Origin of the sequence: Herbaspirillum sp. LeCh32-8 (genome assembly GCF_017814915.1) — a bacterium.
Taxonomy (GTDB): Bacteria; Pseudomonadota; Gammaproteobacteria; order Burkholderiales; family Burkholderiaceae_D; genus Herbaspirillum.
The window spans coordinates 1-57,051 of record NZ_JAGIPZ010000002.1; the positions used below are offsets into that span (position 1 = coordinate 1).

The 57,051-nt window shown below is 66.2% G+C and carries 50 protein-coding genes (1 of these 50 only partly in view); 33 read left to right on the top strand and 17 right to left on the bottom strand.

Features of this window, described 5'->3' with window-relative positions; all coding sequences use genetic code 11:
- The first annotated feature begins 419 nt into the window (after positions 1-419).
- From J8I26_RS05185 to J8I26_RS05220, 8 genes are all read left to right on the top strand, one after another.
- Positions 420-2,003, top strand: a complete 1,584-nt coding sequence (locus J8I26_RS05185; RefSeq protein ID WP_209604859.1) for a gamma-glutamyltransferase family protein — start codon at positions 420-422, stop codon at positions 2,001-2,003.
- Positions 2,004-2,399: 396 nt separating this feature from the next.
- Complete coding sequence (locus J8I26_RS05190) at positions 2,400-4,499, top strand: diguanylate cyclase (protein WP_245200139.1); 2,100 nt, start codon at positions 2,400-2,402, stop codon at positions 4,497-4,499.
- 641 nt (positions 4,500-5,140) lie between these two features.
- Positions 5,141-5,230: a K(+)-transporting ATPase subunit F gene (gene kdpF / locus J8I26_RS05195; protein ID WP_209604863.1), complete on the top strand. Its 90-nt coding sequence runs from the start codon at positions 5,141-5,143 to the stop codon at positions 5,228-5,230.
- A 1-nt stretch (position 5,231) separates the two neighbouring features.
- A complete protein-coding gene (gene kdpA / locus J8I26_RS05200; protein ID WP_209604865.1) occupies positions 5,232-7,013 on the top strand; it encodes a potassium-transporting ATPase subunit KdpA in 1,782 nt (593 codons plus the stop codon).
- 121 nt (positions 7,014-7,134) lie between these two features.
- On the top strand, positions 7,135-9,243 hold the full coding sequence (gene kdpB, locus J8I26_RS05205; RefSeq protein WP_209605774.1) for a potassium-transporting ATPase subunit KdpB: 2,109 nt from the start codon (positions 7,135-7,137) through the stop codon (positions 9,241-9,243).
- 59 nt (positions 9,244-9,302) lie between these two features.
- Positions 9,303-9,902, top strand: coding sequence for a potassium-transporting ATPase subunit KdpC (gene kdpC / locus J8I26_RS05210; protein ID WP_209605776.1), 600 nt, complete (start codon positions 9,303-9,305; stop codon positions 9,900-9,902).
- Between the two features lie 1,148 nt (positions 9,903-11,050).
- Positions 11,051-13,825 (top strand): sensor histidine kinase KdpD, encoded by a 2,775-nt coding sequence (locus J8I26_RS05215; RefSeq protein ID WP_209604867.1) that lies wholly within the window; start codon positions 11,051-11,053, stop codon positions 13,823-13,825.
- 10 nt (positions 13,826-13,835) lie between these two features.
- Positions 13,836-14,546: a response regulator gene (locus J8I26_RS05220; RefSeq protein WP_209604869.1), complete on the top strand. Its 711-nt coding sequence runs from the start codon at positions 13,836-13,838 to the stop codon at positions 14,544-14,546.
- Between the two features lie 75 nt (positions 14,547-14,621).
- Here J8I26_RS05220 and J8I26_RS22790 read toward each other — a convergent pair whose 3' ends face one another.
- From J8I26_RS22790 to J8I26_RS05245, 6 genes are all read right to left on the bottom strand, one after another.
- Positions 14,622-14,744 (bottom strand): hypothetical protein, encoded by a 123-nt coding sequence (locus J8I26_RS22790; RefSeq protein WP_280868385.1) that lies wholly within the window; start codon positions 14,742-14,744, stop codon positions 14,622-14,624.
- Between the two features lie 261 nt (positions 14,745-15,005).
- Positions 15,006-15,593: a hypothetical protein gene (locus J8I26_RS05225; protein ID WP_209604871.1), complete on the bottom strand. Its 588-nt coding sequence runs from the start codon at positions 15,591-15,593 to the stop codon at positions 15,006-15,008.
- A 105-nt stretch (positions 15,594-15,698) separates the two neighbouring features.
- Positions 15,699-16,097, bottom strand: coding sequence for a hypothetical protein (locus tag J8I26_RS05230; protein ID WP_209604873.1), 399 nt, complete (start codon positions 16,095-16,097; stop codon positions 15,699-15,701).
- Positions 16,098-16,161: 64 nt separating this feature from the next.
- Positions 16,162-17,013: a TorF family putative porin gene (locus tag J8I26_RS05235; RefSeq protein ID WP_209604874.1), complete on the bottom strand. Its 852-nt coding sequence runs from the start codon at positions 17,011-17,013 to the stop codon at positions 16,162-16,164.
- A 111-nt stretch (positions 17,014-17,124) separates the two neighbouring features.
- Positions 17,125-17,925 carry an enoyl-CoA hydratase gene (locus J8I26_RS05240; RefSeq protein ID WP_209604875.1) on the bottom strand — a complete coding sequence of 267 codons (801 nt, stop codon included), beginning with the start codon at positions 17,923-17,925 and terminating at the stop codon, positions 17,125-17,127.
- A 64-nt stretch (positions 17,926-17,989) separates the two neighbouring features.
- On the bottom strand, positions 17,990-18,826 hold the full coding sequence (locus tag J8I26_RS05245) for a metal-dependent hydrolase (protein ID WP_209604876.1): 837 nt from the start codon (positions 18,824-18,826) through the stop codon (positions 17,990-17,992).
- Positions 18,827-18,925: 99 nt separating this feature from the next.
- On the opposite strand from J8I26_RS05245, the gene J8I26_RS05250 reads away from it, so the two are divergent.
- The gene (locus J8I26_RS05250; RefSeq protein WP_245200141.1) at positions 18,926-19,591 is read left to right on the top strand and encodes a TetR/AcrR family transcriptional regulator; all 666 of its coding nucleotides are present in this window, start codon (positions 18,926-18,928) and stop codon (positions 19,589-19,591) included.
- A 40-nt stretch (positions 19,592-19,631) separates the two neighbouring features.
- On the opposite strand, the gene J8I26_RS05255 is transcribed toward J8I26_RS05250, so the two are convergent.
- Positions 19,632-20,288 (bottom strand): hypothetical protein, encoded by a 657-nt coding sequence (locus tag J8I26_RS05255; RefSeq protein WP_209604877.1) that lies wholly within the window; start codon positions 20,286-20,288, stop codon positions 19,632-19,634.
- On the opposite strand from J8I26_RS05255, the gene J8I26_RS05260 reads away from it, so the two are divergent.
- The 6 genes from J8I26_RS05260 (at position 20,275) to J8I26_RS05285 (ending at position 27,317) form a co-directional block, all read left to right on the top strand.
- A complete protein-coding gene (locus tag J8I26_RS05260; RefSeq protein WP_209604878.1) occupies positions 20,275-20,802 on the top strand; it encodes an ABC transporter substrate-binding protein in 528 nt (175 codons plus the stop codon). The genes J8I26_RS05255 and J8I26_RS05260 overlap by 14 nt on opposite strands.
- A gap of 326 nt (positions 20,803-21,128) precedes the next feature.
- Positions 21,129-22,085 carry a DMT family transporter gene (locus J8I26_RS05265; protein ID WP_209604879.1) on the top strand — a complete coding sequence of 319 codons (957 nt, stop codon included), beginning with the start codon at positions 21,129-21,131 and terminating at the stop codon, positions 22,083-22,085.
- A 562-nt stretch (positions 22,086-22,647) separates the two neighbouring features.
- Positions 22,648-24,021 (top strand): fosfomycin efflux MFS transporter AbaF, encoded by a 1,374-nt coding sequence (gene abaF, locus J8I26_RS05270; protein ID WP_280868386.1) that lies wholly within the window; start codon positions 22,648-22,650, stop codon positions 24,019-24,021.
- Between the two features lie 94 nt (positions 24,022-24,115).
- A complete protein-coding gene (locus J8I26_RS05275) occupies positions 24,116-25,138 on the top strand; it encodes an Ldh family oxidoreductase (protein WP_209605781.1) in 1,023 nt (340 codons plus the stop codon).
- A gap of 132 nt (positions 25,139-25,270) precedes the next feature.
- A complete protein-coding gene (locus J8I26_RS05280) occupies positions 25,271-25,951 on the top strand; it encodes a GntR family transcriptional regulator (RefSeq protein ID WP_209604880.1) in 681 nt (226 codons plus the stop codon).
- Between the two features lie 424 nt (positions 25,952-26,375).
- Complete coding sequence (locus J8I26_RS05285) at positions 26,376-27,317, top strand: dihydrodipicolinate synthase family protein (protein WP_209604882.1); 942 nt, start codon at positions 26,376-26,378, stop codon at positions 27,315-27,317.
- A gap of 198 nt (positions 27,318-27,515) precedes the next feature.
- Here the strand turns inward: J8I26_RS05285 and J8I26_RS05290 are convergent, their stop codons facing one another.
- Positions 27,516-27,971 carry a hypothetical protein gene (locus J8I26_RS05290; RefSeq protein WP_209604884.1) on the bottom strand — a complete coding sequence of 152 codons (456 nt, stop codon included), beginning with the start codon at positions 27,969-27,971 and terminating at the stop codon, positions 27,516-27,518.
- Between the two features lie 202 nt (positions 27,972-28,173).
- Here J8I26_RS05290 and J8I26_RS05295 point away from each other — a divergent pair, with 202 nt between their 5' ends.
- Complete coding sequence (locus J8I26_RS05295; RefSeq protein WP_209605783.1) at positions 28,174-29,661, top strand: ATPase domain-containing protein; 1,488 nt, start codon at positions 28,174-28,176, stop codon at positions 29,659-29,661.
- 2 nt (positions 29,662-29,663) lie between these two features.
- Positions 29,664-30,059: a response regulator gene (locus tag J8I26_RS05300; RefSeq protein WP_209604886.1), complete on the top strand. Its 396-nt coding sequence runs from the start codon at positions 29,664-29,666 to the stop codon at positions 30,057-30,059.
- A gap of 89 nt (positions 30,060-30,148) precedes the next feature.
- On the opposite strand, the gene J8I26_RS05305 is transcribed toward J8I26_RS05300, so the two are convergent.
- A complete protein-coding gene (locus J8I26_RS05305; protein ID WP_209604888.1) occupies positions 30,149-30,352 on the bottom strand; it encodes a hypothetical protein in 204 nt (67 codons plus the stop codon).
- Between the two features lie 329 nt (positions 30,353-30,681).
- Between J8I26_RS05305 and J8I26_RS05310 the strand changes: the two genes are divergently transcribed.
- The 6 genes from J8I26_RS05310 (at position 30,682) to J8I26_RS05335 (ending at position 37,814) form a co-directional block, all read left to right on the top strand.
- Positions 30,682-31,104: a response regulator gene (locus J8I26_RS05310; protein WP_245200142.1), complete on the top strand. Its 423-nt coding sequence runs from the start codon at positions 30,682-30,684 to the stop codon at positions 31,102-31,104.
- 198 nt (positions 31,105-31,302) lie between these two features.
- Positions 31,303-32,013, top strand: coding sequence for a response regulator transcription factor (locus J8I26_RS05315; protein ID WP_209604889.1), 711 nt, complete (start codon positions 31,303-31,305; stop codon positions 32,011-32,013).
- 224 nt (positions 32,014-32,237) lie between these two features.
- Positions 32,238-32,462, top strand: coding sequence for a hypothetical protein (locus J8I26_RS05320; protein ID WP_209604891.1), 225 nt, complete (start codon positions 32,238-32,240; stop codon positions 32,460-32,462).
- Between the two features lie 13 nt (positions 32,463-32,475).
- Positions 32,476-33,792 (top strand): MFS transporter, encoded by a 1,317-nt coding sequence (locus J8I26_RS05325; RefSeq protein ID WP_209604893.1) that lies wholly within the window; start codon positions 32,476-32,478, stop codon positions 33,790-33,792.
- Between the two features lie 228 nt (positions 33,793-34,020).
- Positions 34,021-35,253, top strand: a complete 1,233-nt coding sequence (locus J8I26_RS05330) for a DUF3142 domain-containing protein (protein WP_245200143.1) — start codon at positions 34,021-34,023, stop codon at positions 35,251-35,253.
- 2 nt (positions 35,254-35,255) lie between these two features.
- Positions 35,256-37,814, top strand: coding sequence for a hypothetical protein (locus J8I26_RS05335; RefSeq protein ID WP_245200144.1), 2,559 nt, complete (start codon positions 35,256-35,258; stop codon positions 37,812-37,814).
- 130 nt (positions 37,815-37,944) lie between these two features.
- Here J8I26_RS05335 and J8I26_RS05340 read toward each other — a convergent pair whose 3' ends face one another.
- Both J8I26_RS05340 and J8I26_RS05345 read right to left on the bottom strand, forming a co-directional pair.
- Positions 37,945-38,331, bottom strand: coding sequence for a hypothetical protein (locus J8I26_RS05340; protein WP_209604897.1), 387 nt, complete (start codon positions 38,329-38,331; stop codon positions 37,945-37,947).
- A 185-nt stretch (positions 38,332-38,516) separates the two neighbouring features.
- Positions 38,517-38,876 (bottom strand): response regulator, encoded by a 360-nt coding sequence (locus J8I26_RS05345; RefSeq protein WP_209604899.1) that lies wholly within the window; start codon positions 38,874-38,876, stop codon positions 38,517-38,519.
- A 170-nt stretch (positions 38,877-39,046) separates the two neighbouring features.
- Between J8I26_RS05345 and J8I26_RS05350 the strand changes: the two genes are divergently transcribed.
- The gene (locus J8I26_RS05350) at positions 39,047-39,280 is read left to right on the top strand and encodes a hypothetical protein (RefSeq protein WP_209604901.1); all 234 of its coding nucleotides are present in this window, start codon (positions 39,047-39,049) and stop codon (positions 39,278-39,280) included.
- 17 nt (positions 39,281-39,297) lie between these two features.
- On the opposite strand, the gene J8I26_RS05355 is transcribed toward J8I26_RS05350, so the two are convergent.
- The 5 genes from J8I26_RS05355 to J8I26_RS05375 all read right to left on the bottom strand — a co-directional run bounded on the left by J8I26_RS05355 (position 39,298) and on the right by J8I26_RS05375 (position 44,408).
- Positions 39,298-40,194: an EamA family transporter gene (locus tag J8I26_RS05355; protein WP_209604903.1), complete on the bottom strand. Its 897-nt coding sequence runs from the start codon at positions 40,192-40,194 to the stop codon at positions 39,298-39,300.
- 122 nt (positions 40,195-40,316) lie between these two features.
- Positions 40,317-41,477, bottom strand: a complete 1,161-nt coding sequence (locus J8I26_RS05360; RefSeq protein ID WP_348635283.1) for a cytochrome c — start codon at positions 41,475-41,477, stop codon at positions 40,317-40,319.
- 18 nt (positions 41,478-41,495) lie between these two features.
- Positions 41,496-42,320, bottom strand: coding sequence for an ABC transporter ATP-binding protein (locus J8I26_RS05365; protein ID WP_209604905.1), 825 nt, complete (start codon positions 42,318-42,320; stop codon positions 41,496-41,498).
- Positions 42,314-43,336: an ABC transporter permease subunit gene (locus J8I26_RS05370; RefSeq protein ID WP_209604907.1), complete on the bottom strand. Its 1,023-nt coding sequence runs from the start codon at positions 43,334-43,336 to the stop codon at positions 42,314-42,316. The genes J8I26_RS05365 and J8I26_RS05370 overlap by 7 nt, the downstream gene beginning before the upstream one ends.
- Positions 43,337-43,367: 31 nt before the next feature.
- Positions 43,368-44,408, bottom strand: coding sequence for an ABC transporter substrate-binding protein (locus J8I26_RS05375; RefSeq protein ID WP_209604909.1), 1,041 nt, complete (start codon positions 44,406-44,408; stop codon positions 43,368-43,370).
- Between the two features lie 424 nt (positions 44,409-44,832).
- Between J8I26_RS05375 and J8I26_RS05380 the strand changes: the two genes are divergently transcribed.
- The 3 genes from J8I26_RS05380 (at position 44,833) to J8I26_RS05390 (ending at position 47,862) form a co-directional block, all read left to right on the top strand.
- Positions 44,833-45,402: an OsmC family protein gene (locus J8I26_RS05380; RefSeq protein WP_209604911.1), complete on the top strand. Its 570-nt coding sequence runs from the start codon at positions 44,833-44,835 to the stop codon at positions 45,400-45,402.
- A gap of 160 nt (positions 45,403-45,562) precedes the next feature.
- Entirely contained in the window at positions 45,563-46,246 is a 684-nt protein-coding gene (locus J8I26_RS05385) for a cysteine dioxygenase (RefSeq protein ID WP_209604913.1), read from the top strand.
- Positions 46,243-47,862: a rhodanese homology domain-containing protein gene (locus J8I26_RS05390; RefSeq protein ID WP_209604915.1), complete on the top strand. Its 1,620-nt coding sequence runs from the start codon at positions 46,243-46,245 to the stop codon at positions 47,860-47,862. Before J8I26_RS05385 ends, J8I26_RS05390 begins: the two co-directional genes overlap by 4 nt.
- 6 nt (positions 47,863-47,868) lie before the next feature.
- Here the strand turns inward: J8I26_RS05390 and J8I26_RS05395 are convergent, their stop codons facing one another.
- A complete protein-coding gene (locus tag J8I26_RS05395) occupies positions 47,869-49,377 on the bottom strand; it encodes a M81 family metallopeptidase (RefSeq protein WP_209604917.1) in 1,509 nt (502 codons plus the stop codon).
- 223 nt (positions 49,378-49,600) lie between these two features.
- Here J8I26_RS05395 and J8I26_RS05400 point away from each other — a divergent pair, with 223 nt between their 5' ends.
- The 6 genes in view from J8I26_RS05400 to J8I26_RS05425 are tightly spaced (at most 58 nt apart) and all read left to right on the top strand, a layout consistent with a single transcriptional unit that may run on beyond the window.
- Positions 49,601-51,715, top strand: a complete 2,115-nt coding sequence (locus J8I26_RS05400; protein ID WP_209604919.1) for a hydantoinase/oxoprolinase family protein — start codon at positions 49,601-49,603, stop codon at positions 51,713-51,715.
- Complete coding sequence (locus J8I26_RS05405) at positions 51,712-53,709, top strand: hydantoinase B/oxoprolinase family protein (RefSeq protein WP_209604921.1); 1,998 nt, start codon at positions 51,712-51,714, stop codon at positions 53,707-53,709. Before J8I26_RS05400 ends, J8I26_RS05405 begins: the two co-directional genes overlap by 4 nt.
- Before the next feature lie 58 nt (positions 53,710-53,767).
- Positions 53,768-54,901 carry an ABC transporter substrate-binding protein gene (locus J8I26_RS05410; RefSeq protein ID WP_245200146.1) on the top strand — a complete coding sequence of 378 codons (1,134 nt, stop codon included), beginning with the start codon at positions 53,768-53,770 and terminating at the stop codon, positions 54,899-54,901.
- A gap of 7 nt (positions 54,902-54,908) precedes the next feature.
- Entirely contained in the window at positions 54,909-56,027 is a 1,119-nt protein-coding gene (locus J8I26_RS05415; protein WP_209604923.1) for an ABC transporter ATP-binding protein, read from the top strand.
- Complete coding sequence (locus J8I26_RS05420) at positions 56,024-56,902, top strand: ABC transporter permease (RefSeq protein WP_209604925.1); 879 nt, start codon at positions 56,024-56,026, stop codon at positions 56,900-56,902. Before J8I26_RS05415 ends, J8I26_RS05420 begins: the two co-directional genes overlap by 4 nt.
- Positions 56,892-57,051: the 5' portion of an ABC transporter permease gene (locus tag J8I26_RS05425; RefSeq protein WP_209604926.1), read on the top strand. The gene runs 656 nt beyond the window's last position; only the first 160 of its 816 coding nucleotides appear in the window; its start codon is at positions 56,892-56,894; the stop codon falls past the right edge of the window. The genes J8I26_RS05420 and J8I26_RS05425 overlap by 11 nt, the downstream gene beginning before the upstream one ends.

Consider the following 57,051-nt stretch of genomic DNA (forward strand, 5'->3'; position numbering starts at 1 on the left):
GGGTTCCCGTCGGAGCGCGCTGAAAAATGGATCAGCAAGGCACCCGGAGCGCAGCGACTTTGCCTTGCCCATTTTCAGCGCACTCCGACGGCTGGCCCACAAGGGGAAATAGCATCCGCCTCGCCTGCGGCATCGGGATGGAGCTCGCCTGCGGCATCGCGTGGTTTTATCCTCGCCTTCGGCCTCGTATGCTTGCTGCTCGCCTGCGGCTTCGATGTATTGGTTCGCTATCTCGTTGCATCCGTCATCCCTGCGAAAGCAGGGATCCAGTGTCGTTCGCCGCGCTTCGCCAGACGTCCTGCAAGCCGGCAAGCGAGCAGAAATTCATGCCAATTCAGCACACGCCCTGAAACACATCTCGTCCACAGGTATCATCAATCCATCTTATCCAATCAAGAACAAAACCATCAGGAGTCCACATGTTGTATAGCAAGACCTGTCTGGGCGGTATGGTCACCGCTCCCCACCATCTGGCCGCGCAAGCCGGCGCCAATGTCCTGCGCGAGGGCGGCAATGCGGTGGAGGCGATGGTCGCTGCCGCCGCTGCGATCGCGGTGGTGTATCCGCACATGAACGGCATCGGCGGCGACGGTTTCTGGGTCATCAACGAACCCGGCCGCGAGCCGGTGGCGATCCAGGCCTGCGGCCAGTCGGCGGCATTGGCGACCAAGGCGTTTTACGCTGCCCACGGCGACGCCGCGATTCCCACTCGTGGCCCGCGCGCGGCGTTGACCGTGGCCGGCGCCGTCGGCGGCTGGGCGGCGGCGCTGGATTACGCCGAGCGTTTCGGCCGGCCGCTGCCGCTGAAGTCCTTGCTGGCGGACGCCATTCGCCATGCGCAGGCCGGCGTGCCGGTGACGCGCTCGCAACACGAGCTCACGCGCGACAAATGGAATGAATTGAAGGACCAGCCGGGCTTTGCCGCCACCTATGCCGAGCAAGGTATCCCCGCGCAAGGCGCGGTGCTGAAGCAGCCGGCGCTGGCCGCAACCTTGACCCGTCTGTCCGAGGCCGGCCTGGATGATTTCTACCGCGGCGACCTGGCCGCAACGATTGCTGCCGGACTAGAAGCCGCCGGCAGCCCGCTGCGCGCAAGCGACCTCGCCGCCTATCGCGCGCAGGTGCTGCAGCCGCTGATGGTGCAGTTGAAGTCGGGCCGCGTGTACAACTTGCCGCCGCCGACTCAGGGCGTGTCGGCGCTGCAGATCATCGGCCTGTTCGATCGCCTGGGCGTTGAGCAGGCCGACGGCTTCGAGCACATCCATGGCCTGGTGGAGGCGACCAAGCGCGCCTTCATCTTGCGCAACCGCCACGTCACCGATCCGGCCCACATGAGCGTGGACGCCGCGAGCTGGTTGCTGGCCGAAGCGCTGGACCGGGAAGCGGCCCACATCCATCCGCAGAACGCGGCGCCGTGGCCGCATCCGGCCAAGCCGGGCGACACCATCTGGATGGGCGCGGCCGACGCGCAGGGGCGCGTGGTGAGCTATATCCAGAGCATCTTCTGGGAGTTCGGCAGCGGCGTGGTGGCGCCGGATACCGGCATCGTGTGGCAGAACCGCGGCGCCAGCTTCACGCTGGATGACGGCGCCAACCAACTGCAGCCGGGCAAGCTGCCGTTCCATACCCTGAACCCGTCGCTGGCGCGCCTGAACGACGGCCGCACGCTGGCCTACGGCACCATGGGCGGGGAAGGGCAGCCGCAGACGCAGGCGGCGGTGTTCACCCGCCACGTGCTGTTCGGCCAGAACCTGCAGGCTGCGGTCAGCGCGCCGCGCTGGCTGCTGGGGCGTACCTGGGGCGATGTCTCCACCAATCTGAAGATCGAAGGCCGCGTGCCGGCCGCTACCGTCGACGCCCTGCGTCGCGCCGGCCACGAGGTGCAGGTGGTGGAGGATTACACCGACATGATGGGACACGCCGGCGCAGTGTGCGTGCATCCGGACGGCGTGATCGAAGGCGCCACCGATCCGCGCGCCGACGGGATTTGCGCGGGCGTTTGATCGCCCCTGGTGCGACTTGAACGAACGGACGGCAGGCAATCCGAAAGGAGGGCCTGCCGTCCGTTGTCTTTTTGCACTTCCCGTCACGGGAGAAAATGGTGTGGGCGATATTTTTCGCCACGGCTCATCCGCCGAGATGCGGCTTGCCGTCTGGCTTTCACGCAGGGAATCTCATGCAGGAAAGTAAGTGATTTTCGGTGAGTTTCTTTGGGGAAAACAATTCTCCGAGTTTTTTCGGAAAGCCGGTGAAAAAACATGAGCTATCTGGCAAGATGCCGTGTATATATAGCGCGGTCCGCAGGGGGAGCGCGACGCATTCCGCCGTATCGCCGCATCTTGCCCGAATTGAATAAGAAAAAAGCCCTATCTCCGCCGAATCTGTCGTCGCTGATTACGATGGGGGTAGTTGTTTCCGTACTGGTTACTACCGTCTCGGTGCTGATCCTGGTGGATCAGTTCACCCGCGGTTACGCACGCTCGCAGGCCGAGACCCGCTTGAAGCAACTGGCCTGGCAAATGCAGGATGCGCTTGAGCGCAGCATGACCGAGCGCCAGATCGACATGCGCATCCTGGTGGCGCGTCCTTCGATCCGCGAAGGCCGGGATCTGGCGCGCATGCGCAACGTCTTGAACGAGTTGCAGGCCAACGTCCCCAACTATGCCTGGATCGGCATGGCCCGTCCCGACGGCACCGTGCTGGTGGCCACCAACGGTTTGCTGGAAGGCCAGAGCGTGGGCGAGCGCCCATGGTTCAAGGAAGGCCAGAAAGACACCTACTCCGCCGACTACCATCCCGCGCTGCTGCTGGAAAAGAAACTGCCGCCGCAAGCCGAGCCGTGGCGCTTCGTCGATCTTTCGATGCCGGTGCTGGACATGGACGGGCGCTACATCGGCGTGATGGGCATGCACCTGTCCTGGGCCTGGGCCCGCGAGATCGCCTCCAAGCTGCTCAACCCGGCCAGCGGCCGCTACGACGTCGAGGTGATGATCGTGCGCGGCGACGGCACCGTGCTGCTGGGGCCCAAGGGCCTGGAAGAAAAGAAGATCGACACCGAGAGCTTCCGCATTTCGCAGCAGTCGCCGGCCGGCGGCGCCGTATTGGAAACCTGGCCCGACGGCGGCCGCTACATCACCGGCTTCTCGCGCACCGGCCAGGACGAAAAGATGATGCTCAAGTGGAGCGTGATCGTGCGCCAGCCCGAGCATGTCGCGCTGCAAGCCTTCCGCGACCTGGAGCAGCGCGTGATCCTGGTGGGCGCGCTGATCGGCGCGGTGCTGGTGGCGCTGGCTTACTTCCTCACGCGTCGCCTGGTGGCCCCGGTCAACGCCTTGTCGGCTGCGCTGGAGCAGCGCGCGCTGGGCAACCAGGAGGCGCCTATCCCGCTGGTCAACAGCTATCGCGAAGTGCAGCTGCTGTCCTCCACCCTGGTCAACATGGTCGAGCGCGAGGAGCGCTACCTGCGCGAAGTGCGTTCGCTCAACGAGAGCCTGGAAGAGCGCGTGGCCGAGCGCACCAGCCGCCTGCACGAAACCGCCACCGCCCTGCAGCAGTCGCTGGACGTGCAGCACGCCAACCAGATCCAGCTGGAAGAAAGCGCGGCCGAGCTACGCGCCATCCTGGAAAACGCGCAGGACGCCTTCATCGCCGCCGACGAGAACGGCCTGATCGTGGAGTGGAACCGCCAGGCCGAACTGCTGCTGGGCTGGCAGCGCGCCGAAGCCATCGGCCGCCAGATGGCCGAGCTGATCATCCCGCAGGACATGCGCGAGGCCCACTACCGCGGCATGGAAGAATTCCTCCTGCACGGCACCAGCGTGGTGATCAACAACCGCATCGAGTTGCAGGCGCTGCATCACGACGGTCACGAGCTGCCGGTGGAAATCACCGTGGGCCACGTCAAGCGCCATACCGGCCACCTGTTCATCGCCTTCCTGCACGACATCACCGAGCGCCTGGCCTTCCGCGACCAGATGCGCGAGCTGGCGCTGACCGACATGCTGACCAGCCTGCCCAACCGTCGCGCCTTCAGCGACCGCCTGCCCGAGGGCATGATGCGGGCGCGTCGCGCGCATGAGCTGCTGGCGCTGTTCTTCATGGACATCGACGGCTTCAAGGGCGTCAACGACCGTTACGGTCATGAGGCCGGCGACGAGCTGCTGATCCAGTTCGCCCAGCGCCTGCAAAGCTCGGTGCGCGACGTCGACACCGTGGCGCGCCTGGCCGGCGACGAGTTCGTGGTCATCCTGGAAACCTTGCAGACCCAGCAGGACGCGCTGGGCGTGGCCGACAAGATCTTGAACGCCATGCGCGCGCCGTTCGAGCTGACGCACTCCACCGTGCATGTCTCGACCAGCATCGGCGTGGCAGTCTACCTGCCCGACGAAGACGGCGAGATCGGCCCCGAAGAGCTGCTGGCGATGGCGGACAAGGCCATGTACGCGGCCAAGCGCCTGGGCAAGAACCGCGTTGAAGTCGGCAAGATCACCGACGCCTGAGCCGGCGCTTCTTTCACCGTCCCTTCTTCCACCACCGGGTCGCCCCTGCGAAAGCAGGGGCCCAGTGTCGTTCGTCGTTCGCCGTCCCCCCCACATCGTCCGCCGGTTCGCACAAAACGCCGCTGGGTCCCCGCTTTCGCAGGGACGACAAGCTCGTGTGGTGATCCGGCGGCAACTTAAGGATGCCGGGGTCTGATCTTCACCAGGACGACACCGCGCACTCGCTGAACAAGTCCGGCGCATTTCACCACTACCGCCGTCATCCCGGCGCAGGCCGGGATCCAGCGTCGTTCGCCGCGCCCCGGAGTCCGCTGAACGACGCTGGGCCCCGACCTTCGTCAGGACGACACGTAGCTGGAAGCACCCCCGCCTGTGGTTCCAGTGAAACCCGAGCATCTGGCATCTGTTTACGCGTTGTTTACACGCCTTCCCCATAGTTTTACCCGGATTTAACGCTCCTCCTTCTATCGTTCAACTGTCTCCGATTCCGTCGCCGGAACGGACTGAACAACGTCAACAATGGAGTGGGAAATGTGGCAAACGGACTTTCTCTATGTGGGCATGCTGCTGGTCTGCGGCATCTCGATGTGGGCCTTCATCGCCCTGTGCAGCCGCCTCGAACGGCAGGAGGGCGAAAGCAAATGAACGCCATGTACCTATTGGGCCTGGCCGTTTCGGTGGCCTTGCTGGTGTATCTGGTCTACGCCCTGATCAAGCCGGAGGACTTCTGAGATGGATGCCAACAATTACACCCAGCTGGCCATTTACCTGGCCGTGCTGCTCACGCTGTCGGTGCCGCTGGGCTGGTACATCGCCCGCGTGATGGAGGGCAAGTCGCGCGTGAACCGTCTCTTCGGCGGCATCGAGCGCGTGTTCTATCGCCTGTGCGGCATCAGCCGCGAGGATGAGATGGACTGGAAGCAGTACGCTATCGCCGCCGTGCTGTTCAACTTGCTCGGCCTGATCTTCGTCTATGCCCTGCAGCGCGTGCAGCAGTGGCTGCCGCTCAATCCGCAGGGCCTGGGCAACGTCAGCACCGACTCTTCCTTCAACACCGCCATCAGCTTCGTGGCAAACACCAACTGGCAAGGCTACGTGGGCGAAGCCACCATGAGCTACCTGACGCAGATGGCCGCGCTGGCGGTGCAGAACTTCGTCTCGGCCGCCACCGGTATCGCCATCGCGTTCGCGCTGATCCGCGGCTTCTCCCGCCACAGCAGCAAGAGCATCGGCAACTTCTGGGTCGACATGACGCGCTCGTCGCTGTATGTGCTGCTGCCGCTGTCGGTGATCCTGGCACTGGCGCTGGTGCAGCAGGGCAGTATCCAGAACTTCAAGCCCTATCAGGAAGTGAAGACGCTGGAAGTTACCCAATACACGGTGCCCAAGCTGGATGCCGCCGGCCAGCCGCTGAAGGACGCCAAGGGCGAGCCGGTGGTGGAGGCGCAAAGCACCGACAAGCAGACCCTGCCGATGGGCCCGGTCGCCTCCCAAGAGGCGATCAAGATGCTGGGCACCAACGGCGGCGGCTTCTTCAACGCCAACTCGGCGCACCCGTACGAGAACCCGACGCCGCTATCCAATTTCCTGGAGATGCTGGCGATCCTGATCATCCCCGCCGCGCTGTGCACCAGCTTCGGCGTGCTGGTCGGCGACCGTCGCCAGGGCTGGGCGATCCTGGCTTCGATGACCATCCTGTTCGTGGCCATGACCCTGGTGCTGATGTACTTCGAGTCGCAGCCCAACCCCATGCTGGCGTCGCTGCACGCCTCCGGCCCCGGCATGATGGAAGGCAAGGAGACGCGCTTCGGCATTACCGCTTCGGCGCTGTTCGCCGCCATCACCACGGCGGCCTCCTGCGGCGCGGTCAATGCCATGCATGACTCGCTCTCGCCTCTGGGCGGCCTGGTGCCGATGCTGCAGATGCAGCTGGGCGAGGTGATCTACGGCGGCGTCGGCGCCGGCCTGTACGGCATGCTGATCTTCGCGGTGCTGGCGGTGTTCATCGCCGGCCTGATGATCGGCCGCACGCCGGAATATCTGGGCAAGAAGATCGGCGTGTTCGACATGAAGATGATGTCCATCGCCATCCTGATGACCCCGGCGCTGGTGCTGATCTTCACCGCCGTCTCGGTGATGGTGCAGGACGGCCTGGCCGGCATCGCCAATCCCGGCGCGCACGGCTTCTCGGAGATCCTGTACGCCTTCAGCTCGGCCGCCAACAACAACGGCAGCGCGTTTGCCGGCCTCTCCGCCAACACGCCGTACTACAACGTCACCACCGGCTGGGCCATGTGGCTGGGTCGCTTCGGGATCATCGTGCCGGTGCTGGCCATGGCCGGTTCGCTGGCCGGCAAGAAACGCCTGGCCGCGACCTCCGGCACCTTGCCTACCCACGGCCCGCTGTTCGTGGCGTTGCTGATCGGCGCCGTGATCCTGGTCGGTGCGCTGACCTACGTACCGGCGCTGGCGCTGGGCCCGGTGGTCGAGCATCTGCAGATGCTGTCCCTGTAAAACGCGGGTAAACAAGAAACGGAATATCGACATGACTACCCCATCTTCTCCTGTGCAGTCCGGCAATGCCGGTGCAAACGCCGCCGACGCGATTCCGTCGGCGGTCCAGACCGTGCGCTGGATGTTCGATCCCAAGATCGTCAAGCCGGCGCTGGTTGACTCCTTCCGCAAGCTGTCGCCGCGCGTGCAGTGGCGCAACCCGGTGATGTTCGTGGTCTATCTGGGCAGCATCCTGACCACGCTGCTGTTCATCCAGGCGCTGGTCTCCAAGGGCGAGGCGCCGGCCGGCTTCATCTTCGCCATCGCCGCCTGGCTGTGGTTCACGGTGCTGTTTGCCAACTTCGCCGAGGCGCTGGCCGAGGGCCGCAGCAAGGCCCAGGCCGCGGCGCTGCGCGGCGTCAAGAAAAGCGTGCTGGCCAAGAAGCTGCGTCGCGCCGACCACAGCCGCGCCGCCGGCATCATGGTCAAGGCCGACCAGTGCGAAGTAGTGGAAGGCGGTAGCTTGCGCAAAGGCGACCTGGTGCTGATCGAAGCCGGCGACACCGTCCCGGCCGACGGCGACGTCGTCGAAGGCGTGGCCACCGTGGACGAGAGCGCCATCACCGGCGAATCGGCGCCGGTGATCCGCGAGTCCGGCGGCGACTTCTCGGCCGTCACCGGCGGCACCCGCGTGCTGTCGGACTGGATCGTGGTGCGCGTGTCGGTCAATCCGGGCGAGGCCTTCCTCGACCGCATGATCGCCATGGTCGAAGGCGCGCAGCGCAAGAAGACCCCCAACGAGCTGGCCCTGACACTGCTGCTGGTGGCGCTGACGCTGGTGTTCCTGCTGGTGACGGTGACCCTGCTGCCGTTCTCGCTGTTCTCGGTCAACGCCGCCGGCAGCGGTTCGCCGGTGTCGGTGACGGCGCTGGTCGCCTTGCTGGTGTGCCTGATCCCGACCACCATCGGCGGCCTGTTGTCGGCCATCGGCGTAGCCGGCATGAGCCGCATGATGCAAGCCAACGTGATCGCCACCTCCGGTCGCGCGGTGGAAGCCGCCGGCGACGTCGACGTGCTGCTGCTGGACAAGACCGGCACCATCACCTTGGGCAACCGCCAGGCCGCCGCCTTCATGCCGGCGCCGGGCGTGTCCGAGCGCGAGCTGGCCGACGTTGCGCAACTGGCCTCGCTGGCCGATGAAACGCCGGAAGGCCGCAGCATCGTGGTGCTGGCCAAGAACCGCTTCAACCTGCGTGAGCGCGAAATGGCCGGCCTGGGCGCGCAGTTCATCCCGTTCTCGGCGCAGACCCGCGTGTCCGGCATCGACATCGGCACGCGCCGCATCCGCAAGGGCGCCGCCGACGCCATCCGCAAGCTGGTGCGCTCGGCCGACCAGCGCCTGCCCAGCCAGGTGGAGAGCGACATCGAGGCCATCGCCCGCCGTGGCGGCACGCCGCTGGTGGTGGTGGAGTGGAACAACGAAGCCGCCGTCATCCATCATGGCGCGCCGATCCGCATCCTCGGCACGGTGGAGCTGAAGGACATCGTCAAGGGCGGCATCAAGGAGCGCTTCGGCGAGCTGCGCCGCATGGGCATCAAGACCGTGATGATCACCGGCGACAACCGCCTGACCGCGGCCGCCATCGCCGCCGAAGCCGGCGTTGACGATTTCCTGGCCGAGGCCACGCCGGAGCAGAAGCTGGCCCTGATCCGTCAGCACCAGGCCGAGGGCAAGCTGGTGGCGATGACCGGCGACGGCACCAATGACGCGCCGGCGCTGGCCCAGGCCGACGTCGCCGTGGCCATGAACAGCGGCACCCAGGCCGCGAAGGAAGCCGGCAACATGGTCGACCTCGACAGTAACCCGACCAAGCTGATCGAGATCGTCGAGATCGGCAAGCAGATGCTGATGACGCGCGGCAGCCTGACCACCTTCTCGATCGCCAACGACGTGGCCAAGTACTTCGCCATCATCCCCGCCATGTTCGTGGCCACCTATCCGCAGCTGGGTGCGCTGAACGTGATGCATCTGGCCAGTCCGGACTCGGCCATCATGTCGGCGGTGATCTTCAACGCACTGGTGATCGTCGCGCTGATTCCGCTGGCGCTGCGCGGCGTGCGCTACCGCGCGCTGGGCGCGGCCGTGCTGCTGCGCCGCAACCTGCTGATCTACGGCGTGGGCGGGCTGATCGTGCCGTTCGTCGGCATCAAGCTGATCGACATGCTGCTGGCCGCGTTCGGTCTGGTATGACGGCGGCGGCGTCGCATTGATCCCGCATGGGTACAGCATTCAATTCCAAGGACATCATCATGAAGAGCATCACCAACAAAAGTACGCTGCGCCCCGCGCTGACCCTGTTCATACTGCTGGGCGTGGTGCTGGGCGGCATCTATCCCGCCATCGTCACCGGCGTGGCGCAGGCGGTCTTTCCCAAGCAGGCCAACGGCAGCGTAATCGAGCGCCGCGGGCAGGCGGTCGGCTCCGAGCTGATCGGGCAGAACTTCACCAGCCCGGCGTATTTCTGGGGCCGCCCTTCGGCCACCGGCACCTTCCCCAATAACGGCATGGCCTCGGGCGGCAGCAACCTGGGCCCGACCAATCCCGCCCTGAAGCAGGCGCTGGAGGATCGCGCCAAGGCGCTGCAGGAGGCCGGCGGACAGGGGCCGGTGCCGATCGACCTGATCACCGCATCGGGCAGCGGGCTGGACCCGCACATCAGTCCGGCCGCTGCCGAGTACCAGGTGCGTCGGGTGGCACGTGAGCGGGGGCTGGATGTCGAGCGCGTGCGTGCGCTTGTGCGCGACAATACCGAGGGGCCGCAGTGGGGTTTGTTCGGGGAGGATCGCGTTAATGTGCTGCGCTTGAATCTGGTGTTGGATGAGGTGGCGCCGGTGGTTGTGGCGAAATAAGTTGCTTGGTGTTTTTTGGGGGCGAGTGATGTGGGGCGAGTGGGTTGGTTTGGCTTGGCAGGTGTTGGTGTTTCATGTTGCGCCTGCCAATACCTCCGTCACCTCCGTCATCCCGGCGCAGGCCGGGATCCAGTGTCGTTCGTCGCGCTTCTTCGGCGTTGACGTTGATCCCCCAAGGTTGCATCAAGCTTCATCAGTCATCGCCAAGGCAGTCTCGCTGTCCATTGAATCCGTCGTCCCTGCGAAAGCAGGGACCCAGCGTCGTTTGTTGCGCTTCATCCGTGCTTGCTCGGTGCGGTGGGTAGTCTGGTCTTGCTGCATGCAGATGTACTGGCTTTGTGCTTTTCTTTCTCCGGTCGCAGGTGAGCGCCGGGGGGCGGCCCGGCAGCCGCTCACTTTTCTTGCTCCGCCAAGAAAAGTAAGCAAAAGAAGGCGGCCCCTAAAGTGCCAGCCCCTGCGGGGTTCCCGTCGGAGCGCGCTGAAAAATGGGCAAGGCAAAGTCGCTGCGCTCCGGTTGCCTTGCTGATCCATTTTTCAGCACGCTCCGCCGGCTGGCCCACAAGGGGAAATACCATCCGCCTCGCCTGCGGCATCGGGATGGCGCTCGCCTTCGGCATCGCCTTTCCTCATCCACGCCTTCGGCGTCGCAGGGCATGCTCGGTTTCGCCTTCGAGGCGGTAAGGTGCGGTGGACAAGACATTTGGCCATTGCAAGCCCCGCAATGCCGAAGGCGAGCCGCCAAGGTGTCCGCTTCTGCCCAGCCGCGACAGTGGGGGTAAAAATGGAAAAAGAAGGGCAGTCGGAGCGCAGCGACTCTGACCTTCCCATTTTTGCCCCCGCTGGCGTGGGAACCCCGGAGGGGCTGGGAAGTAGCGTCCGCCTTCTTTTGCTTACTTTTCTTGGCGGAGCAAGAAAAGTAAGCAGCTGCCGGGCTGCCCCCGGCGCTCCGCTCCGACCGAAGAGAGAAAAGCACAAAGCCGGTACATCTGCACGTAGCAAGATCAGGCTACCCCAAACCACCTCAGGGACTAACTACGCACGCAGCAAGACCAGACAACCCGGAGCAACTCACTCAGCGCAATCCACCCAGAACACCCCACCCAAACCATCCCCCGCTGCACTAAAATGCCCAATAAACTCCCCCCACCATGACCACCCGCCCCAACCCCGACGACCTGCTGGACCGCGTCATGCGCGACGAAGAGCGCCAGGCGCGAGGCCGCCTGAAGATATTCTTCGGCTTTTCCGCCGGCGTCGGCAAGACCTTCGCCATGCTCGAGGCCGCCCAGGCGCTGGCAAGGCAGGAGGTCGATGTGGTCGCCGGCGTGGTCGAGACCCATGGCCGCGCCGAGACCGAGGCGCAACTGCAGGGCGTGGCGCGGTTGCCGATGCGCATGGTCGCCTACCGCGACCGCCAGCTTCCCGAATTCGACCTCGACGCCGCGCTGGCGCGCCGGCCGCAGGTGATGCTGGTCGACGAGCTGGCGCATTCCAACGTGCCCGGTTCGCGTCACGCCAAACGCTGGCAGGACATCGATGAACTGCTGCGCGCGGGCATCGACGTCTACACCACCCTGAACGTGCAGCACATCGAAAGCCTGAACGACGTGGTCGGCCAGATCACCGGGATCCGCGTCTTCGAGACCGTGCCCGACCATGTGTTCGACGAGGCCGATGACGTGATGCTGGTCGACATCCCGCCCGACGAGCTGCTGGCGCGCCTGAAGCAGGGCAAGGTCTACCTGCCGCAGCAGGCCGAGAAGGCCGGGCGCAATTTCTTCCGCAAGGGCAACCTGATCGCGCTGCGCGAGATCGCCCTGCGCCGCACCGCCGACCGCGTCGACGCCGACATGCGCGAGTACCGCGCCGACCGCTCCATCGCCCAGCTATGGCAGGCGCGCGAGCGCATCGTGGCGGCCATCGGCAGCGGCGCCGGCGAGGAGCGGGTGATCCGCGAGACCGCGCGCCTGGCGGCCAAGCTGCAGGCCGAATGGCTGGCGGTGCACGTGGATCTGCCGGGTGATCGGGCGGGCATGGCCGGGCGTGAGCGCGTGGTCGGCTACCTCAAGCTGGCGCAATCGCTGGGCGCGGAGACGGCCAGCATCAGCGGCGAAGACCTGGCGGCGGTGCTCCTGCAATTTGCCCGCGGGCGCAATGCCGGCAAGCTGGTGATCGGGCAGGAGAGCGGCGGACTGCGTCGCTTGCTGCGCCGTCCGTCCGGCTCGCTCATGCAGCGCATTGCCGCGCTGGGCGAGGGCATGGATATCTACACCGTGGCGCGCAACCACAGCGCGCGCGAGCAGGGCGAGCCGCGCTCCGACAGCGCCGCCGACGCCGCCGAGAGCTTGCTCACGCGCCGGCGCCGCGCGCGCGGCACCCTGTGGGCAGTGGCCAGTTGCGCGGTCACCACCGGGTTGGCCTTCGTGCTCAACGACTTCCTGCATCCGGCCAACGTCATCATGCTTTACCTGGTCGGCGTGATGCTGGTGGCGATGCGCTACGGCCGTTCTGCCTCGGCGCTGGTGTCGCTGTTGTCGGTGCTGTCCTTCGATTTCTTCTTTGTCGAGCCGCGCTTCTCGGTCAGCGTCTCCGACGTGCAGTACCTGCTCACGCTGATGGTGATGCTGGCGGTGTCGCTGTTCATCAGTTCGCTCACCGCGCGGCTGCGCCGCCAGGCGCGCGTGGCCATGCAGCGCGAGGCGCGCGCCGGCAATCTCTACATGCTGGGCAAGGAACTCTCGGCGCTGTTGACGCTGGACCAGATCCTGGAGATCGGCCGCCGCCACCTGGCCGCGGTGTTCGGCGCGCGCATCGCCTTCTTCCTGCCCGACAGCGCCGAGCAGTTGCGCGTGGCCGAGCCGGAGCCGGAGTCAGGCAGCGCCCACGTGCTCAGGAGCGTCGACGCCGGCGTGGCGCAATGGGTCTACGACAACGGCCAGCCGGCCGGGCGCGGCACCGCCACGCTGCCGTCGGCGGCCGCGCTCTACCTGCCGTTGACGGCGACCATGCGCACCCGCGGTGTGCTGGCCTTCGCGGTGGAGGCGCCAACCGACGAAGAGCGCCAGCTGGCCGCCGCGCAGCTCGCGCTGCCGGAGAACCGCCAGATGCTGGAGATCTTCTGCTCGCAGATCGCCATGGCCATCGAGCGCCTGCACTATGCCGAGGTGGCGCAGGACGCGCTGGTGACGATGGAGTCCGAGCGCCTGCGCAACTCGCTGCTGTCGGCCATCTCGCACGACCTGCGCACGCCGCTGACCTCGCTGGTGGGCAGCGCCGATGTGCTGGCGGCCAATGCGCGCCTGGATGACGACGCCCGCGCCATGGCGCGCACCATCAGCGAACAGTCGCAGAAGATGGTGGGCCTGATGAATAATCTGCTCGACATGGCACGCCTGCAGGCCGGCGCCGTCACGCTGAACCGCCAATGGAACGCGCTGGAAGAAGTCATCGGTTCCTCGCTGCGCCTGCTGGCCAAGGCGCTGGAAGGGCGCCGGGTCGACACCCGCATTCCGGCCGACTTGCCGCTGCTGCGGGTGGACGCGGTGCTGCTGGAGCGGGTGTTCGCCAACCTGCTGGAAAACGCCATCAAGTATTCACCGCCGGACAGCGGCATCGCCATCGCTGCCCAGGTCGAGCCGGCCGAGGCCGTGCAGTCGGGAACGTCCGGAATGCAGGTGCGCGTCAGCGTGAGCAATCAAGGTCGCGGGTTCCCGCCGCAGATGATGCAGCACGCTTTTGAAAAATTCACGCGCGGCGATGCCGAATCGAGCACGCCGGGCGTGGGCCTGGGGCTGGCGATCTGCCGCGCCATCGTCGAGGTGCATCAGGGCCGGATCTGGATTGCGCCGCAGGATGCCGGGCAGGGCGCAACCATTTGCTTCACGCTGCCGGTGGAAGCGCAGCCGGCCTTGCCGGAAGAATGAGGAAAAGAATATGCAAGAACACGCAGGCAACATCGTCTTCATCGAGGACGACGCGCACATCCGCAAGCTGGTGAAGGGGGCGTTGGAGCAGGAAGGCTTCATCGTCCATGAAGCGAAGACCGCGCGCGAGGGCGTCACCGAAGCCGGCACCCGCAAGCCCGACCTGATCATCCTCGACCTCGGTTTGCCCGACCTCGACGGCAAGCAGGTCATCGCCGAGATCCGCAGCTGGAGCGGCGTTCCCATCGTGATCCTGTCGGCCCGCACGCAAGAGTCGGAGAAGGTGGAGGCGCTCGACGCCGGCGCTGACGACTACCTGGTCAAGCCCTTCGGCATGCCCGAGCTGCTGGCCCGCATGCGCGCCCAGCTGCGCCGTCACGCGCGGGCCTCGGGGGAAGGAAAGGCCAGTGGTCGTTATCGCCTGGGCGAGGTCGCGGTCGATCTGCCGGCGCGCAGCGTCACGCGCAACGGCGAGGCGCTGCACCTGACGCAGATTGAATATCGCCTGCTGGCCACGCTGCTGCGCGACGCCGGCCGCGTGATCACGCACCGCCAGTTGCTGGTGGCCGGCTGGGGGCCTTCGCACGCCGACGATCATCACTACCTGCGCATCTACATGCAGCGCCTGCGCCAGAAGCTGGAAAAGGACGCCGCGCAGCCGGTGCACATCCTGACCGAGATCGGGGTCGGGTATCGGGTGGCGGAGGTGGTGACGGATTAGGCGGCAGGATGCAGTATCTGCCGCCCAATGCAAAACCGGCCTTTGACGGCCGGTTTTTTTGTCTTACCTGAAAGCTCAGTTGGCTTTCTTGGCTTCCAGAATCGATTCTTCCAGGTCGATCAGCGATTCGATCGCGGCGATCAACATGCCAATGCGGTGACGGCGGTACAGCAGTTTCTTTCTCAGGCGGATGCTCATGTTTTCTCCTACGACCAGCACCATGCTGGCTCTTGCACGGGCAAAGCCGCGTCGTGCGCGGCGGTGGGGGTGAAATTTCCTTGATGCAATTGATTGTAGGGAAGACATGTCGGGCGGCCGTCGTTGGCGCCGTCCGGCCTGTTGCGTCTTCCCGGGAGGCCGTGATTATAACTGGTCGCGCCGCCGGCCCGCCTTTTCGCGCCGCCGGCCCCGCCTTTTCGCGGCGCCGGGCGTGCCGCCTGTGGGGCGCTGATGTCTTGCTTATGGCCAGTTCAGCAGCGGCAAGCTCAGCGCCACCATGACGATACAGCCGCCGCTGAGCAGCAGCTGGTGGCGCTTGAGGATGAAGGACAGCAGTCCGGCGCCCGCGAGGAACAGCGCGAAATTGACCAGGTATTGCTTGGCCGCGGCCGAAGCAGGCAAGGCTTCGCTCGCTTCCGGCATGCCGCCGGCGGCGGCCAGGAATTTCCATGCACAGGCTAGCGCGGCCAGCACGGCGCAGTTGAAGTAGGTATTGAGATTGGGGAAGATCTCGCCCTCGTACGGGCGCAGTTCGACGCCGCTGCATTTGCCGTCCTGATAGAAGGCTTCCAGCAGTTGGCGGTCGCCGCGCCAGGTGCAGGCGCTGCGGCCGTGATCGAGTTCGGCGCGTGCGGACGGCTGGCCGAGCTGGCGGATCAGTTCATCAGGAGCGCTGCCGTTCCACTGGCCCAGCGCCGCGGCCTTGATCTTCTGGTCCTGCTGCTGCCCCTTGCGGCGCTTGCCCAGCTGCCTCAAGGCCAGTTGGGCCAGGGCCAGGGAGTTGAACAGGTAGATCCACTGGAGGACGGTGCCGTAGTCGGTTTGCATGGGAGAGCCGGGTTGGAAACGATGCGGCATCTTGCCGCCTGTCCCGCGCTTTGTCCACCGTCGCATGGTCTGCCGTTGCGTCGCTATTGCTTGCGCGTCGTCAACCTAAAGATCCCCCCAGATGTCGATCTGCCGGCGTATCTCGCCGTTGCGGGCGTCGCAGATGAAGAGCACCTCGCGCAGATCCTTGCGCACCACGTAGCGGAAGTACTCGCGGTCGGTGCGGGCGACGAAGTCTTCGCTTTCGATTTTCCCGTCCAGCGCCTGCCGGACCCGCCGGCGGCAATCGTCGCGGTGTTGCTGCGCCTGTGGCGAGGGGCCGTAGTCCTCCGGCGAGCGATACGGCGCCACCGCTCCCGCCGCCGGCACGATGCAGGCGCACAGCACGAAGATCAGCGCCACCGCCAGCGCGCAGCGGTACTCGGTGCGGTGGCCGGTGCGCAAGAAGAGATGACGCGGGGAGAAGGGATGCAGGCGTTGCCGGCGAGCGGGCATGGTATTCATGGTGGGCTCCGGTCGATGCGGCGCGAAAGACAGAGAGTCTTCGCGCCGGGTTCGCATCAGGCAATCAGAAGGTCTTGTTCAGCGACAGCACCACCTGGCTGCGGCCGATGTTCTTGCCGCGGATGGTGTAGCCGGCGTCGGCGGCATTGGTGTCGGTGTAGGCCAGGCCCAGCAGGTAGCCGTAGAAGTCGCGGGTCAGGCCGAGCTTCCAGTCGGTGTAGGACAGCGCCGAGGCGTTCGGGCCGGTGTAGCGCTGGCGGCCGATGTGGGCGATGCCGTTGATGCCGGCGAACAGTTCATGGTTGACCGACAGGTCGGCGTAGCTGCTGCCGCTGGTGCCGGCGTTGCCGAAGGTATTGCCGGTGCTGTAGGAGTACTTGAAGGCGATCCATTTGGCGTCCAGGCCGGCGTAGATTTCATTGGTGTCCGGCTTGGTCATGCCGGCCGGGTAGCTGCCGGGATAGGCGTAGTGCAGCACGCCGACGTCGGCATTGAGCCAATCGGTGAGCGCCGGTTTCCAGCCGGCGTAGAGGTCGGCTTCCAGGCTGGCCGAGGCGGCGGAATTGGTGTCGGAGATCCAGCTGACGTTGGACATCCACAGGCCGGCGTACAGGCCGTTGTCGTGGGTCAGGTCGAAGCCGCCTTGCAGCGCCGGCTTGCGATTGGTCTGGGTGGTGCCGCGAAAGACGTACTGGCTGACTACGCCGAGGTTGCCGGTCAGGTGCAACGGCGATGCGTCGGCGCCCGGCGCGGCCTCTTGCGCCTGCGCCGGGGCGATCACGGCGATCGCCAGCAGCACCCCGGCGGCGGCCAGCGTGGCCAGCCCGGCCAGTTGCGCGTTGCGCAGGCGACGACGGCCCAGCGGCGGGTGTTGCACAAAGCGTGCGTTCTGTTCTTGTTCTGTCTTGCGGTTCATGCTGAAAGCTCCACGGGTTGAGGAGCCTGCAGCTTAGGTTTGTCCGCGTTTAATCCGGATAAAACTTTGGCGCGGCGGCGTTAACGCCCCGTAAAAAATCGGACCGGTTGTTTACGCCGGAGGGCTCCACTTCGGCGCGCGTTTCTCAAGAAAGGCGTCGATGCCTTCCATCGCGTCGGCCTCCATGATGTTGCGCGCCATGACCTCGGCCGCGTAGTCGTAGGCCTCCGGCAGCGCCATCTGCTTCTGGCGGTAGACCATGGCCTTGCCGTAGCGGATCGCGGCCGGGCTCTTGGCGACGATCTGTGCGGCAAGCGCGGCCACGGCGGCATCGAGTTCCTCTTCTTCCACGGCCTGGTTGATCAGGCCCCAGTCGGCTGCGGTGCGGGCGTCGATGAACTTGCCGGTCACCAGCATCTCGAAGGCTCGCTTGATCGGCACGTTGCGCGTCAGCGCCACCGAGGGCGTGGCGCAGAACAGGCCGACGTTGATGCCCGAGACCGCGAAGCGTGCCGCGTGCGAGGCCACCGCCAGGTCGCAGCTGCCCACCAGCTGGCAGCCGGCGGCAGTGGCGATGCCGTGCACGCGCGCGATCACCGGCACCGGCAGCGCCTGGATGGCCTGCATCACGCGGCTGCAGCGGCCAAACAGTTCCTGGTAATAGGCCAGCTCGGGCGTGGCGCGCATCTCGCGCAGGTCATGGCCGGCGCAGAAGGCGCGGCCGTTGGCGGCCAGCACTACGCAGCGCACCTCGGGATCGGTTGCCAGCCGGTCGAGCTGGGTTTGCAGCGCCTCCAGCATCGCTTCGGACAGGGCATTGAACTGCTGCGGGCGGTTCAGCGTCAGCGTGGCGACGCCTCGCTCGTCATGGCGCAGCAGGATGGCTTGGGATGCGTCTTGGGATGCGCTCATCGCCGGTCTCCGTGGTGTAGGTATGCGGCGATGGTAGCGCGAGGGCGAGGCGGCGTGCTTGCATTTATTTCATGCGGGTCCAGCGCGCGTGGTTGTCTTCCAGCCATTGCGCGGCTGCAGCGCGGTTGTCGTCGTCGTCGGGGTGGAAGGTGGGGCGCAGGTAGGCCATCAGTGCTCGCGCGCACAGCCGCAGTTGTCCCGTGCGGCCGAACCAGAACGCCAGCGCCGAACCCCAGGTGGAGCGGCGCAGCAGGCTGCCGTCGCGCTTGAGGTTGAGCAGGGTCTGCACATTGCTCTCCAGCGAGAAGATGCAGAACACGTAGCAGTACCAGGCGATGCGCCGCAGCGCGCCGCCGCCCATGGCGCGATATAGCTCGAAGGCCACCGCCTTGTGTTCGGTTTCCTCGGCGGCGTGCCAGCGCCACAGCGTTTGCATTTGCTCCTCGGCGCCCTGCATCAGGTCATGGCGCAGCAGGGTATCGGCGAAGACGGCGGTGAGATGTTCGTAAGCGGCGGTCACTGCCACCACGTTGCGCGGTGACAGGCCGAAGCGCCTGCTCCAGTTCACGCGTCGCTGTGCCCAGCCTTGCCAGCGGTTGCGCAGGTTGTGCGTTTCCAGATGCCGGTTGTACAGGCTGTGCAGGTGACGGTGCGTGGCTTCCTGGCCGACGAACTGGGCCACCATCGCCTGCAGCGGCGCATGGCGCTCATCCTGCGGCAATGTGGCGGCGCCGGCGCGCACCGAGTCGATGAAGAATTGCTCACCCACCGGGAAGCTCATCGACAGCGCGTTGAAGTACATGCTGCGATAGGCGTCGCCGCCATGCCAATGGCGGCTGAATCCCGAGGCGAGGTCGACGGCGAGCTTGCGTATCGGCAGGTCGATGATGGCGAAGTTCATGTGTGTGGCTCAGGCAGGTTCTTGTTGCGGCGATCGAATATGAGCATTATTCAGTTTTGGCGAAAACGCCACAACTCGTTTAGGGCTCAGTTTTTCATCATGGCGCTTGCACCCAGGAAAAAAACGCCGCCGGCCGCGCAGGCCATGCGCAAGCAGCCGGTGCAGGATCGCGCGCAGCGCACCATCGAGACCATTTTCGACGCCACCGCTCAGATCGTCGACGAGCAGGGCGAGGCCCAGCTTACTACCAACAAGATCGCCGAGCGCGCCGGTTTTTCCATCGGCACCTTGTACCAGTACTTCCCGACCAAGGAGGCGATCCTGCTGGCGCTGATCCACCGCGGGCGACGCAAGGTGATGGACGAGATGCAGGCGGCGTTGGCGAAGGCGGTGGCGCAAGGCGCGACGCCTGAGGAAATCATCCGCCAGCGCATCCGCATGCTGATCGAATCGTTCGGCGCGGGCGGCGCATTCAAGCGCTCGATGATCCGGCTGGCCTGGCGCATGGATCATCACGAGAACATCATGCAGGCCATGCGCGAGGGCGCCGAGAACATCGCCATCGCGCTGGCGCAGGTGGAGTCACCCGGGCTGCGCGCGCCGGATGCGGCGGGCGTGTTCGTGCTGACGCGGGCGGTGATGGGCGTGATCCGCAGCGCGTCACTGGAAGAGTCACCCTTGCTGGGCACGCGGCGCTTCGAGGACGAACTGGTGCGCCTGGCCTGGGGCATGTTGCGCCAGGATGGCTGTGCAGGTGCAGCATGAGGCCGGCCTGCACGCGGCGGGCCGGGCGGCATAACGCGGATTAGCCGAGAAAATCCGTCCCTGCTTCAGGCGGCACGATCCCCGCGCAGCGCCAATAATCCGCTGGTAAGCCTGCCCCGCAAAGCGGGGCGAGAAGAGCGCCGGCAACGGCATCTTCCGATACCGCGCAGTCATCGAAGACGCTCCGCCAAGAGTGCTGCCGTGCGGTCCAGCCTTCTGTTGCGCAGGCAACGCGAGGGAGGGGGACGGGATTGGCGAAGTAATGAGCGGTTTCTTTGAGCAGGGCCGGCGCGGTGTGCTGCACGGCCTGTCGGCCGGTGCATGCGTGGGATTGCTGCCGCATCTGCCGATGGCGCAGGCGGGCGTGTCGGTGCGCATCGGCATACAAAAAGCGATGTCGCCGCTGAATGTGATGCATGACCGCGGCATCCTGGAAGCGAACGGGATCGCGGCGCAATGGCGCTGGTACGCCGCCGGCCCGCAGGTGATGGCGGGGTTCAAGAACGGTGAAGTGGATTTCACCATGGTCAGCGAATGCCCGGCGGTATTCGCGCAGGCCAATGCCACGCCCTTCGTCTATGTGGCTTACCAGCAGCCCAACCCTGAGGCGGTTGGTATCCTGGTGCAAAAATTTTCCAGGGTCCACGACGTTCCCGACCTGCTCGGAAAAGAAGATCGCATTGGTGTTCGGCTCCAACGTCCACTGGCTGATCGTGGCCTTGCTCAAGAAGTGGCGCATGCGCCTGAGCGACGTCACCCTGGTCAATATGACGCCGGTCGAGGCCTATGCCGCATTCAGGCGCGGCGACGTGGACGCCTGGGGCATGTGGGACCCGTGGTTCGCCCAGGCTGAATCCCAGCTGACCTCGCGCCTGCTGGCGCCGAGCCGGGGCGTCATCAACAACTACTACTTCCTGATGGCCACGCGCGTTTTTGCGCAAAAGCATGCCGCCGTCATCCGGCTCATCATCGACGAGTTCAACAAAAACGGTGCGTGGATCAAGAACAATCCCGATCAGGTGGCCACGCATTTTTCGCCCTACCTGGGCGTGTCGCGCAAGGCGATGGTGACCACCGTGCTGCGCAGCAGCCCGACGTTTTATCCGATCAGCGCACAGGCGCTGGAGAATCAGCAGCAGATCGCCGATAGCCTGTTCGAGCGCGGGGTCATCCCGCACCGCCTGAACATCAATGACTGGATGCTGAGATAGCCCCGCGACGTTGCGGTGCGGCCGGGGGCGATGCGCCACGGCGGCGCGCGGCCGGATCTTGCACCAGCAGGTGTCATGTGCTGCTCCAATTTGGTTTGAAAAAATAATAAATCTGAAAAATCAGTTTTTACGGCAAAAAGTGCTGTCGGCCCCGTTGCTGCACAGGAAATACGGCAGCACTATTTGCCGCCCCTTCTCTACCATTGAGGTCGTTTTGGATGCGCCGCAGCATGCGTCTGTCGGGCTCGATGCCGGTCTTTATCTTGGTCCGACCTTAGCTCGACCCTGCGCCTGCGACGCTCCGTGTTCAACCCTTGGAGCCCCAGATGTCGATCGCCAACGCGGCCAGCCGCGCCACCCCCAAACCAGCCTCGGCGCAGAAACCCTTGAGCCGCCTGTTCCTGGTCTGCGTGGTGGTGGCCATTTGCATCTGGGGCGGCAACTGGCCGGTGATGAAGTTCGGCAGCCAGTACATTCCGCCGCTGTGGTTCGCGGCCAGCCGCTTCCTGTCGGCTGCCATCCTGAGCTTCATCATTGCGTTCGCCATCGGCAAGCTGCGCCTGCCCACCCGCGCCGAGTGGCCCATCGTGATCGGCGTGGGCGTGCTGCAGATGGGTTTGTTCACGGCGCTGGTGACCGGCGCGCTGCACTTCGTGATGCCGGGGCGCGCCTCGCTGATCGCCTACGCCACCTCGATCTGGGTGGTGCCCGGCGCGGCGCTGGTGCTGAAGCAGAAGCTGAGCCCCCAGCAGTCGCTGGCCACCGTGTGCAGTTATGCAGGCATGGCCGTGATCGTGCTGCCGGCGCTGATCCACGCCGACCTGCACAGCATGATCGGCTACCTGATGCTGGGTGTCGCCTCGCTCTCGTGGGCCATGAATATCCTGCAGATCAAGCTCACGCCCTCTGTAAAGCTGGATTTCGACCTGCTGCCCTGGCAGACCCTGGTGGCCGCCGTGCCGCTGTGCCTGTTGGCGTTCATCGTCGACGGCGCGCCGCTGTTCCTGGCGCAGAGCCATTCCTGGTATGTGATTGCCTATACCGGCCCGCTGGCCACCGCGCTGACCTTCCTGATCGTGCTGCAAATGACCCAGCGCCTGTCGCCGGTGACGGTGTCGGTGTGCATGCTGGGCGTGCCGGTGGTGGGCCTGACGCTGTCTTCGCTGGTGTTCGGCGAGACGCTCTCGGCCGACCTGCTGCTGGGCATGGGCCTGCTGTGCCTGGGCCTGGTGCTGCCAGCCCTGCCTGCCCTGGGCATGCGCCGCCTGGCGGCCAAGGGCTGAGCGGTTTTTTCTTCTCGCCCGCGCACTTTCTTCTTCCTCCTTCACTGCGTCGCCTTTGCGCGAGATGCGTTTCACCCGCATCTCGCCCAGCGCCTTCGCCGCTGCACAATTTGAGTGAGGCCTTGCGCCAATATCCCGCTTGCGCACCGAGTCGGTAAGGTTTCAGGCGGACTCCAACTGTTCTTGACGTACTCGCTACCGTTGATGGATGCGGCCGGCGATGACAAGCTAATGCAGCATCCGAGCCTCGTCGCCCATGACCGGCACACGCGACCGCGCCATCGCCGCCGTGGCCTGGAGCGATGCGCACGTGCCCGCCGCGAGTGGACTTCCTGAGATATCCCCGATCTAAGCGCTCCTGTTTCCGATGCACGGTCACGGAATTCCTCGGGACGACATTGATACTTTCCCCGCCGCAATAAATCATCCGGCCACTGGCACCGAAATTGCTTGCCTCGAAAGTCCTTTTGTAGATTGTGTATTGGATATTGTATATTCTTTGTCGACGTCATACACTGGCGACCAGCTTAGATGCTCAATATCAAAATTCAAGGAGATAGCAATGACGAGTCAGTATGGGGATGTCGCTGCGCCCGGGGGCGAGGCGAAAGCAGCAGGAGCCGGCAGCGAATTAAAGCGCGTCGTCGCGGCGTCCATGGTGGGGTCGGTCGCCGAATGGTACGAGTTCTTCCTTTATGGGACGGCGTCGGCGCTGGTCTTCGGCACCCACTTCTTTAAAAAGACGGGCAATCCTATCGACGGATTGCTCGCGGCCTTCGCCTTGTATGCCGTGGGCTTTGCCGCACGTCCGATCGGGGGATTGGTGTTCGGCTACTACGGCGACAAGTTCGGTCGCAAGCATCTGTTGCAGATCAGCCTCGTGGTGGTCGGCATCACCACCTTCCTGATGGGATGCTTGCCCACCTTCGATGCCATCGGTTACTGGGCGCCCGGTTTGCTGGTGACGCTGCGCCTGATCCAGGGTTTTGCCTTCGGCGGAGAATGGGGCGGGGCCATCCTCCTGGTGAGCGAGCACAGCCCGGATAACCGTCGAGGCTATTGGGCAAGTTGGCCGCAAGCCGGCGTTCCGCTGGGCAACCTGGTGGCGACCCTGATCCTGCTGGCACTCTCCAGCACGCTGTCGGAAGCGGACTTCCTGGGTTGGGGCTGGCGCGTCGCTTTCTGGTTCTCGGCGGTGGTGGTTCTGATCGGCTTCTGGATTCGCCGCAAGGTTGACGATGCTCCCATCTTCAAGGAAGCGCAGGCGCGTCGCGAACAGAAGAAAGAAAAGCAGCTGGGCGTGACCCATGTGCTGAAGTACCACTGGCGCCAGGTGATCATCGGCATCGGCGCCCGCTTCGCGGAGAACATCCTGTACTACATGGTGGTCACGTTCTCCCTGACGTACCTGAAGCTGGTAGTGGGCGCGGATACCACGCGCATCCTGAAGTTGATGTTCGCGGCGAACCTGATTCACTTCTTCTTCATTCCCCTGATGGGATTGATGTCGGACATCATCGGCCGCAAGCCGGTCTATCTCACCGGCGCGGTGCTGACCGCAGGCTGGGGTTTCGTGGCCTTCCCGATGATGGACACGGGTAACGACTGGATCATCATGGCGGCCATCGTGCTGGGCTTGTTCATCGAATCGATGACCTACTCACCGTACTCGGCGCTGATGACCGAGATGTTCCCGACCAACGTGCGATACACCGCGCTGTCGCTGTGCTACCAGGTGGCGCCGCTGATGGCCGGTTCGCTGGCGCCGCTCATCGGCTTGTCGCTGCTTGAGCGCTATCACTCGTCGACGCCCATTGCCATCTACCTGGTGGTCGCAGCGCTCATTTCGATTGTCTGCGTCAGCCTGGCCAAGGAAACACGCGGGAAATCCCTGCGGGATGTGGACGCCGAAGCCAGCCGCCGCGTGAAGCACTAAACGCTTCGTCTTTGACGCGGCGTGAAGCCACCCCGGTTGGGGTGGCTTTTCTTTATAGCGCAGCGCTGCTGCCGCTGCCCTCTTAAAAGGAACTCTGGTGAGCAACGGAACCGTACAGCTGTCTCTCGCTGAAGTCTTTCAACTGAGCGTGGACACGCTGACTTGCCATGGATTGGCCCTGGCGCATGCCGAATCGATCGCGCGGGTGATCACCGCCGGCCAGCGCGACGAATGCCATTCTCACGGTCTATATCGCCTGATCAGCTGCGTCGACGCCATGAGGCGGGGAAAGGTGGCGCTCGATGCGGTCCCCGAGGTGGAGGAGGTTTCGCCTGCCATCACCCGGGTGGACGCCAAGTTCGGCTTCTCGCAGCTGGCCTTCGACCGCGGTGTCGGCAGCCTGATCAACAAGGCGCAGGTGATCGGCATTGCCGCCCTGGCGGTCAACAACTGCTATCACTTCTCCGCGCTGTGGCCTGAGGTCGAGCGCATTGCCGGCGCGGGACTGGTCGGCCTGGCGATGACGCCCAGCCATAGCTGGGTGGCGCCTGCCGGCGGCACGAAGCCGGTCTACGGGACCAATCCGATCGCCTTTGCGTGGCCGCGGCCGGGGAGACATCCTTATGTATTCGACTTTGCCACCAGCGCGACCGCGCGCGGTGAGATCGAGCTGCATCGCCGTGCGGGCAAGAAGATTCCGCCGGGCTGGGCGCTTGATGCCCAAGGTAACCCCACTGAAGATGCAGAAGCGGCGCTCGCCGGCACCATGCTGACCTTCGGCGGCCACAAGGGCTCGGCCCTGTCGGCCATGATTGAACTCATGGGCGGGGCGTTGATCGGGGACATGCTGAGCGCCGACTCCTACCGGTTTGACGACGGCGCGAAGGTCACGCCATGTCATGGTGAGCTGCTGCTGGCATTCAGTCCGCAGCTGTTAGGCGGCGTCGGCGCGGCCGCGGGCGCCGACAGGGCCGAGGCGATGTTCGGGAGCATCGGCGCGCAAGGTGCGCGCTTGCCTTCGCAACGCCGTTTCGAGGCGCGAGAACGGAGCGAAGCGCATGGCGTTGTCGTCCCGGCGGCGCTTTACGCAGACATCCTGGCGCTCAGTGCACGCTGAGCCGGTCAGCAAGAGGGAATCGCCGTCGGCAAAGGCATGTCGCGCCTGGGGTTTCTGCTAACATTGTAGAAAATATGCAATATCCACTGTCAACTCAACAACGTTGACAGGTCTTTCAGCTAACGCCCGACTATGAACGAAAAACGTCCCGCTCTTGGATTCGCAACGCGCGCCGAGGCTGCCGCAAATGAATTGCGCCGTCGCATTCTTACCGGGGAATATGAAGAGGGCTATCAGCTGCGGCAGGAGTCGCTCGCAACGGAGATGGGCATCAGCCGCATTCCTTTCCGAGAGGCGCTGCTGCAACTGGAAAGCGAGGGACTGGTCAAGATCCTGCCGCACAAGGGCGCCGTGGTGTCCGAGCTGTCGCCGGAAGACATCACCGAGCTCTTTGAACTGCGTGCGCTGCTGGAGCCTGTCCTGCTGAAGAAGTCCATCCCCCGGTTGACGGAAGATGACTTTGCGAAGCTGGATGCCATCCTGGCCGAGTACAGCGTGGTCCTCCACGCCAGCCAGGAAGGGCGCTGGGGCGAGCTGAACACGGAGCTGCACCAGCTGCTGCTGTCCCGCGCCGAGCAACCGAAGACGTCGGCCATCGTGGCCTCGCTGTTGCAGCATACCGACCGCTACACCCGCATGCAGCTTTCTCTGTCCGAGGCGGCACGCGACGTTGCAGAATCCGAGCACGGCGAGCTCGTGGCACTGTGCCGCAAGGGCGACACCCGCGGCGCCGCCGCTTTGCTCAAGCGCCACATCGAGCACGCCTGCGATGAATTGAAGGCCTTCCTGCGCGAGCGCCGCCAGCCGCGCTGACGTCTTGTCCGGCCTGCCCGGGCCTGATCATTCTCCACACCACATACGCCTTATCCCTGCGGCAGCCAAACGCATTTGGCTGCCGCAGGGATTTGCGCGCCCGGCTGCGGCCTATCTGCGTTGCGCGGTAAGGCCGCGCCGCATGACAGTTTTCGACTGATTTCCACCTTCTTTGGGTCGCGATGCCCGCAAAGCCGCTTCTGCCCGGTTTCATTATTTTATATTGTATATTCTATCCAATTTGGATAGAATCGATTCGTCGACGCCAACGGCTCGTCAACGCTAGAAAGCGCTCCTGAAAACGGGGCCGACAAACGCGAACTTCAGCCGGGCCGCGCCTGGCTGGCGATAACCCTTCCTGCGGTATTTGCGGCCTCGGCCGCGCGCCGTGGAACTATCCAATTTGATTGAACGAGGAAACGAAATGAGCGACAGCATCTTTACCGGCACCATCCCCGCCTTGATGACCCCTTGCACGGCTGACCGTCAGCCGGACTTCGACGCGCTGGTAAAGAAGGGCCGGGAGCTGGTGGCGCTCGGCATGCGCGCGGTGGTGTATTGCGGTTCGATGGGCGACTGGCCGCTGCTGACCGAAGCGCAGCGCCAGGAAGGCGTCGCGCGCCTGGTGGCCGCCGGCGTGCCGACCATCGTCGGCACCGGCGCCGTGAACTCCCGGGAAGCCGTGTCCCACGCCGCTCATGCGGCAAAGGTCGGCGCCCACGGCCTGATGGTCATTCCGCGCGTGTTGTCGCGCGGCGCCTCCGTGGCGGCGCAGAAGGCGCACTTCGCCGCGATCCTGAAGGCCGCCCCGAATCTGCCGGCCGTGATTTACAACAGCCCGTACTACGGTTTCGCCACGCGCGCCGACCTGTTCTTCGCGCTGCGCGCCCAGTTCCCGAACCTGATCGGCTTCAAGGAGTTCGGCGGTGCGGCAGACATGCGCTATGCCGCGGAAAACATTACCTCGCAAGATGACGACGTGATCCTGATGGCGGGTGTGGATACCCAGGTGTTCCACGGCTTCGTCAATTGCGGCGCCGCCGGCGCCATCACCGGCATCGGCAATGCTCTGCCGCGCGAAGTGCTGCAACTGGTCGACCTGTGCAGCAAGGCCGCCAAGGGCGACGCCGTTGCCCGGGCCCGCGCCAAGGAGCTGGAAGCCGCGCTGGCGGTGCTGTCTTCCTTCGACGAAGGCTGCGATCTGGTGCTGTTCTACAAGTACCTGATGGTGCTGAACGGCGACAAGGAATACTCGCTGCACTTCAACGAAACCGACGTGCTGAGCGACGCCCAGCGCGGTTACGCCGAGACCCAGTACACGCTGTTCCGCAACTGGTACGCAAACTGGAGCAAGTCCTTCAGCTGATGCGCGGCAGCACCGCATCTTGTTGATGCCAGGTAGTGTTGAGCGAAGCGGCCTGTATCCGGGCCGCTTCGTTTTTTTTCATTCGACGCAAGGCGCAATGGCGTACGCGAAAGGGCACGCCTGCGGCCATCTGACTCCGGCGGGCAGGCTGTGCGGCCGGTGCGGCCTGAAAGGGAGGGCGATGAAGCGCCGATGCGCTCAGCTCAGCGGCTGGCTGTCTTTCAGTCGCTGCTGGTAGGCGGCCTCGTCAGCCTTTTGCTGTTCGTCGGTGGGGGCTGCGCGCTGCTGGAGCTGGGCGCGCATCTTGTCGCGCACGAGCCGCAAGGCGTCCACGTCAAGCAGGGAGAACTTCTTGCCGAGCTTGTCCTTTTCCCGATTCAACTGAGCCTGGGCTCGCCTCTCGACAGGACCTTGATCCGGCACCCCGGCCAGCGCCTGATCGATCTGTGCGATAGCATCGAGATCGGGCAGGGGTAGCGCGGCTTCCTTGCTTGTCGATACGGCAAGTGCGACGCCTTGCGCCGAGAGCTTGACCACGCTCGACGCTGCCGGATTTGCGCGCGGCTGCGCAGCGGCGGGTGCGGCGTCGGCCGGCGCGCTTGCCGCTGCCGGGCCTGAGCCGCCCGTGGTCGGAGAGTAAGCCGTGATGGGCATGAGTCTTGTGCTGTGGTCGTCGATGGCGGGATGGCGGGCGCTGTTCCTACTACGGCGCGCGCGGGCAGAACTTGATGATTATCTTCATGCGCAGATGCAACTTTCCTCACTTGCGGACGCCTTACTCACATCGTGGGCGAAAGTATAATGCGCATGACAATTGCCACTTTCGCAAAATAATTCCAAGGCCACCACCATCCCCATGAGCGACCATCAGCCGAGAGATCATCAGACTGTGCAACCGAACGACGACAGGGCAGGGAAGACCAACCGCATTCCGTTGCTGCGCACGGGCATTGCCGGTTTCGACGAGATCCTGGGCGGCGGCCTTCCCGCGGGCAGCCTGTACCTGATCCAAGGCCTGGCCGGCAGCGGCAAGACCACGCTGGCATGCCAGATCGGTTTCCTGCAGGCGCGTGCGGGCAAGAATGTGATGTTGCTGACGCTGATCGCCGAGTCGCACGCCAAGATGCTCAATCACGTGAGCAATTTCGACTTCTTCGAAGATCAGCTGCTGGGCAGCCAGATGCAGATGCTGAGCGGCTATGCCAGCCTCGCCAGTGAGGGACTGCGCGGCCTGTTGAAGCTGATCACTGCGGAGCTGAACCGCCATCGCCCGAGCATGCTGATCATCGACGGTTTCCGCTCGGTGCGCGATTCCGGGCCGTCCGACCTGAACCTGTCGGAGTTCATGCATTCGCTGAACTCGCTGGTGTTCACCATGAATTGCACCACGCTGCTGCTGTCGCCGGTGGAGGGCAACATGCCTGAGTCGGAGAACACGCTGGTCGATGGCGTCATCGAGCTGAGCCAGTACGAGCAGGGCATGCAGCTGGTGCGTGAGATCAAGGTGTTCAAGGTGCGCGGCGCCGACCATCTGCTGGGCAAGCACGTGTTCGAGATCAACCGCAGCGGGCTGGAAATCTTCCCGCGCTTCGAGGCCATCGCCAGCCGCTTCGGCAAGGTGCCGGGCACGTCTGATCGCTATGTCAGCGTCGGTATTCCGTCCTGGGACAAGTGCATCGGCGGCGGCGTGGTGAGCGGCTCCATCACCTGCCTGCTGGGCAGCCCCGGCGTGGGCAAGACCCTGATGGGTCTGCATTTCATCGAGCAAGGCCTGAAGGATGGGCAACAATGCCTGATCGTGGGCTTCTATGAATCGCCCGAGCGCTTGCTGGCCAAGGCGCGCAAGGCCGGCATGCAGCTCGACGGCCACATGGACAGCGGCGCGCTGGAGATGATCTGGCAACTGCCGCTGGAAATGCTGTGCGACGACCTCGCCAAGCGCATGCTGGACAACATCGCCCGCCGCGGCGTGACGCGCCTGCTGATCGACGGCGTCGACGGCCTGCGCAGCATTGTGGTGCAGTCGCAGCGCGTGCGGCCGTTCCTAGTGGCGCTGACCAACGATTTGCGCGCGCGCGGCGTGACCACCTTCATCACCGAGCAGTTGCCGTACTTCCGCGAATCGCGCCCGCAGGTCGATCCCAGTTCGTCGCAGCTGTATGAAAACGTGATGCTGCTGGAGTACATCGCCCAGCATGAAATCAACCGCCGCCAGATTTCGGTGATGAAACTGCGCGAGAACGGTTACGACGGCGCCAACCGGCTGATGAATATTTCCGACGCCGGCATCGAGATCGACGGCCTGGCCATTTCCACCGGGCGCTCGGTGTTGGACGGACGCTGAACATGTCCATCGTTCCAGCCTCTCCGACCACGGTGTTGCCCGTGATCATGATCGTCGACGACGAGGTCGACATCACGGACACCTATGCCATGCTGTTCGAGCTGCACGGCTTTGCCGTGGTGGTCGCCAGCCATGGCGCCGACGGTCTGGCCAAGGCGACGCTGGCCTTGCCCGACTTGGTGATTTCGGATTGCATGATGCCGGTGATGAACGGCCTGGAGTTCTGCGCCGCGCTGCGCAAGTTGCCGGGCGGCGAGACCTTGCCGGTGATCCTGTGCAGCGGCGCGCCGGAGCTGCACGACCTGTCCCTGTCCAGCCACAACCTGTTCCTGCGCAAGCCGGTCTTTTTCGAGCGCTTGCTGGACGAGGTGCAGCGCCTGCTGCCCAAATCTTCCTGAGTTTTACTTTCCCCGTATTTCCTTTTGCCGGCCTGCCTTTGTGCGCGGGCCGCGGCGGCTGTGCGCGCGCCGTTCCCGATTTCGCCTGATCAGGCGTCGGCCCGGCCCGGGCAATAGTAGCCCTGCCAGCGGTAGCGGCTCTGCTTCTTGCGCTCCTGTTCCCCACTGCGTTCCTTGCGCCGCCGCGCGATGCCTGCGCCTGCACGCGAGGCCGGCACCGCGCATGGGTGCAGCGGGAAGGGCAGGCAGGTGGAGAAGTGCAGCGCGACGCTGCCGGGTTTGGCTGTGTTCATGAATTCCTCAAGGTGGCGTGCCGCCGGCGCTGTGCGGCGAGCGAAGCACATGGTGGGGCACGCGCCCTGTCGCGCGCCATCGGCGCAGCGAGCATGCGCGTGTAGGAAGCCGCTGTCGTCGCTGTCGGCGCAACACGCGCCCGGCAGGTGTGGCAAAAGCGCACCACGGCGCAAGGGCCGGCCGGCGGCGGCTCCCGACGCTGCAGGGGCTGTTCCGGGGCGTCATCGCGCTTGCGTCGATACATTTTGTTGTTAATATTGAAATGTTGTCTTTTTTATCAGGAATTTCCTGATACCGCGAATCGCGGCGAAACATCACTATCGCTCACATGGAATACCGCCAGGCCTACGCGGGCGGGGATGAGGAAGAGGGAAGGAGAGCAGTGATGGGGGGAGTCAGCAAAACGGTGCTGGTGGTGGAGGACCATCAGGATTCGCGCGAAATGTTGTGCGAAATCCTGGAAAACAGCGGCCTGTCTGTCATCGCCGCGGCCAACGGCATCGAGGCCATCGAACGCATGCAGTCGCAGGTGCCCAATGTGGTGCTGACCGACATGAGCATGCCGCAGATGGATGGCATCGAACTGGCGCGTTACATCAAGTCGCACGATCGCTACGGGCACATCCCGGTTGCATTGATCAGCGCCAATCTGCCGTCAGCCAGCGCTTATTTTCCGGAAATTTCGGCCTTCTTGCTCAAACCGTGTTCTGTTGACCATCTGCTGACCACGGTTGAGCACTTGTTGCGCTGAACAGAGGCGGCATCGAGTTTTTCAGGGGTGAAATATCTGCGAGTTTTTATGATTTTATCGACAGATATTTTCTGTATAACGTTGTGATTATGGAAAGCATCTCCGCGCCCGTGGGGTGGGCCCGGATGCGCATCCGAGAGGGTGCGGCGGCGATGCTCCTGCAGTCATAAAAACAGGTTCGTCCGGATCGCGAAAGTAATGAAAGTATTGATCGTTGAAAGCGAGATCGACTGGCGCAACATGCTCGCAGGCCATGTCGGAGATTTGGGCTACGAAGCGTCCAGCTGCTCGGCGTTGACGGAAGCGCTCGAGATACTGAAGGGTCGCCAGCCGGATATCCTGATTGCCGACGCCGGCCTGCCCGACGCCAGCCTGCTGCCTGAGCTGGCTTCCATTCGCCAGCACTTCCCGTCGATGGGCATCGTTGTGCTGACCGCCACCACCCGCATCGAAGACCGCGTGCGCAGCATGAGCGACGGCGCCGATTATCACCTGGTCAAGCCGGTCAGGCTGGAAGAAGTCTCCGCCACGCTGACTGCGCTGGCGCGCCGCATGAAGACCGCGCCGCACGCCAGCTCGCCGCAATCCGAAAAGTGGAGCTTCAACCGCAAGTCGGGCCGGCTCTCCAGCAACGGCAGCGTGGCTCTGCAGTTCACCGACAAGGAAAGCACCGCGCTGGCCGCATTGTTGCAAAGCCCCAATTATCCAGTCTCGCACAGCCAGCTGTTCGACCTGCTCAAGTCAGGCGCCGAAGAGTACGACGCCCACCGCATCGACGCGCTGATCTATCGCGTACGGCAGAAATTGCGCTCGCTGGAAGACGCGCCGATGCAGATCCGCAACATCTATGGCGAAGGTTTCCTGATGTTGCGCCGGAGCACCACGGTCGACATCGTGCTCGATGCCTGAACCGGCCGACTCGCAAAAGCCTGCGCTGCGACATCGCATGCCTGGCACAGCCTGATTCGGCATTAAAACGAGCCGGATTCCCGCTGATGGGAATCCGGCTCGTTGCATATCAGGCTTGCTGCTCGCCTTGTTGTCTCTGCTGCGCCGCAGCTGAAAGCCTTGCCAGGCTTTGTCCGCATGCAATATGCGTCGCATGCTGCAGGAGCGCACAAAAGCGGCAAGAAATGCTGCGCCGCGAAAGTTTTTCCGCTTTCGGGTATCATGTCTGCAGTTTCTCCGCTGAATCGAAGAACTTCGCTTCTCGTTTCCCGCTGAATCTGTCCTTCGCAAGCAAGCCGCTTGCGATCCACCCGCTTAAAAAGAGCCGAAGCCGGTTGCCGGCCCACAGCGTCCACCCGTTGCGATTCTTCGCCGCGGCCGGCGCGGGGACGGTTTTTCCGCTTTGTTGACATTGTGTGAACCATGACCACTTCCGCTGAATTCACCGGGGCGCTCAACGAGTCCCAGCATCGCCCCCTCACTTCGTCCGATTACAAGACGCTCAGCCTGTCCGCCCTGGGCGGCACGCTGGAGTTCTACGACTTCGTCATCTACGTGTTCTTCGCGGCGGTGGTCGGCAAGCTATTCTTCCCGGCCGACATGCCGGAATGGCTGCGCATGCTGCAGACCTTCGGCATCTTCGCCGCCGGTTACCTGGCGCGCCCGGTGGGCGGCATCATCATCGCCCACTACGGCGACATCATCGGCCGCAAGCGCATGTTCACGCTGTCCATCTTCCTGATGGCCGTGCCTACGCTGGTGATCGGCCTGCTGCCGACCTACGCTTCCATCGGCGTGGCCGCGCCCATCCTGCTGTTGCTGATGCGCACGCTGCAGGGCGCGGCGATCGGCGGCGAAATGCCGGGCGCCTGGGTGTTCGTGGCCGAACACGTGCCGGCCAATCGCTACTCCTTCGGCGTCGGCTCGCTGACGGCCGGCATCACCGGCGGCATCCTGCTGGGTTCGCTGATGGGCATCTTCATCAACAGCGTGTTCGAACCCGCCGAAGTCACCGGCTTCGCCTGGCGCATTCCCTTCATCCTGGGCGGCGTGTTCGGCCTGGTGTCGGTCTATCTGCGTCGCTACCTGGAAGAAACCCCGGTGTTTCGCGAGCTGGCCGCGCGCCGCGCGCAAGCCAATGAGCTGCCTCTCAAGACCGTGCTGCGCGAACACCGAGGCGCCAGCGTGCTGACCGCCGGCATGACCTGGTGCCTGTCGGGCGCCATCGTGGTGGTGATCCTGATGACGCCGTCCTACCTGCAGACCGTGTATCACCTGCCGGCCAAGCTGGTGATGCAGGCCAACTGCGCCGCCACCCTGATGCTGACCATCGGCTGCCTCACCATCGGCTGGCTGTGCGACCGCATCGGCACCCGCGCGTCGATGATCATCGGCTGGGGCGGCCTGGGCCTGTCGACCTATTGGTTCTACAACCAGCTGCCCGGCTCGCCGGAGTCGCTGGTGTGGGGCTACGCGCTGGTGGGCCTGTTCGTGGGCAGCATCTCGCTGACCCCGATCGTCTCGACCCGCGCCTTCCCGCCGCCGGTGCGCTTCACCGGACTATCCTTCGCCTACAACATGGCCTATGCCGTGTTCGGCGGCCTGACCCCGGTGCTGATCTCGCTGTGGATCAAGGCCGACGTCAAGGGCCCGGCGCACTACGTGATCGCACTGTCCATCCTGGGCGTGCTGCTGGCTTTCGTTCCGATGAGCAGCAAGGGCTACCAGGCCAAGGGCTGAGCGATCCTCGGTCGGTGCTGATCCAGCACTGATTTCAGCTCAGTTTCAGGCAACGCCCGGAGACCGCAATGCGGCTCCGGGCGTTGTGCTTTTCTGCGGCCGGCTCGCGTACAATGCCGTCCAATTCCAGTGACCTGTTCACCCACCCGCTGCGCCACCGACGCCGCCATGCCGCCCGCCATCCTCCTTCCGTCTTTCCGGACGCCGCAATCATCATTGCCGCGTCGCTTGCGCCATCGTCTTTTCCTGTTCGCCTCCATGTTGCTGGCCATGCTGATGCTGGCGGCCTGCTCGCGCGAACCGGCTCCACGCGCGGCCTTGTCGCAGGATGTCTACGTCTGGCAGCGCCAGTGGACGCCCGCGCTGCGCGCCGCGCTCACCGCCTCCGACCCGCAGGTCGCGCGCTGGCATGTGCTGGCGGCCGAGCTGGGCGTCTCCGGCCGCTGGATCGACGTCGCGCCCGACGCCGCCTTGCTGGCCGGCACCGGCAAGCCGCTGCTGATGACAGTGCGCATCAACGGCCAGCTGGCGCGCTTCGACGCCGCCGCCATCGAGACCCACATCCTGGCGCAGGTCGAGGCCTGGCGTCGCAGCGGCATCGCGCCGGCCGCGCTGGAGATCGACTACGACTGTCCCACCGCCCGGCTGCCTGAATACACCGCCTTCCTCGCGCGCCTGAAGCCAAAGTTGGGGGCCACCGCGCTGACCGTCACCGCCTTGCCCACCTGGCTGGAAAGCCCGCGCCTGGACGGCCTGCTGGCCGCCGCCGATGAAGCCACCCTGCAGGCTCACGCCGTGCTCGATCCGCGCCAGGGTTTGTTCGACCCCGAACGCGCGCGAGTCTGGATGGAGCAATTCGCCAAGCGCACCCGCCAGCCCTGGCACGTGGCCTTGCCGGCCTACGGCTCGCGCGTGGTGTGGGACGGCAATGGCGGCATCGCCGCCGTCGAGAGCGAACGACCGACCTTGGCCGGAGGCGTGGCCAGCGAGCTGGTGGCGCAGCCGCGCCAGCTGGCGCGCTTCGTGGCCGGCATCGAACGCAGCCAGCCACCCGGCCTGGTCGGCATCGCCTGGTTCCGCGTGCCCACCGGCGACGATCGCCGCGCCTGGAGCCTGTCGACCTGGCTGGCCGTGCTGGAGCGTCGCCAGCTGCAGGAGAAACTGGAAGTGCGCTTCGCCGACGCCGGCGCCGGCCAGGCCGACGGCTCGCTGCGCGAGGTCGTGCTGGACAACGCAGGCGCCGCCGATGCACCACTGCCGACACGCATCCGCATCGAGACCGGCTGTGCCGGCGACAGCGGCGGCGACGGCATCAACGGCTACACCATGGAGAGCGACGCCCGCGGCCGCTACCTGCGCCTGACCCAGGCCGGCATGCTGCGCGCCGGCACGCGTCGCCACGTCGGCTGGCTGCGCTGCCAGGGCACCGCCGGCGACGCTACCCTGCAAATAGGATCATGAGCATGCGCACCTCCGCCAAAGCCCGCAAGATCGCCGCCGCCCTGGGCGGTTTTGCCGTCGCCGGGGCCGCCGTCGTGGTGGCCTGCGGCCCCGATTTTCCGCTGCAGCTGTTGGACAACCGCGCCGGCACGCTGATGAACACGCCGGCCAATTCCTTCGCCTGGGAAGCCGCGCACTTGCTGGTTCCGGCAGACCAGTTGCAGGCCGATGAAGGCAGCATGTACGAAGGCCAGCCCGAGGACGCCCCCGGCTCCCTGCGCATGCGCGAGAAGGGGGCGCTGGATGCGGCCGGCTTCGCCAGGCTCAAGGCCATGCGCGGCCAAAGCGATGGCGACGCCGCCTACGCCGCCGGCGATGGCCTGCCGCCGGCGATCCGCCTTTACACAGCGGCCGCCCAGGATTACCGCGCCGCGCGCGCGGACGGCCAGACGCAATCGGCAAGCCTGTACCGGCGCGCGCAGCAGCGCTTCGAGCAAGTGCTGGCGCTGCCGCAAGCGCAGGCCGCCGAGCGCGCCGTGTGGGCCGCCTACATGTTGGGGCAGATCCACGCCACCCAGGTCGGCGTCGCCGGCATGGACGCGCACGCCCTGCGTCGCCAGGCCATCGATCGCTACCGGCAGGCGCGCAAGCTCGCCGTCGACGGCGCTCCCGATCCGCTGGGACTGGCCGTGGCTAGCTACGGCGAAGAAGCACGACTGCATCTGGTGACCGACGGCCGGTCCTGCGGCTGGAGTGATTTCGAAAACGACCAGGAATGCGCCGCAGCGATCTCCCCCGGCGAGCTCAAGCAAGCCATCCGCCTGTACGCAGAGCAGGCCGTGCGCGGCTCGGCCAACGCCATCGCCTCGCTTTCCAGCATTGCCTACTGGGCGCTGAAGGACGCCGACCGCAGCGCGCCGCTGCTGGACGACGCGCCCGCGCAAAGACTGCTGGTCGCCTACGCGCTGGCGCGCATGGGCGACATCGTCGACGACAGCGACCAGAGCGTCTACGCCTATGACGCCAGCAGCGGCGCCGGCGCCAGCAGCTTCTCCGGCTATGCCGACGCCGCGCGCGGACCGTCTGACGCCGGCAGCAAGATCAAGCCCAACCCGGTGCTGGTCAGCCTGGTCGATGCGCTCAGGCGGCGCGGCATGGAGAACATCGCCGGCGCCGACCGCATTGCCGCGCTGGCCTACCGTACCGGGCGCTACGAGCTGGCGCAGGCGTTGGCCCAGCGGCAGGACAGCGCGCTGGCCTGGTGGGTGCGCGCCAAGCTGGCCCTGCGCGCCGGCGACAGCGCGGGCGCGGCGCAGGCCTATGCGCGTGCACTGCAAGGCTTCCCCAGGAACGACGGCAGCCTGGACCCGGCCAACGTCACCCTGCTGATGGGCGCGCAAGGGGTGCTGACGCTGTCGCGCGGGCAGTACGTGGAGGCGCTGGACCAGTTCACGCAGGCCGCGCGGCAAGCGGTGCGCAGCGATGGCGGGGCCACCTATTCGATCTCCTTCATCAGCTACATCAACGACATGGCCTACGTGGCCGAGCGCGTGCTGACCGTTGACGAACTCAAGCATTACGTCGACACCCACGCGAGCGCCTCGCCCATGCCCGCGCCGGACGCGGTCATCCGCGCGGCGCGCAAGGACACGGGAAACATATCGCTGACCTACGCGGCGCAGAGCCTGTCGCCGGTCACGGTGGACGACCGCCTGCGCCAGCTGCTGGCGCGCCGCCTGGTACGCGAGGGGAGAGTGGAAGAAGCCTTGCCGTACTTCCCCGACGAGCGTGACGAACGCTTCGTGACCAGCACCTACGACCAGAATGGCAAGGAAGTCCGCGTCTCCTGGCGCGTGCGCGCCAAGGCCCGCGAATACGGCCAGGCGCTGGATCGCGCGCGGCACGCCTGGCGCGCGACGACGCGCGCCCAGGGCTGGTATCGCGCAGCGCAGATCGCGCGTCTGCAGGGGATGGAAATCATGGGCTACGAACAGGCGCCGGATTACGGCACCTATGACGGCAACTACGAATACGGTGCCGGCCCGGCCCGCTACGAGTTGAGCTACACCGTCGCCGCCACCGGCAAGTCGCGTCCGGCCACCCCGCAGGCGCGGGCCCTGGCCGACCTGCCCGGCCCCTACGTCACCGACGAGGAGCGCAAGCGCTACGCCGACAGCGAAGCCAGGCCCTACAAGCGCTTTCACTATCGCGACATCGCCGCCGACTACATCATGAAGGCGGCCGACGACTTGCCGCCGCGTTCGCAAGCCTTCGCCGCGGCGTTGTGCCAGGGCGTCAACTTCGTGTTCTATGACGCGCAAAGCGCGAGCCGGCTCTACCGTCGTTACGTCAAGGAGGGCGCGGCCGTGCCGTTCGCGGCAGACTTCGGCCAGAACTGCGTCGAACCGGACTTCGCCGCCGCCGCCCGCTTCCCCTATGGGCAGGCCTGGCGCGCCGCGCGCAGCTGGGTGGCGTCGCACCGCAGCGCATCGGCCGCCGTATTGCTGGCGGCGGTGCTGGGTTCGACCGTCGGCGTGACGGCATTCGCCCGGCAACGTCGTCGCAAGACACCAGCCGGGTAACGACAGGAAAGTTGAACAGCAGGGAAGATGCGGAGGGGACAAGTGGAGCGGCGCGGATCAGGGCGCTTCCGATGAAGGCAGGCAGGATGGCCGGCCTCAGGATATCGGTACGGGCGGCGGAAGATTTTCCTCAATAACGCACGTAGCCGGCGTAGCTGCCGTCCTTCAGCAGCCGCCACATATTGCCGCGGTTGCCCGGGCCGAAGCCGTTGAAGCCGCCGTTGCCGTCAGGAAGCCAGATCTTGCCCTGGATGTCGCCGCCGAAGCCATTGAGTGCGCCGCGCTTGTCACAACGCCACATCGCGCCCTGTATGCCGGCGCCGTAACCGTTGAAGCCGCCGCGGCCATCTGACTGCCAGTGCTGGCGCAGTATCCCGTAGCCGAAACCACGGAACCCGCCTGCGCCATCGCTGCGCCACATCTGCCCGCCGATGGCGACGCCCCAGCCATCGTAGCCGCCATTCCCATCCGGCACCCACTTGCATCCATCTCCGATCTGAAAGATGGCCACGCTCATTGTCTGGAGACCCCCTGCGCATATCGGCATCGCGGTGCCGTTTGCGTGTCGTTTGAAGAAAGCGATTCTAACGTCTTGCCGTGTTCTTCATGCACGGTCGGCAAGTTTTCATCGCAGCGCAAAGATTTCATCCCGGAATGGAAAAGGCGGACCGAAGCCCGCCTGTGCGCCGCAATGGCTGGAAGTCAGTTGACCAGTTCGCGCTTCAGTTCCGAAATCAGCGCTGGATTCACCGGCGCCTCGAAGATGAAGGCCGGCCATTGGCCGTCGACCAGCCTCATCTCGCGCTCGTCGCGGCACAGCAGGATCACAGGCACGCCGGCGAAGCCTTCATGCGCCTTCAGGTAATGCGCCAGGCGCAGGCCGCTCATGTCATCCATCGACAGTTGCGCCAGCACGATGTCGGGTCGGCCATGGGTCATGTGCTCGATGGCGCGCTGGCCGCTGGGCACGGTTTCGATATCGACGTCGTTGATGGCCAGCCATTCGGTCAGCGCCTGGCGTTCGTCGGGACGGGATGCGGCAATCAGGGCGGTCTTGTTCATGTTGGTCTGCCTCATGAAAGGTGATCGATGGAGACATGTTGAACCTGCAACAGCATCGACGCCATCGGGTATTTCCCTATTTCCCGGCGGCTGCAGAGTTGTCGCCCTGCCTATCGATCTTATTTTGCGCCGCACTATACTGAGGGGAAACTTTTCTGCCCGGAAAGCCCATGCAATCCCGCACCTACACCTGCCCTTACCGCGACCACGAGATCCGCATTGTCGGCATCGAGATGCTGGACGGCTGGCATCTGGCCGTCCAGGTCAAGCCGGCGTGGAAGCCCGCCTGGCCGACCTGGCGCGACAAGCAGGGATGCTATGAGGATTTCGCCGAGGTGCAGCTGGCCGGCATGGCCTGGGCCCGACGCGCGATCGACGAACGCTTGCCGGCCTTATCGGCCTGATCCGGCCCGACGCTTGATCAAGCCCGCTCCGCCTGAACGGTCTCGGCGTGCTGCAGCGCCGGGCGCATCGACGCCAGCGCGCAACCGAGGCAGGCCCCCATGATGCAGAGCACGCCCAGCCATTGCAGCGCCTGCAGCCGCTCGCCCAGGATCAGCAAGCCGGCCAGCGCGCTCACCGCCGGCGAGGCGCTCATCAGAATGCCGAAAGCGCTCTTGGGCAACTTGCGCAAAGCATAGATATCCAGCAGGAACGGCAGCGCGCTCGACAACAGCGCCGCGGCCAGTCCGACGACCAACGCCGACGGCTGCAGCAACGCGGCGCCGGCATGCGCCACGCCCAGCGGAATCAGGAACAGCGCGCCCAGCGCCATGCCCACGGTCACGCCGCGTCCGCCCAGATGGGCCACGCGGCCGCCGAACATCACATACATGCCCCAGCACACACCGGAGGCCAGCGCGAAGGCGACGCCGCGCCAATCCAGCCCGCCCGACAGCGCGCCGATGGGCAGCAGCGCCAGCCCGCAAAGCGCCAACGCGATCCACACCAGGTCAAGGCGGCGGCGCGACGCCAGCAGCGAAACCCCCAGCGGACCCAGCACCTCGATCGAGATCGCAATGCCCACCGGGATATAGGCGAAGGCGCGGTACACCAGGATATTCATCAGGCCCATCATCACGCCATAGACCAGCAGGTTGCCCCAGTCGGCGCGTGTGGGTTTGAGCGTCCACGGGCGCAGCAGCGCGCCCAGCACCAGGGTGGCCATGATCACGCGCAGCGCGGCGATGCCCTCGGGGCCGACCAGCGGGAAGATGGTCTTGGCGAAGGCGGCGCCGGTCTGGCTGCACAGCAGGGAGGCGAAGGCCGCGAGGGCGGGACGGTGCGATTGAAGCGAGTCGGAAGAGGGGCTGCTCATGGAAACGGCGCGGCTGGCGTGATCGCCTTTTTATTCGGGCCATCACGATACCAGCAGATGCAGCCGCTGTCGGTTGCCGCATGTAAATTTCCCACAGGGCAGGCCGCGGCGCGCGCCTGGGCTCAATGTACGAAGCCGCCCTTGATGTAGCGCACGGGATCGGCGTCCATCGCCGCGATCAGCTGGTCGATGCCGGTCGTCGTCGTGGTGAGTGTGGCGGCGGCGGTCGGCTGGCCGGACGCCAGTGGCGAGCGGCACAGCATGTCGCTCTGCGACCAGGCGCCGCCGTTGCTGCGCGCGCGCAGCCAGCCGTCGCGGTCGGCCAGGAGCTCGGCGCCGGCCAGCCCCTGCGCGCCGGCGCCGGTAATGATGGCGATGGCGCGCAGGCCGTCGGCGTCGTTGCTGGCGCAATCGATGGCGCCCACAGCGTCGCCGGCGCGGCCGCCCAGCAGCACGCTTTGCAGGCGCGGGTCCTCGTTGTCGGCCGGTCCAGCCTGCCCTACCACCAGCCGGATGCGCTGGCCGCGCCACTGGCCGGTGCTCGTCACGCCTGAATGACGGCAGGCCAACGCCAGGTCGGGCAAGGCCACCGGGCGCGGCCAGCTGCCGGTGTCGGTGATGCCCACGCCGGCGGCGTTGGCCTTCATGTAATCGATCAGCGCCCAACTGTCGGCCACGCTCAGGGTGTCGGCAAAGCCGGGCATGCCGCCGCGGCCGTGCCGCAGGCTCCAGTAGACGTCGCCGTCGAAGCGTCGCCACAGCAGCCCGCTCGACAGGTTGGGCGGGGCCACCGGCAGCGCCAGCGCCAACGGCGTGTTGCCGCGGCCGTCGGCGCCGTGGCAGGCGATGCACTGCTGGCGGTAGACCTGCTCGCCGCGCACGATGGCGGCGGCCGAGAAACCGGTGGGAGAGGTATGGAAAGTCGTCGGGCTGGCCTGCGTAGTCAGCAGGTCGGCCTGCGGCCAGGGCGTCAGCAGCGCCAGCGCGACCGCGGCCAGCAGCAGCGGTACACGTCCCCGCCGCCAGGCCAGGGCCAGCAGCGCCAGCAGCAAGGCCGCGCCGCTATAGGCCAGCGCCGCCAGCAGCGCGCGCGCCACGCTGCGGTCGATCAGCATCACCTCGCCTGACAGGCGCAGCGCAAACGGCCAGGCCGGCTGGCCGTCGACATCGGCGCTCAGGCCGAGCAGCGAGAAGAGCTGCAGCGCGCCTTGCTGCAGCAGCTGCATGGCGCGCAGCATCAGGTTGATGCAGGCATCCCAGTCGATGCCGATCTCAGGCAGCACAAGCGCTCCGCTTCTCGATTACCAGCTCTCGTCGAGCCCCAGATGGCGCGCCGCCTCCAGCCGCAGCTGCGCCAGGCGCGGATCGCCGCGATGGCGCGGATAGGGCAGGTCGACCTTGATCTCGGCGCGGATGGCCGCCGGGCGCGGGCTGAACACGATGACCCGCTGCGCCAGGAACAGCGCTTCCTCGATATCGTGCGTGACCAAGAGCGCCGAAAATTGCTGACGCCGCCACAGCGCCACCAGTTCGCTTTGCATGGTCAGGCGCGTGAGCGAATCGAGCTTGCCCAGCGGCTCATCCAGCACCAGCAGTTGCGGATCGTTGACCAGCGCGCGCGCCAGCGCCACGCGCTGCGCCATGCCGCCGGAGAGCTGGTGCGGAAACGCCTGGGCAAATTCCGACAGGCCCACCAGTTCCAGCGCATCGTCCACGCGCTGCTTCTGCTGCTTGAGGATGCCGCGCGCCTGCAGGCCCAGCGCCACGTTGTCCCACACGCGGCGCCACGGATACAGCGTCGGGTCCTGGAACACTACGATGCGCGAGGGATCGGGTTGGGCGATGGCCTGGCCATCCTGCGTGATGTGGCCGGCGGTGGCCGGTTCGAGGCCGGCCACCAGCCGCAGCAGCGTGGACTTGCCGCAGCCGCTGGGGCCGAGCAGGGCGACGAACTCCCCCGGCTCGACCGTCAGCGAGATGTCGTCCAGCACTTGCAGCAGGCCTGGCTCCTTGTTCTGCTTCTTGCCCTCCTGGCGGGCGAACCAGTGGCTGACGCCGCGTACGTCGATGCGCGCGCCGGATTGCGTGGTCGATGCTTCGTAACGGGGTTCGGTTGTGCTTACCATTTGACGGTTCCCTTCTGCCATGACAGCGCGCGGTCGCGCACCTTGAACAACAATGTGATCAGGCCCGAGCACAGCACGGCCATCACGATCAGCGCCGCATACATGTTGCTGTAGGCGGCCCAGCCTTGCGACCATTGCAGGTACCAGCCCAGGCCGGCTTTCACGCCCATCATCTCGGCCGTTACCAGCACCGAGAACGCCGCGCCCAGGCCCATGAACAGGCCCACGAACACCTGCGGCAACGCAGCCGGGATCGCCACCCGCAGCACCAGGAAGGAGGCCGATGCGCCCAGCGTGCGCGCCACGTCGTAGTAACTCTTGCTGACTGCGGCCACGCCCGACCAGGTCAGCACCGCCACCGGGAAGAAGGTCGCCAGCGCGATCAGGAACACCGCCGCCGCATAACTGGAGGGCGCGAAGAAGAACGCCAGCGGCAGCAACGCCGAAGCCGGCACCGGCCCCAGGAAGCGCAGCGCCGGATGTACCCAGTAACCGGCCACGCGCGACCAGCCTATCCACACCCCGACCAGGAAACCAACCGCCGCGCCGCTGGCGAAGCCGTGCGCCAGCAGACGCACCGAGTGCGCGGTCGACAGGCCCAGGCGCGACCAGTCGTCGGCATACACCTCGACCAGGCTTTGCGGCGGCGCGAAGAAGGGCGTGGGCAGCACGCCCAGTTTGGCGGTCAGCACTTCCCACACGCCCAGCAGCAGCGGCAGCGCCACCAGCCATTGGCCGGCCGGGCGCAGCAGCTCGGTGGCGCGCGCAGTCAAGCGTCCGCCAAGCGCCAGCACTGCCAGCAGCAAGGCCGCCGTCAGCGCGGCGTAGCCGAACTCGTCGGTATAGGCCCAGTCGCTGAAGCCCACCTCCTTGTTGGGCCACTTCAGCACCAGCACGCCCAGCGCCAGCCAGGTGGCCGCCGCCAGCAGTCCGCTGCGCCACAGCGCGGCGCGCTTGTCGCCGGCGGCGTCGATGCGCAGCGCGTGGCGCGGCAGGGTTTCGCTTGTCGTCGTCATGTCGTTCTCCTTGGAGCGCCGCGGCGCGGCGTCACGCCAGCACGTCCACCGTCACGTGGTTGGCGAAGCGGGTCGGGTCGGTACTCTTCTTCAAGACGCCGGCCGTGTGGAAGTCGCGTGCGAAGTACTCCACCTCGGCGCGCAGCGCGCCGCCGGTCGGATGGTTGTGATAGGTGAGGTCGGTCAGCAGCGCGCGCAGGTCTTCCACCGGCACCTTGGGCGAATACTTGGCGTACAGCTTGGCGGCCTCGTTGGGGTTCTCCGCCACGAACTCGGAGGCCTGGATGATGGAGCGCACCACCGCTGCGGCCGCCGGCTTGTTGTTGCGCACGAAGTCGCCGCGCGCGCCGGTGATGCAGCAGATCTTGTCCTTGTATTCGCCGGTGCCGCTGTTGCCGATCTCGGTGAACACACCCTTGTTGCGCTTCTCGATCAGGTAGACGTTAGGGTCACCATCGGCGATCGCCTGGATCTCGCCCTTCTTCACAGCCACGTCCAGCAGGTCGGCCGGATAGACGCGCCATTCGACGTCCTTGTCGATGTTCACGCCGCGCTTGGCCAGGTGGATCGCGAAGAAGTTCTTGGCCGGGCTGTTCAGGTCGGACACGCCGATGGTCTTGCCCTTGAGCTGCTTCCAGTCGGTCACGCCGGCCTCCTTCACCCCGACCATGCGCAGGCAACCGCCGTGCGCGGCGCCGATCACCTTGACGTCGAAGCCGGACTCCAGCGGTTTGAGCCAGCGATGGATCAGGCCGACGCCGACATCGGCCTTGCCGGTCGCCAGCGCCTCCAGCAGCTGGTCGGTGGAACCGCCCCAGTTGAGCAGTTCGACCTGCAGGCCGTTCTTCTCGAAGATGCCTTTCTCCTGCGCCACCACCACCGGAGACAGGCAGAACGCCACCGCGCTCCAGGCGAAGGTCAGCTTGTGCGGCGCACCTGCGGACAAGGCATTGCCGGCGGCCAGGGATCCCCCGATCCCGGCCAGCGCGGCGGCGCTCCCTGCGCGCAGCACATCGCGGCGCGACCAGGAGGAGGGTTGATGGTGTTCAGGCAAGAGGAGATCTTTTTTCATGTGCTCGTGGCTCCACTGGATTGATCGGAAACAAAACGGGTGCGACGAAATGCCGCAGACAGGGCAATATGGAGCAAGCGCGCACGCGGGCAAAAGAATAAGAATGCGCTTCGATATGCGCGTTTTTGCGCATGTCGATATGCCGTTTTCGTCGATGGGGGATGCGTCCTGGGTGTCTCCGGCGTTCGGAAAACGACACTGGGTTCCTGCGTTCGCAGGGACGACACTGAGGAGGTGGCTTGAAACAGCGTGCGTTCGAGCACTCTCCTTCCTGTCGTTGCTGCGAACGCAGGAACCCAACGCGCCATGCCATCGCATATCCATATGCGCATTGCTTCGTTGCCGCCCACGCCGGCACAGCGGGAAACTGCATCCTCATCTGCAGCGGCGGGCAGCGCCGATCCACCACAACAACGAGGACGCCATGACATCACTGAACCACTATCTGAGCGAGAAGCGCAGCGCCGTGCTGGCGCGCGAAGCGCTGATCGACGCCGGCAACGCCGGTCCCAATGCGCTGGCCGCGCGCGTGACGGCCGAAGGGCGCAGCGGCGTGCGCCGTATCCGCATCCGCGACCATCAAGTCATCAGCGACAGCCCGCCGGACTTCGCCGGCTACAACCTGGGGCCGAGTTCGCCCGAGTTGCAGCTGGGCGTGCTGGGTTCCTGCGTGACGCACATCTTCCTGATCCAGGCGTCGCACCGCCAGGTGCCCATCGATTCGCTGGAGGTGGAAGTCAGCGGCCGCATCGACCCGCGCGGCGGCCGCCCGGGCCATGAAGACATTCCCGTCTGGCCGCACGACATCGGTTATGTGGTGCACCTGGAGTCGCCAGCGTCGGAGGCCGAGGTGAAGGCGCTGTTCGAGGCGGTCGAGGCCACATGCCCCATCCTCAACCTGCTGCGCAATCCGCAGCAGATCCGCGCCGAGGTCAAGCACAAGCGCACCGCGTCGCAGGACAAGCGAACGGATGTGGAAGACACGCTCGCCTGAGCGCGAATCCGGACATGCACCGCCGGCCGGCTGCCTCCATCGGGGCAGCCGGCCGGCGGCATTGATGCGGCGCGCGGCAGGCGGGCCGGAAATTGCTTATAGTTTGTGCTGGAGCCGGCGCAGACCGACCGCCCGAGAGGGCATAACAAGGGAGCGAGACATGAGCGTGCACCACGCAACATCAAGCGCAGCCGTAGTCACACCCTACGCCAGGGCGACGGCGCAACCGGCCGCGCCGGTACGCGGCAAGAACCTGTGGCGGCTGCGCTCCTTCATCACCGAATTCGCCGATCTCCTGTCCACCGCGCCGGTGGAAGAGACCATCCTCTACGTCGGCGGCGACCTGCTGCGCCAACTGGTGGTGCATGACGACTGGCTGCCCGACGAGTTCGCGCAGCCCGATCCCGAACGTTACCGCCAATACCTGCTGCACGCCGATTCGGCGCAGCGCTTTTCCATCGTCAGCTTCGTCTGGGGCCCGGGCCAGCGCACGCCCATCCACGACCACACCGTGTGGGGCCTGATCGGCATGCTGCGCGGCGCCGAACACGCGCAGTCGTATTCGCTGGCGCGCGGCACGCCCGAGCAGATAGGCCCGCCGGTGCTGCTGAAGCCGGGCGCGGTGGAGGCGGTCTCGCCCAACAGCGACGATTTGCACGACGTGCACCAGGTCAGCAACGCCTTCGACGACCGCGTCTCCATCAGCATCCACGTCTACGGCGGCAACATCGGCGCCGTACGGCGCTCGGTCTACCAGCCTGACGGCCAGCGCAAGTTGTTCATCTCCGGCTATTCCAATTCCACCTTGCCCAATATCTGGGACCTTTCAGCAGAGCAGCAATGACCACCGTTCACCAGACCTCGCCCATCCCCGTCGTCACCTATCCCGAAGTGCGCGCCGCCCTGCTGGCGCGCGAGGAAATCGCCCTGCTCGACGTGCGCGAGGAAGCCCCGCATGCCGAGGCGCACCCGCTGTTCGCGGCCAACTTTCCGTTCTCGCACCTGGAGCTCAACGCCTACACCCGCCTGCCGCGCCGCGACACCCGTATCGTCACGCTGGACGACGGCGAGGGTCTGGCCACGCGCGCGGCGCTGCGCCTGCGTGCGCTGGGTTATACCAATGTGGGCGTGCTGGCCGGCGGCGTGCGCGGCTGGCGCGAGGCCGGCGGCGAGCTGTTCCAGGATGTGAACGTGCCCAGCAAGGCCTTCGGCGAGCTGGTCGAGGCAGAACGCCATACGCCCTCGCTGTCGGCGCAGGAGGTCAAGGCATTGCTTGATGAGAAGGCCGACGTGGTGGTGCTGGATGCGCGCCGCTTCGAGGAATACCAGAACATGAACATCCCCGGCTCGGTCAGCGTGCCCGGCGCCGAGCTGGTGCTGCGCGTGCGCGCGCTGGCGCCGGACCCGGCCACCCGCGTGATCGTCAACTGCGCCGGCCGCACGCGCAGCATCATCGGCACCCAGTCGCTGGTCAACGCCGGCATTCCCAACCAGGTGCATGCGCTGCGCAACGGCACCATCGGCTGGACCCTCGCCGGGCAGCAGCTGGAGCACGGCCAGGCGCGCCGATTCTCGGAGCAGCTCGGGACCGCCCAGCAGGAAGAGGCGCGGCGCCAGGCGAAGTCAGTCGCCGAGCGCGCCGGCGTCAGGCGCGTCGCGCTGGCCGATATCGGGTCGCTGGAACAGCCGGGCCGCACGCTCTACCGCTTCGACGTGCGCACGCCGGAGGAGTATCGCGCCGGCCACCTGCCGGACTTTTTGTCCGCGCCCGGCGGCCAGCTGGTGCAGGAGACCGAGATGAACGCACCGGTGCGCGGCGCACGCATCGTGCTGGCCGACGACGATGGCGTGCGCGCCGACATGAGCGCCTCCTGGCTGGCGCAGATGGGTTGGGATGTGCATGTGGTCGACGGCGTCACGCCAAAGGATCTGTCGGTGGCCGGCGATGCGCCGCGCCCCTTGCCGGCGATCGCCGTCACCGCGCAACAGCGCATCAGCCCGCAGCAGCTGAAGGCCTGGCTGGATGCGGACAACGGCAGCACCGGCACCGTGGTGCTGGATTTTTCGCTCAGCGCGCGTTACGTCGCGCGGCACATTCCCGGCGCCTGGTTCACCTTGCGGTGGCAGATTGCGGACGCCGCGCGCAAGTTCCCGTCGGCCTCGCGCTTCGTGGTCACCTGCGGCAGCTCGCTGCTGGCGCAGTTCGCCGTGACCGACCTGCAGGCGCTGGCGGCCCAGCCGGTGTATCTGCTGGAGGGCGGCAACAATGCATGGGAGCAGGCCGGCCTGCCGCTGGCAAGCGGCGAGGAGCGGCTGCTGTCGCCGCGCATCGATCGCTATCGTCGTCCCTATGAAGGCACCGACAATGCCGCTGCGGCCATGCAGGCGTATCTCGATTGGGAGTTCGGCCTGGTCGAGCAGCTCGGGCGCGACGGCACCCACGGCTTCTTCGTGATCTGATTTTTCCTAGCCGAGCGGCCGCCTGCGGATCTGCGCCGGCAGCCGCGTCCACGGCAGCTGCGCCGGGTCGAGGGCGAACGCGCCCGGCGCTGCGCACACCAATATGTCGGCCGCGATGGGCGCGAAGTCGGCGCGAAAATGCACGGTGCTCTTCACCGCGATGATGTCCAGCTCTTCCGGCGTCAGGCCGACGAAGCGCAGCAGCGCAAGATCGAGCAGCTGCACCGGCTGCGATACCACGATCACGTTCACCCGGCCGATGGCCAGCAGCGCGCTCGGCCCCAGCGTCAGGCGGTAGCCGCGAAATACACTGCCGGTGGCGTCGACCACGCCGTCGTGCAGCGTGACGACGCGCGCGCCGGTCTCCAACGGCGCATCGCCTGTGATGCCGGAGCGGCCGCCCAGCGCCAGTGCCAGATCGGCGCCGACGCCGGCCGCATGCGCTGCTGCCGCCGCCTGCGGATCGACCAGCAGGCCGATCACGGCGTTCGCATCCGCGCGCACCAGCTCGCGCAGCAGGCCGGTGGTGTCGGCGCTGCCGCCGGCGCCGGGGTTGTCCTGGGCGTCGGCGATCACTACTGGCCGATGCGCTTGCTGTCGGCCTTGCTCCACGATTTGCAGGGCCCGCGCCACGGCGCCGCGGGCGTCGAAGATCTCACCATTGAATGTTGCCTCGGCGTCCAGCGTTGCCTGCAGCAACTGTTCCACCGTGCGCTCGGCTTGCGCGGCGTCGCGCCCGTATGCCCACACCACCGGCCCGCACTCGGCGACATCGGCGGCCGGAAAGCCCATGGTGAAGTTGGCGGGCGCGTCGTTCTGTTGCTCCAGCGTCTGCGTCAGCGCCTGCAATGCGCGCGCCGGTTCCAGATCGGTGCATTGCCAGCACATGGGAATGAGGAAGGGGATGCGGCGCCACGCCATGAGAGGACGGCGCTGCCCGGACAGCAATCGCAGCAGCCAGTCAAAGGCGCGCGCGCCGGTGGCTGCCATGTCCACGTGCGGATAGGTGCGGTAGGAGAGCAGCAAATCTGCCTGCGCCAGCATGCGTGGCGAGACGTTGGCGTGCAGGTCCAGGCTGGCCACCAGCGGCACCTCGGGGCCGATGGCCGCGCGCACCCGCTGCAGCAGTTCGCCGTCGGCGTCGTCGATGTGTTCGGCCGCCATGGCGCCGTGCAGGTCGAGGTAGACGGCGTCGGGCCGGTGCTGCGCCAGACGCTCCAGCAGCAGCGTGCTCATGCGCTCGAAGGCCTCGCGTGTCACGCGCCCCGAGGGGCCGGCCGCGGCCCAGGCCAGCGGCAGCAACTCCACCGAAGCGGCCCGCGCCGCGGCGTCGATGAGGCCGGCGATGGGGATGTTGCGCGGCGCTTGTTCCGGCGCGCTCGCCATCGTCTCCAGCAGGGCCGGCCCTTGCAGCAAGCCCGGCCAGGTGTCGGCCGCGAGCAGATTTTCCCAGCGTGTGGGGACGGGGCTGAAGGTGTTGGTTTCATGCTGGAAACCGCCGATGGCAATACGCATGATGGGATGTTGTCCTGTCGATAACGAAAGACGGCCGTGCCGCCGGGCGAACAGAAGCTAACTACAGCGGGAACGATCCGTCAAAGTCGAATGTCGCATAAACTTATTTCGAATTCTGATTTTCCCTGGCAGTTCCGAGAACCTAAACTCTTGCACTTTGCCCGTCGGGCGTCAGAGCTTTCATGGCGTGCGATCCGGGCAGGCATCACCATCCGGAGTAGCAGTGAATCCCGAATCAGCAAACGCAGTGCGCGTCGGCATCGACGTCGGCGGCACCTTTACCGATTTCGTCCTTTATGATGCCGGCCGCAAGCGCCTGGCTTACCACAAGCAACCCAGCACGCCCGCCGATCCCGCGCTGGCGGTGCGCGACGGATTGGTCGCGCTGATCGCCAAGCAGGGGCTTTCACCTTCCGACGTCGGCGTGCTGCTGCATGGCACCACCATCGGCCTGAACGCCATCATCCAGCGCCGCGGCGCGCGGGTGGCGCTGATCGCCAGCGAGGGCTTTCGCGACGTGCTGGAGATCGGCCGCGCGCGCATGCCGTCTTCCTTCGACTTCCACGCCACCCGTGAAGAACCCTTCCTGCCGCGCGAGCGCGTGCTGGAAATCGGCGCGCGCTTCAACCGCGAGGGCGAGGCCACGCGCTGGCCCGGCGCCGACGAGATCGCCCGCGTCGCCGACGGCATCGGCAAGCTGGAATGCGACGCCGCCGTGCTGATGCTGATCAACGGCTTCCTCCAGCCCGAGCGCGAGGCCGAGCTGGCCGCCGCGCTGCAGGCCGCCTTGCCGGCGCATGCGCGCGAGGTCGCAGTGCTCTCGGCAGCGCAGACCTGGCCGGAGATCCGCGAATACGAACGCACCGTGGTGGCCACGCTCAACGCTTATATCCAGCCGCTGATGCGCCGCTATTTCGAGCGGCTGGCGCAGTTGATGGGCGATCTCGGCGTGTCCGCGCCCATCCTGGTGACCGCTTCCAACGGCGGCTCGCTGTCGCTGCAGGGCGCGCTGGCGCGCCCGATCGACACCGTACTGTCCGGCCCCGCCTCGGGCGTGGTGGCCGCTGCGCGCCTGGCCGATCAATCGCAGACGCCGCGCATCGTCACCTTTGACATGGGTGGCACCAGCAGCGACATCGCGGTCTCCCAGCACGGCCAGGCCGAGATGGTCACCCGCACCGAGATCGGCGGCCTGCCGCTGGTGCTGCCGGTGGTGGGCGTGTCGGCCATCGGCGCCGGCGGCGGCTCGCGCATTCGCGTCGATGAGCACGGCGTGCTCAAGGTCGGACCGGAAAGCGCCGGCGCCGATCCGGGCCCGGCCTGTTACGGTCGCGGCGGCAGCGACGCCACCGTCACCGATTGTTATCTTGCCACCGGCGTGCTGGATGCCGACGCCTTCGTCGGCGGCGCCATGAAGTTGTATCCCGAGCGCGCCATCGCCGCGCTCGACAAGGTCGCCGCTGCGCTGGGCGACACCAAGCCCGACGCCGCCATTCGCGCAGCTTCCGGCGCACTGGCCATCGCCACTGCGCAGATGGCCTCCGAACTGCGCAAGAGCCTGGCCCAGCGCGGCCTGGATCCGGCCGAGTTCGCGCTGGTGCCGTTCGGCGGCGCCGGTCCCACCCACGCCAACTGGCTGGCCGAAGAAGCCGGCCTGCAACACGTGCTGGTGCCGCAAAAGCCCGGCACCTTCTGCGCGCTGGGCGCGGCCACCTCCGACTTGCGGCGCGACTTCGTACGCAGCCTGCGCGTGGCCATCGACGAACGCAGCGCGGCCGAGGTTGGCGCGATCTGGAACGCCTTGGCGCAGCAGGCTCAGACGTGGGTTGACGAACAAGGCGTGCAGGAAGCCGGCAGCGCCACCGAACTGCGCCACGCACTGGACATGCGCTACGCCGGCCAGGCCTACGAGCTGAGCGTGGCCTTGCCCGAACCCTTGCCCGCGCCGCTCAACGCGCAGGCGCTGACCGAAGCCTTCCACCGCGAGCATGAACGCCTGTACGGCTTTCGCGACGAGGACGCGCCGGTTGAAGTATCGACCATCCGCCTGGCCATCGTCGGCCGCCTGGCCAAGGCCGGCAGCGCCGGGCGCGCTGCAGGTATCGGCAGCCCGGCGCCGCGTGCGCGGCGTCGCGTGTTCCTGCGCGGCGGCTGGCATGAGGCCGGGGTGTACGCACGCGAAGATCTCGGCGCCGGCGACTTGCTGCAGGGGCCGGCCGTGATCGAACAGGAAGACACCACGGTGCTGGTGCTGCCGGGCTGGCAGGGGCAGACCGACCGTCACGGCAATCTGCATCTGAAGCCGCTGGACGCGCAAGTGAAGGGAGCACACGCATGAAACTCGATCCGGTAAGCATAGAAATCCTCGGCAACAAGCTGACCTCGGTGGCCGAGGAGATGTGCCTGACGCTGCAGCGCACAGGCCGCACGCTGTACGTGAAAGAGACGGCCGACTTCTGCTGCGCGCTGGCCGGCCTGGACGGCAAGTTCTTCGCCTATCCGCGCGCGCTGGGCGTGTCCGGCTTCGTCGGCCTGGATTGCAGCACCGCCATCGAGGCGGTTGGCGCGCTGGAGCCGGGCGACGTGATCCTGACCAACGACCCCTATCGTTCGCGCGGCCTGGCGACCCACCTGCCGGACCTGCAGGTGATCGAGCCGTATTTCCACGACGGACGCATCGTCGCTTACGGCTGGGGCTTCCTGCACGCATCGGATGTCGGCGGCAAGGTGCCCAGCAGCATATCGCCGACCAACCATGAGATCTTCCAGGAAGGCCTGCAGATTCCACCAGTGAAGATCATGCGCGCCGGTCGCATGAACGAGGACGTGGCGTTGCTGTTTCGCGCCAACAGCCGCACGCCGGACGCCAACATGGGTGACCTCAAGGCGATGCTGGGCGCGCTGGCCACCGGCCGCGAGCGCGTGGCGCAGACATTGGCCCAGCACGGCGAGCAAGCCTTCCTCGACGCCCAGGGCGACCTGGTGGAATACGCCGCGCTGCGCGCCCGCACGGTGCTTTCGCGCATTCCCGAAGGCACCTACCGCTTTACCGATTACCTCGACGACGAGGCCGGCGCCGGCCTGCCGGTACGCATCGCGCTGGCGGTGACCTTGAAGGGCGGCGATATCGAACTGGACTTCACCGGCAGCGACCCGCAGGTGGCCGCCGCCATCAATATTCCCAGCCACGGCCTGCCGCATGCGTGGCTGACGCTGCGCATCCTGGCGCTGGTGGCGACGCTGGACAAGGGCGTGCCGATCAATGCCGGCCTGTTGCAGCCGGTGTCGGTGGTGGCGCCGGCCGGCAGCATCGTCAACCCCTTGCCGGGCGCCGCCGTCGGCGTGCGCCACGCGGCTGCGGTGCGCGTCAACGATGCGTTGAACGGCGTGCTGGGCCAGGCCTTGCCCGAACACATGCCCTCGGCCAGCGGCGGCACCATCATCCCGGTGGTGGTGGCCGAGCCTTCGCGTCATGGCCACGGCCAGAACGTGCAGGTGGTCGAGCCCATGGTCGGCGGCACCGGCGCTCGTCGTGGGCGCGACGGCGCCGACGGCCGCGACAGCAGCATCTCCAACCTCTCCAACAACCCGGTCGAAACGGTGGAGGCCGAGACCGGCGTGGAGATTGTGCGTTATGGCCTGCGCGCCGACTCCGCCGGCGCCGGCCAATGGCGCGGCGGCAACGGCCAGGAGATCCGCTTCCGCATCCTGCAGGACGACAGCTTCGTGCTGGCGCGCGGCATGGAGCGCCTGCGCTTTCGTCCGTGGGGGGCGCAGGGCGGTGGCCCGGGCGCGCCGGCGCGGCTGGTGCTGCAGCGTCCCGGCGAATCGCCGCGCGAGCTGGGCAAGATCGACCTGCTGCCGGTGGCCGCCGGTGACGAGATCGCGATCCAGACCCCCGGCGGCGGCGGCTGGGGCAATCCCTTCGCGCGCGATCCGGCCGCAGTGCTGGCCGACGTGCGGCGCGGCCTGCTGTCGCCGGATGCGGCGCGCCGCGACTACGGCGTGGCGCTGGCCAATGGCGCCGACGGCCTGGCGCTGGACGATGTCGCCACCGCCGCCTTGCGCAATGCCGAGCCGGCGCCGCGCAGCCGCTTCGGCGCCGAGCGCGACGCCTGGGACCGGGTGTTCCCGCCGGCCCAGCTGGATCGTCTCAACGCGGCGTTGTTCGCAATGCCGCCGGCGGCCCGTCCGCGTCGCCGCCGCCAGGTCTTCGCGGCGGCGCTGGCGACCTTGCCGGAAGGCTTCCCGCAGGCGCTCGCGCATGACAACGCCATCGCCCAGGCCGCCGCGCATTTCGTGCGCGAGGTCGATGCCTGTAGCTCGTCCTGATGCCGTTGAAACCGAACCCGCTTCTTTCGTTTCGTCGACCGAAATCCGATCCAACAACATGGAGAACAACACCGTGAAATCGATCCGCCTCATTCCGACCCTGGCCGTCACCCTGGTCGCTGCCGCCATCCTCGCCGCTTGCGGCGACAAGCAACCCGACGCACCGCAAGCCGGCGCCGCCGCGCCTGCGCCGGCCGCCACCGACAAGGTGGTGATCGGCGTCTACGGCGGCGATTGGGAAAAGAACATCCGCGCCGCCGGCCTGGAGCAGTACGCCAAGGACAACAAGATCAACGTCGAGATCGTGCCGGGCGCGGACGCCGAGTGGCTGGCCAAGCTGCGCGCGGCCAACGGCAACAACCCGCCGTACGACATCGTGGTGTTCCAGCCCGACTCGGTGCAGCGCGCCGCCGCGGCCGGCCTGCTGCAGCCGCTGGAGGCGTCCAACATCCCTAACCTGGCCAAGCTTTATCCCTCGGTGCAGGAGAAATTCACCAAGGACGGCAAGACCTTCGCCGCCGCCTTCAGCCTGGGCCAGCTCGGCCTGGCCTACCGCACCGACCTGGTCAAGACCCCGCCCAAGAGCTGGCTGGACCTGTGGAATCCCGAGTACAAGGGCCACGTCGCGATCTCTTCGCCGACCTATGCCGCCGGCCTGCAATTCTTCGCCGGCCTGACCCACGCGCTGGGCGGTGAATTGAAGAACGACGCCGATGTCGAGAAGACCTTCGCCAAGCTGGCCGAGCTGAAGGGCAACGCAGTCGCCTTCCCAGACAGCCCGGGCGCGATCCAGACCCTGCTGGAGCGCGGCGACGCATGGGTGGTGCCGTACTGGGACGGCCGCGTGTTCGCGCTGCAAAAGAGCGGCCTGAAGGTGGGCTTCGCCTACCCGAGCGACGGCCCGGTGGTGGGCGCAGCCAACTGGGTCATCGCCAAGGGCGCGCCCAACCTGGCCAACGCCTACAAGCTGGTTGACTTCCTCTCCAGCGACAAGGTGCAGAAGAACTTCTCGGACGGATCGCTCTACGGCATGACCAACCAGGACGTGCAATACAACGAGGAGCTCAAGGGCAAGGTGCAGGTCGGCGAAGAGGCGTACAAGAAGCTGATCTGGATCGACTACGAGGCCGCGACTCCCAAGGTCGCCGACTGGAGCACCCGCTGGGCGCAAGCCCTGGGCAACGGAAAGTAAGCGCCGCATGAGTGCTATCGATATCCGTGGCGTGGCGCGCCGCTTCGGCGCGTTGCAGGCGCTGGACGGCGTGGACCTCTCGATCGCCCAGGGCGAGTTCTTCTCGCTGCTGGGCCCCAGCGGTTGCGGCAAGACCACGCTGCTCAACATCATCGCCGGCTTCCTCGAGCCCAGCGCCGGCAGCGTCGCCATCGGCGGGCGCGACATCACCCGCCTGGCGCCGCACCAGCGCGATATCGGCATGGTGTTTCAAAACTATGCGTTGTTTCCGCATCTGAACGTGTTCGACAACGTCGCCTACGGCCTGCGCGTGCGCAAGTTCAAGGGCGATGCGGTGCGCGAGCGCGTGGCCGAGATGCTGGCGCTGGTGCGCCTGTCGGAGTTGGCCGAGCGCATGCCGCACCAACTTTCCGGCGGCCAGCAGCAGCGCGTGGCGATCGCCCGCGCGCTGGCGATCCGGCCGCAGGTGCTGCTGCTGGACGAACCGTTGTCCAACCTCGACGCCAAGCTGCGCAAGGACATGCAGGCCGAGCTGCGCCGCCTGCAGCGCGACGTCGGCATCACCACCGTGATGGTGACGCACGACCAGGAAGAAGCGCTGGGCCTGTCGGACCGCATCGGCATCCTCGGCGGCGGCCACCTGCAGCAGGTGGGCACGCCGCTGGCGTTGTACCGCCAGCCGGCCAACCGCTTCGTCGGCGAGTTCGTCGGCCAGGCCAACCTGATCGCCGTGCAGTCCGAAGGCGGCGGCTATTTCAATGCGCTGTCGCATGCGGCGGCCGACGGCGTGCCGCTGCGCCTGCTGGCCGACCAGGCGGGCGCGGGCGGCGTGTTGTTCCTGCTGCGTCCGGAACGTATCCGCCTGGCGGAGATTGACGGCGCGCCCGCCGCCCCCAATGCGGTCGACGGCACCGTGCGTGAAGCCAGCTACGCCGGCGCCGAGCTGCACCTGACGGTGGCGCTGGCCGGGGCAGGGGAGCTGCAGGTGGCCGCGCCCGAATCGCTGTTCGGGCAGGTGCCGCCGCCCGGCGTAGGCGTGCGCCTGTCGTGGGAGCCGCACGACCTGGTGGCGCTGCCGGACGCCGACGCCGCCGGCGCCCGAACAGTGCCGGGACGCACGGCATGAGCCGCGGCAAGGTCGCCGGCGGCGCATGGTTCCCCTGGCTGCTGTTGACGCCCGGCATGTTGTTCCTGATCGCCTTCCTGGTGGCGCCAGGCCTGCTGTTGGCGGCGCTCTCGCTGCGCGATGTCGACGGCATGCTGATGGTGCTGCCGACCTACAGCCTGTCCCAATACATCACCGTCTTCACCAGCGCCGGCTACCTGGACGCGCTCGGCACCACGCTGTGGGTGGCCGGCCTGACCGCGCTCCTGTGCGTGCTGCTGGCGTGGCCTGCGGCCTGGCTGCTGGTCAACACCCGCAGCCGCACCTGGCGCACGGTGCTGTACGTGATCCTGATTTCGCCGCTGCTGACCAGCGTGGTGATCCGCACCTTTGCCTGGATCGTGCTGCTGGCGCAGAACGGCCTGATCAACGACGTGCTGCGCAAGCTCGGCGTGATCGATACGCCGCTGGCGCTGCTGTGGAACATGAAGGCGGTGATCGTGGCCTACGTGCAGGTGATGCTGCCGTTCGCGGTGCTGCCGCTGGCGACCTCGCTGGGCGAGATCCCGGCCGCCTTGCCGCGCGCCTCGCAAAGCCTGGGCGCGGGCGCCCGTCACACCTTCTTCCACGTGCTGCTGCCGCTGACCATTCCCGGCATGATGAGCGGCGCCATCATCGTGTTCGCGCTGGCCGCCGGCAGCTACGTCACGCCACTGCTGATCGGCGGACGCCTGCAGCCGCTGTTGCCGATCAATATTTATCAACAGGCGCTGCAGATCGCCAACCTGCCGCTGGCGGCCGCCTTGTCGCTGACCCTGCTGGCGGTCACCGCGATCATCGCCGCCGTCATGAGCCGCCTGCAAAAACAATGGGAGCGCCGCGTCTATGGCCACTGACAACGACACCCTGGCCACCTCCGGCGGTCCCTGGCGCTGGGCCGGCGTGGGCGCGGGGGCCTTGGTCTATCTGTTCCTGCTGCTGCCGGTGCTGGTGATCTTCCTCTCCGCCTTCAGCCCCGAGGCGTATCCGCAGTTTCCGCCCAAGT

Excerpts from the sequence above, each read along its gene's own strand:
- J8I26_RS05185 (WP_209604859.1), top strand. The coding sequence starts at position 420 with ATGTTGTATAGCAAGACCTGTCTGGGCGGTATGGTCACCGCTCCCCAC.
- J8I26_RS05190 (WP_245200139.1), top strand. The coding sequence starts at position 2,400 with ATGGGGGTAGTTGTTTCCGTACTGGTTACTACCGTCTCGGTGCTGATC.
- kdpF (WP_209604863.1), top strand. The coding sequence starts at position 5,141 with ATGAACGCCATGTACCTATTGGGCCTGGCCGTTTCGGTGGCCTTGCTG.
- kdpA (WP_209604865.1), top strand. The coding sequence starts at position 5,232 with ATGGATGCCAACAATTACACCCAGCTGGCCATTTACCTGGCCGTGCTG.
- kdpB (WP_209605774.1), top strand. The coding sequence starts at position 7,135 with ATGTTCGATCCCAAGATCGTCAAGCCGGCGCTGGTTGACTCCTTCCGC.
- kdpC (WP_209605776.1), top strand. The coding sequence starts at position 9,303 with ATGAAGAGCATCACCAACAAAAGTACGCTGCGCCCCGCGCTGACCCTG.
- J8I26_RS05215 (WP_209604867.1), top strand. The coding sequence starts at position 11,051 with ATGACCACCCGCCCCAACCCCGACGACCTGCTGGACCGCGTCATGCGC.
- J8I26_RS05220 (WP_209604869.1), top strand. The coding sequence starts at position 13,836 with ATGCAAGAACACGCAGGCAACATCGTCTTCATCGAGGACGACGCGCAC.
- J8I26_RS22790 (WP_280868385.1), bottom strand. The coding sequence starts at position 14,744 with ATGAGCATCCGCCTGAGAAAGAAACTGCTGTACCGCCGTCACCGCATT.
- J8I26_RS05225 (WP_209604871.1), bottom strand. The coding sequence starts at position 15,593 with ATGCAAACCGACTACGGCACCGTCCTCCAGTGGATCTACCTGTTCAAC.
- J8I26_RS05230 (WP_209604873.1), bottom strand. The coding sequence starts at position 16,097 with ATGAATACCATGCCCGCTCGCCGGCAACGCCTGCATCCCTTCTCCCCG.
- J8I26_RS05235 (WP_209604874.1), bottom strand. The coding sequence starts at position 17,013 with ATGAACCGCAAGACAGAACAAGAACAGAACGCACGCTTTGTGCAACAC.
- J8I26_RS05240 (WP_209604875.1), bottom strand. The coding sequence starts at position 17,925 with ATGAGCGCATCCCAAGACGCATCCCAAGCCATCCTGCTGCGCCATGAC.
- J8I26_RS05245 (WP_209604876.1), bottom strand. The coding sequence starts at position 18,826 with ATGAACTTCGCCATCATCGACCTGCCGATACGCAAGCTCGCCGTCGAC.
- J8I26_RS05250 (WP_245200141.1), top strand. The coding sequence starts at position 18,926 with ATGGCGCTTGCACCCAGGAAAAAAACGCCGCCGGCCGCGCAGGCCATG.
- J8I26_RS05265 (WP_209604879.1), top strand. The coding sequence starts at position 21,129 with ATGTCGATCGCCAACGCGGCCAGCCGCGCCACCCCCAAACCAGCCTCG.
- abaF (WP_280868386.1), top strand. The coding sequence starts at position 22,648 with ATGACGAGTCAGTATGGGGATGTCGCTGCGCCCGGGGGCGAGGCGAAA.
- J8I26_RS05280 (WP_209604880.1), top strand. The coding sequence starts at position 25,271 with ATGAACGAAAAACGTCCCGCTCTTGGATTCGCAACGCGCGCCGAGGCT.
- J8I26_RS05285 (WP_209604882.1), top strand. The coding sequence starts at position 26,376 with ATGAGCGACAGCATCTTTACCGGCACCATCCCCGCCTTGATGACCCCT.
- J8I26_RS05290 (WP_209604884.1), bottom strand. The coding sequence starts at position 27,971 with ATGCCCATCACGGCTTACTCTCCGACCACGGGCGGCTCAGGCCCGGCA.
- J8I26_RS05295 (WP_209605783.1), top strand. The coding sequence starts at position 28,174 with ATGAGCGACCATCAGCCGAGAGATCATCAGACTGTGCAACCGAACGAC.
- J8I26_RS05300 (WP_209604886.1), top strand. The coding sequence starts at position 29,664 with ATGTCCATCGTTCCAGCCTCTCCGACCACGGTGTTGCCCGTGATCATG.
- J8I26_RS05305 (WP_209604888.1), bottom strand. The coding sequence starts at position 30,352 with ATGAACACAGCCAAACCCGGCAGCGTCGCGCTGCACTTCTCCACCTGC.
- J8I26_RS05310 (WP_245200142.1), top strand. The coding sequence starts at position 30,682 with ATGGAATACCGCCAGGCCTACGCGGGCGGGGATGAGGAAGAGGGAAGG.
- J8I26_RS05315 (WP_209604889.1), top strand. The coding sequence starts at position 31,303 with ATGAAAGTATTGATCGTTGAAAGCGAGATCGACTGGCGCAACATGCTC.
- J8I26_RS05320 (WP_209604891.1), top strand. The coding sequence starts at position 32,238 with ATGCTGCGCCGCGAAAGTTTTTCCGCTTTCGGGTATCATGTCTGCAGT.
- J8I26_RS05325 (WP_209604893.1), top strand. The coding sequence starts at position 32,476 with ATGACCACTTCCGCTGAATTCACCGGGGCGCTCAACGAGTCCCAGCAT.
- J8I26_RS05335 (WP_245200144.1), top strand. The coding sequence starts at position 35,256 with ATGCGCACCTCCGCCAAAGCCCGCAAGATCGCCGCCGCCCTGGGCGGT.
- J8I26_RS05340 (WP_209604897.1), bottom strand. The coding sequence starts at position 38,331 with ATGAGCGTGGCCATCTTTCAGATCGGAGATGGATGCAAGTGGGTGCCG.
- J8I26_RS05345 (WP_209604899.1), bottom strand. The coding sequence starts at position 38,876 with ATGAACAAGACCGCCCTGATTGCCGCATCCCGTCCCGACGAACGCCAG.
- J8I26_RS05350 (WP_209604901.1), top strand. The coding sequence starts at position 39,047 with ATGCAATCCCGCACCTACACCTGCCCTTACCGCGACCACGAGATCCGC.
- J8I26_RS05355 (WP_209604903.1), bottom strand. The coding sequence starts at position 40,194 with ATGAGCAGCCCCTCTTCCGACTCGCTTCAATCGCACCGTCCCGCCCTC.
- J8I26_RS05365 (WP_209604905.1), bottom strand. The coding sequence starts at position 42,320 with ATGGTAAGCACAACCGAACCCCGTTACGAAGCATCGACCACGCAATCC.
- J8I26_RS05370 (WP_209604907.1), bottom strand. The coding sequence starts at position 43,336 with ATGACGACGACAAGCGAAACCCTGCCGCGCCACGCGCTGCGCATCGAC.
- J8I26_RS05375 (WP_209604909.1), bottom strand. The coding sequence starts at position 44,408 with ATGAAAAAAGATCTCCTCTTGCCTGAACACCATCAACCCTCCTCCTGG.
- J8I26_RS05380 (WP_209604911.1), top strand. The coding sequence starts at position 44,833 with ATGACATCACTGAACCACTATCTGAGCGAGAAGCGCAGCGCCGTGCTG.
- J8I26_RS05385 (WP_209604913.1), top strand. The coding sequence starts at position 45,563 with ATGAGCGTGCACCACGCAACATCAAGCGCAGCCGTAGTCACACCCTAC.
- J8I26_RS05390 (WP_209604915.1), top strand. The coding sequence starts at position 46,243 with ATGACCACCGTTCACCAGACCTCGCCCATCCCCGTCGTCACCTATCCC.
- J8I26_RS05395 (WP_209604917.1), bottom strand. The coding sequence starts at position 49,377 with ATGCGTATTGCCATCGGCGGTTTCCAGCATGAAACCAACACCTTCAGC.
- J8I26_RS05405 (WP_209604921.1), top strand. The coding sequence starts at position 51,712 with ATGAAACTCGATCCGGTAAGCATAGAAATCCTCGGCAACAAGCTGACC.
- J8I26_RS05410 (WP_245200146.1), top strand. The coding sequence starts at position 53,768 with ATGGAGAACAACACCGTGAAATCGATCCGCCTCATTCCGACCCTGGCC.
- J8I26_RS05415 (WP_209604923.1), top strand. The coding sequence starts at position 54,909 with ATGAGTGCTATCGATATCCGTGGCGTGGCGCGCCGCTTCGGCGCGTTG.
- J8I26_RS05420 (WP_209604925.1), top strand. The coding sequence starts at position 56,024 with ATGAGCCGCGGCAAGGTCGCCGGCGGCGCATGGTTCCCCTGGCTGCTG.